This window comes from Rhizobium sp. 01N48, from assembly GCF_056399145.1.
Genome location: NZ_JBFTQT010000013.1, coordinates 1 through 55,900, shown reverse-complemented (window position 1 = coordinate 55,900; position 55,900 = coordinate 1). Strand labels below are relative to the sequence as shown.

Annotated in this window: 55 protein-coding genes and 1 tRNA gene (1 of these 56 cut by a window edge); 28 read left to right on the top strand and 28 right to left on the bottom strand. The window is 62.9% G+C overall.

Going from position 1 to position 55,900, the window contains the following annotated elements:
- From AC1DOG_RS21300 to AC1DOG_RS21290, 3 genes are all read left to right on the top strand, one after another.
- A protein-coding gene (locus tag AC1DOG_RS21300; RefSeq protein WP_477930866.1) for a pyridoxamine 5'-phosphate oxidase family protein crosses the window boundary here: on the top strand, positions 1 to 345 show its 3' portion. The gene continues 159 nt to the left of window position 1, outside the view; only the last 345 of its 504 coding nucleotides appear in the window; its start codon lies beyond the left edge, outside the window; its stop codon occupies positions 343 to 345.
- A 137-nt stretch (positions 346 to 482) separates the two neighbouring features.
- On the top strand, positions 483 to 770 hold the full coding sequence (locus tag AC1DOG_RS21295) for a type II toxin-antitoxin system HigB family toxin (protein ID WP_477930864.1): 288 nt from the start codon (positions 483 to 485) through the stop codon (positions 768 to 770).
- A gap of 4 nt (positions 771 to 774) precedes the next feature.
- The gene (locus tag AC1DOG_RS21290; protein ID WP_477930862.1) at positions 775 to 1,182 is read left to right on the top strand and encodes a helix-turn-helix domain-containing protein; all 408 of its coding nucleotides are present in this window, start codon (positions 775 to 777) and stop codon (positions 1,180 to 1,182) included.
- A gap of 18 nt (positions 1,183 to 1,200) precedes the next feature.
- Here AC1DOG_RS21290 and AC1DOG_RS21285 read toward each other — a convergent pair whose 3' ends face one another.
- The 6 genes from AC1DOG_RS21285 to AC1DOG_RS21260 form a co-directional block, all read right to left on the bottom strand.
- Complete coding sequence (locus AC1DOG_RS21285; protein ID WP_477930860.1) at positions 1,201 to 2,046, bottom strand: MBL fold metallo-hydrolase; 846 nt, start codon at positions 2,044 to 2,046, stop codon at positions 1,201 to 1,203.
- A gap of 113 nt (positions 2,047 to 2,159) precedes the next feature.
- Positions 2,160 to 2,984, bottom strand: coding sequence for a TIGR00282 family metallophosphoesterase (locus AC1DOG_RS21280; RefSeq protein WP_026283224.1), 825 nt, complete (start codon positions 2,982 to 2,984; stop codon positions 2,160 to 2,162).
- A 2-nt stretch (positions 2,985 to 2,986) separates the two neighbouring features.
- Complete coding sequence (locus AC1DOG_RS21275) at positions 2,987 to 3,574, bottom strand: 5-formyltetrahydrofolate cyclo-ligase (protein ID WP_477930857.1); 588 nt, start codon at positions 3,572 to 3,574, stop codon at positions 2,987 to 2,989.
- Positions 3,575 to 3,672: 98 nt separating this feature from the next.
- On the bottom strand, positions 3,673 to 4,563 hold the full coding sequence (locus AC1DOG_RS21270) for an NAD-dependent epimerase/dehydratase family protein (RefSeq protein ID WP_047509342.1): 891 nt from the start codon (positions 4,561 to 4,563) through the stop codon (positions 3,673 to 3,675).
- A complete protein-coding gene (locus AC1DOG_RS21265; protein ID WP_477930855.1) occupies positions 4,560 to 5,378 on the bottom strand; it encodes a glycosyltransferase in 819 nt (272 codons plus the stop codon). The genes AC1DOG_RS21270 and AC1DOG_RS21265 overlap by 4 nt, the downstream gene beginning before the upstream one ends.
- Positions 5,379 to 5,652: 274 nt before the next feature.
- On the bottom strand, positions 5,653 to 6,873 hold the full coding sequence (locus AC1DOG_RS21260) for an NAD-dependent epimerase/dehydratase family protein (RefSeq protein ID WP_477930853.1): 1,221 nt from the start codon (positions 6,871 to 6,873) through the stop codon (positions 5,653 to 5,655).
- Positions 6,874 to 6,992: 119 nt separating this feature from the next.
- Between AC1DOG_RS21260 and ybgC the strand changes: the two genes are divergently transcribed.
- The 12 genes from ybgC to glmM all read left to right on the top strand — a co-directional run bounded on the left by ybgC (position 6,993) and on the right by glmM (position 19,403).
- A complete protein-coding gene (gene ybgC / locus AC1DOG_RS21255) occupies positions 6,993 to 7,439 on the top strand; it encodes a tol-pal system-associated acyl-CoA thioesterase (protein WP_113008766.1) in 447 nt (148 codons plus the stop codon).
- A gap of 59 nt (positions 7,440 to 7,498) precedes the next feature.
- Positions 7,499 to 7,807 (top strand): type II toxin-antitoxin system MqsR family toxin, encoded by a 309-nt coding sequence (locus AC1DOG_RS21250; protein WP_477930851.1) that lies wholly within the window; start codon positions 7,499 to 7,501, stop codon positions 7,805 to 7,807.
- Positions 7,804 to 8,211 (top strand): type II toxin-antitoxin system MqsA family antitoxin, encoded by a 408-nt coding sequence (locus AC1DOG_RS21245; protein ID WP_477930849.1) that lies wholly within the window; start codon positions 7,804 to 7,806, stop codon positions 8,209 to 8,211. The genes AC1DOG_RS21250 and AC1DOG_RS21245 overlap by 4 nt, the downstream gene beginning before the upstream one ends.
- Before the next feature lie 428 nt (positions 8,212 to 8,639).
- Entirely contained in the window at positions 8,640 to 9,359 is a 720-nt protein-coding gene (gene tolQ / locus AC1DOG_RS21240) for a protein TolQ (RefSeq protein ID WP_026283222.1), read from the top strand.
- A gap of 24 nt (positions 9,360 to 9,383) precedes the next feature.
- Positions 9,384 to 9,842: a protein TolR gene (gene tolR / locus AC1DOG_RS21235; RefSeq protein WP_026283221.1), complete on the top strand. Its 459-nt coding sequence runs from the start codon at positions 9,384 to 9,386 to the stop codon at positions 9,840 to 9,842.
- Positions 9,843 to 9,849: 7 nt separating this feature from the next.
- Complete coding sequence (locus tag AC1DOG_RS21230; RefSeq protein ID WP_018899621.1) at positions 9,850 to 10,977, top strand: cell envelope integrity TolA family protein; 1,128 nt, start codon at positions 9,850 to 9,852, stop codon at positions 10,975 to 10,977.
- Between the two features lie 22 nt (positions 10,978 to 10,999).
- A complete protein-coding gene (tolB, locus tag AC1DOG_RS21225) occupies positions 11,000 to 12,310 on the top strand; it encodes a Tol-Pal system beta propeller repeat protein TolB (protein WP_112944936.1) in 1,311 nt (436 codons plus the stop codon).
- Between the two features lie 156 nt (positions 12,311 to 12,466).
- Entirely contained in the window at positions 12,467 to 12,997 is a 531-nt protein-coding gene (gene pal / locus AC1DOG_RS21220; RefSeq protein ID WP_026283220.1) for a peptidoglycan-associated lipoprotein Pal, read from the top strand.
- A gap of 180 nt (positions 12,998 to 13,177) precedes the next feature.
- The gene (ybgF, locus tag AC1DOG_RS21215) at positions 13,178 to 14,224 is read left to right on the top strand and encodes a tol-pal system protein YbgF (RefSeq protein WP_112435319.1); all 1,047 of its coding nucleotides are present in this window, start codon (positions 13,178 to 13,180) and stop codon (positions 14,222 to 14,224) included.
- Positions 14,225 to 14,236: 12 nt separating this feature from the next.
- On the top strand, positions 14,237 to 15,784 hold the full coding sequence (gene tilS, locus AC1DOG_RS21210) for a tRNA lysidine(34) synthetase TilS (protein ID WP_477930845.1): 1,548 nt from the start codon (positions 14,237 to 14,239) through the stop codon (positions 15,782 to 15,784).
- A gap of 98 nt (positions 15,785 to 15,882) precedes the next feature.
- Positions 15,883 to 17,811, top strand: a complete 1,929-nt coding sequence (gene ftsH, locus AC1DOG_RS21205; protein ID WP_026283219.1) for an ATP-dependent zinc metalloprotease FtsH — start codon at positions 15,883 to 15,885, stop codon at positions 17,809 to 17,811.
- A gap of 239 nt (positions 17,812 to 18,050) precedes the next feature.
- A complete protein-coding gene (gene glmM, locus AC1DOG_RS21200; RefSeq protein ID WP_018899615.1) occupies positions 18,051 to 19,403 on the top strand; it encodes a phosphoglucosamine mutase in 1,353 nt (450 codons plus the stop codon).
- Positions 19,404 to 19,478: 75 nt separating this feature from the next.
- Here the strand turns inward: glmM and AC1DOG_RS21195 are convergent, their stop codons facing one another.
- Positions 19,479 to 19,682: a hypothetical protein gene (locus AC1DOG_RS21195; RefSeq protein WP_113200112.1), complete on the bottom strand. Its 204-nt coding sequence runs from the start codon at positions 19,680 to 19,682 to the stop codon at positions 19,479 to 19,481.
- A 376-nt stretch (positions 19,683 to 20,058) separates the two neighbouring features.
- Between AC1DOG_RS21195 and AC1DOG_RS21190 the strand changes: the two genes are divergently transcribed.
- A complete protein-coding gene (locus AC1DOG_RS21190) occupies positions 20,059 to 20,913 on the top strand; it encodes an outer membrane protein (RefSeq protein WP_477930841.1) in 855 nt (284 codons plus the stop codon).
- 72 nt (positions 20,914 to 20,985) lie between these two features.
- Here the strand turns inward: AC1DOG_RS21190 and AC1DOG_RS21185 are convergent, their stop codons facing one another.
- Entirely contained in the window at positions 20,986 to 21,528 is a 543-nt protein-coding gene (locus AC1DOG_RS21185; protein WP_477930839.1) for a DoxX family protein, read from the bottom strand.
- A 287-nt stretch (positions 21,529 to 21,815) separates the two neighbouring features.
- On the opposite strand from AC1DOG_RS21185, the gene AC1DOG_RS21180 reads away from it, so the two are divergent.
- From AC1DOG_RS21180 to AC1DOG_RS21170, 3 genes are all read left to right on the top strand, one after another.
- The gene (locus AC1DOG_RS21180) at positions 21,816 to 22,997 is read left to right on the top strand and encodes a phosphoserine transaminase (protein WP_477930837.1); all 1,182 of its coding nucleotides are present in this window, start codon (positions 21,816 to 21,818) and stop codon (positions 22,995 to 22,997) included.
- A gap of 86 nt (positions 22,998 to 23,083) precedes the next feature.
- Positions 23,084 to 24,679 (top strand): phosphoglycerate dehydrogenase, encoded by a 1,596-nt coding sequence (gene serA / locus AC1DOG_RS21175; protein ID WP_112944940.1) that lies wholly within the window; start codon positions 23,084 to 23,086, stop codon positions 24,677 to 24,679.
- 152 nt (positions 24,680 to 24,831) lie between these two features.
- Positions 24,832 to 24,984 (top strand): hypothetical protein, encoded by a 153-nt coding sequence (locus AC1DOG_RS21170; protein ID WP_018899610.1) that lies wholly within the window; start codon positions 24,832 to 24,834, stop codon positions 24,982 to 24,984.
- Positions 24,985 to 25,059: 75 nt separating this feature from the next.
- On the opposite strand, the gene AC1DOG_RS21165 is transcribed toward AC1DOG_RS21170, so the two are convergent.
- The 3 genes from AC1DOG_RS21165 to AC1DOG_RS21155 form a co-directional block, all read right to left on the bottom strand.
- Positions 25,060 to 25,389, bottom strand: coding sequence for a hypothetical protein (locus AC1DOG_RS21165; protein WP_162725199.1), 330 nt, complete (start codon positions 25,387 to 25,389; stop codon positions 25,060 to 25,062).
- A gap of 161 nt (positions 25,390 to 25,550) precedes the next feature.
- On the bottom strand, positions 25,551 to 26,270 hold the full coding sequence (locus AC1DOG_RS21160; RefSeq protein ID WP_477930834.1) for a hypothetical protein: 720 nt from the start codon (positions 26,268 to 26,270) through the stop codon (positions 25,551 to 25,553).
- A 212-nt stretch (positions 26,271 to 26,482) separates the two neighbouring features.
- The gene (locus AC1DOG_RS21155) at positions 26,483 to 28,777 is read right to left on the bottom strand and encodes a heavy metal translocating P-type ATPase (protein WP_477930832.1); all 2,295 of its coding nucleotides are present in this window, start codon (positions 28,775 to 28,777) and stop codon (positions 26,483 to 26,485) included.
- Positions 28,778 to 28,860: 83 nt separating this feature from the next.
- Between AC1DOG_RS21155 and AC1DOG_RS21150 the strand changes: the two genes are divergently transcribed.
- The 4 genes from AC1DOG_RS21150 to AC1DOG_RS21135 all read left to right on the top strand — a co-directional run bounded on the left by AC1DOG_RS21150 (position 28,861) and on the right by AC1DOG_RS21135 (position 33,381).
- The gene (locus AC1DOG_RS21150; RefSeq protein ID WP_477930830.1) at positions 28,861 to 29,283 is read left to right on the top strand and encodes a MerR family transcriptional regulator; all 423 of its coding nucleotides are present in this window, start codon (positions 28,861 to 28,863) and stop codon (positions 29,281 to 29,283) included.
- A 222-nt stretch (positions 29,284 to 29,505) separates the two neighbouring features.
- A complete protein-coding gene (locus AC1DOG_RS21145) occupies positions 29,506 to 31,590 on the top strand; it encodes a putative bifunctional diguanylate cyclase/phosphodiesterase (protein ID WP_477930829.1) in 2,085 nt (694 codons plus the stop codon).
- Between the two features lie 402 nt (positions 31,591 to 31,992).
- Complete coding sequence (gene mnmA / locus AC1DOG_RS21140; RefSeq protein ID WP_477930827.1) at positions 31,993 to 33,192, top strand: tRNA 2-thiouridine(34) synthase MnmA; 1,200 nt, start codon at positions 31,993 to 31,995, stop codon at positions 33,190 to 33,192.
- A gap of 112 nt (positions 33,193 to 33,304) precedes the next feature.
- Positions 33,305 to 33,381: transfer RNA gene (locus tag AC1DOG_RS21135), tRNA-Met, on the top strand.
- 533 nt (positions 33,382 to 33,914) lie between these two features.
- Here the strand turns inward: AC1DOG_RS21135 and AC1DOG_RS21130 are convergent.
- Positions 33,915 to 34,937: a porin gene (locus AC1DOG_RS21130; protein WP_477930825.1), complete on the bottom strand. Its 1,023-nt coding sequence runs from the start codon at positions 34,935 to 34,937 to the stop codon at positions 33,915 to 33,917.
- Positions 34,938 to 35,157: 220 nt separating this feature from the next.
- Positions 35,158 to 35,745: a transglutaminase-like cysteine peptidase gene (locus AC1DOG_RS21125; protein ID WP_113008753.1), complete on the bottom strand. Its 588-nt coding sequence runs from the start codon at positions 35,743 to 35,745 to the stop codon at positions 35,158 to 35,160.
- Positions 35,746 to 35,929: 184 nt separating this feature from the next.
- Between AC1DOG_RS21125 and AC1DOG_RS21120 the strand changes: the two genes are divergently transcribed.
- The gene (locus tag AC1DOG_RS21120) at positions 35,930 to 37,363 is read left to right on the top strand and encodes a hypothetical protein (RefSeq protein ID WP_477930822.1); all 1,434 of its coding nucleotides are present in this window, start codon (positions 35,930 to 35,932) and stop codon (positions 37,361 to 37,363) included.
- Between the two features lie 174 nt (positions 37,364 to 37,537).
- Here AC1DOG_RS21120 and AC1DOG_RS21115 read toward each other — a convergent pair whose 3' ends face one another.
- The 5 genes from AC1DOG_RS21115 to AC1DOG_RS21095 form a co-directional block, all read right to left on the bottom strand.
- Positions 37,538 to 38,113 (bottom strand): transglutaminase-like cysteine peptidase, encoded by a 576-nt coding sequence (locus tag AC1DOG_RS21115; RefSeq protein WP_477930820.1) that lies wholly within the window; start codon positions 38,111 to 38,113, stop codon positions 37,538 to 37,540.
- Positions 38,114 to 38,349: 236 nt separating this feature from the next.
- The gene (locus AC1DOG_RS21110) at positions 38,350 to 38,871 is read right to left on the bottom strand and encodes a cytochrome b (RefSeq protein WP_477930818.1); all 522 of its coding nucleotides are present in this window, start codon (positions 38,869 to 38,871) and stop codon (positions 38,350 to 38,352) included.
- 160 nt (positions 38,872 to 39,031) lie between these two features.
- Positions 39,032 to 39,655 (bottom strand): outer membrane protein, encoded by a 624-nt coding sequence (locus AC1DOG_RS21105; protein ID WP_112944403.1) that lies wholly within the window; start codon positions 39,653 to 39,655, stop codon positions 39,032 to 39,034.
- A gap of 202 nt (positions 39,656 to 39,857) precedes the next feature.
- On the bottom strand, positions 39,858 to 41,423 hold the full coding sequence (locus AC1DOG_RS21100) for a putative bifunctional diguanylate cyclase/phosphodiesterase (RefSeq protein WP_477930816.1): 1,566 nt from the start codon (positions 41,421 to 41,423) through the stop codon (positions 39,858 to 39,860).
- A 399-nt stretch (positions 41,424 to 41,822) separates the two neighbouring features.
- A complete protein-coding gene (locus AC1DOG_RS21095; RefSeq protein ID WP_477930814.1) occupies positions 41,823 to 42,383 on the bottom strand; it encodes a histidine phosphatase family protein in 561 nt (186 codons plus the stop codon).
- Positions 42,384 to 42,613: 230 nt separating this feature from the next.
- On the opposite strand from AC1DOG_RS21095, the gene AC1DOG_RS21090 reads away from it, so the two are divergent.
- From AC1DOG_RS21090 to AC1DOG_RS21080, 3 genes are all read left to right on the top strand, one after another.
- Complete coding sequence (locus AC1DOG_RS21090) at positions 42,614 to 42,823, top strand: CbtB domain-containing protein (RefSeq protein ID WP_018902549.1); 210 nt, start codon at positions 42,614 to 42,616, stop codon at positions 42,821 to 42,823.
- Between the two features lie 117 nt (positions 42,824 to 42,940).
- Positions 42,941 to 43,687, top strand: coding sequence for a CbtA family protein (locus tag AC1DOG_RS21085; RefSeq protein WP_477930812.1), 747 nt, complete (start codon positions 42,941 to 42,943; stop codon positions 43,685 to 43,687).
- A gap of 41 nt (positions 43,688 to 43,728) precedes the next feature.
- On the top strand, positions 43,729 to 44,349 hold the full coding sequence (locus tag AC1DOG_RS21080; RefSeq protein ID WP_477930810.1) for a hypothetical protein: 621 nt from the start codon (positions 43,729 to 43,731) through the stop codon (positions 44,347 to 44,349).
- On the opposite strand, the gene AC1DOG_RS21075 is transcribed toward AC1DOG_RS21080, so the two are convergent.
- Both AC1DOG_RS21075 and AC1DOG_RS21070 read right to left on the bottom strand, forming a co-directional pair.
- Positions 44,346 to 45,035, bottom strand: a complete 690-nt coding sequence (locus tag AC1DOG_RS21075) for a helix-turn-helix transcriptional regulator (protein ID WP_477930809.1) — start codon at positions 45,033 to 45,035, stop codon at positions 44,346 to 44,348. The genes AC1DOG_RS21080 and AC1DOG_RS21075 overlap by 4 nt on opposite strands.
- A 211-nt stretch (positions 45,036 to 45,246) precedes the next feature.
- Positions 45,247 to 45,909, bottom strand: a complete 663-nt coding sequence (locus AC1DOG_RS21070; protein WP_477930807.1) for a sulfite oxidase-like oxidoreductase — start codon at positions 45,907 to 45,909, stop codon at positions 45,247 to 45,249.
- Between the two features lie 237 nt (positions 45,910 to 46,146).
- Between AC1DOG_RS21070 and AC1DOG_RS21065 the strand changes: the two genes are divergently transcribed.
- Positions 46,147 to 47,319, top strand: coding sequence for a M20 aminoacylase family protein (locus tag AC1DOG_RS21065; RefSeq protein ID WP_477930805.1), 1,173 nt, complete (start codon positions 46,147 to 46,149; stop codon positions 47,317 to 47,319).
- A gap of 662 nt (positions 47,320 to 47,981) precedes the next feature.
- On the opposite strand, the gene AC1DOG_RS21060 is transcribed toward AC1DOG_RS21065, so the two are convergent.
- From AC1DOG_RS21060 to AC1DOG_RS21025, 8 genes are all read right to left on the bottom strand, one after another.
- On the bottom strand, positions 47,982 to 49,760 hold the full coding sequence (locus AC1DOG_RS21060; protein WP_477930803.1) for an adenine deaminase: 1,779 nt from the start codon (positions 49,758 to 49,760) through the stop codon (positions 47,982 to 47,984).
- On the bottom strand, positions 49,757 to 50,677 hold the full coding sequence (locus AC1DOG_RS21055) for a nucleoside hydrolase (protein WP_477930801.1): 921 nt from the start codon (positions 50,675 to 50,677) through the stop codon (positions 49,757 to 49,759). The genes AC1DOG_RS21060 and AC1DOG_RS21055 overlap by 4 nt, the downstream gene beginning before the upstream one ends.
- A gap of 4 nt (positions 50,678 to 50,681) precedes the next feature.
- Positions 50,682 to 51,707 (bottom strand): ABC transporter ATP-binding protein, encoded by a 1,026-nt coding sequence (locus tag AC1DOG_RS21050; RefSeq protein WP_477930799.1) that lies wholly within the window; start codon positions 51,705 to 51,707, stop codon positions 50,682 to 50,684.
- On the bottom strand, positions 51,700 to 52,479 hold the full coding sequence (locus AC1DOG_RS21045; protein ID WP_477930797.1) for an ABC transporter permease: 780 nt from the start codon (positions 52,477 to 52,479) through the stop codon (positions 51,700 to 51,702). Before AC1DOG_RS21045 ends, AC1DOG_RS21050 begins: the two co-directional genes overlap by 8 nt.
- A complete protein-coding gene (locus AC1DOG_RS21040; protein WP_018902537.1) occupies positions 52,476 to 53,303 on the bottom strand; it encodes an ABC transporter permease in 828 nt (275 codons plus the stop codon). The genes AC1DOG_RS21045 and AC1DOG_RS21040 overlap by 4 nt, the downstream gene beginning before the upstream one ends.
- A gap of 72 nt (positions 53,304 to 53,375) precedes the next feature.
- Entirely contained in the window at positions 53,376 to 54,398 is a 1,023-nt protein-coding gene (locus AC1DOG_RS21035) for an ABC transporter substrate-binding protein (RefSeq protein WP_477930795.1), read from the bottom strand.
- A 1-nt stretch (position 54,399) separates the two neighbouring features.
- A complete protein-coding gene (locus AC1DOG_RS21030) occupies positions 54,400 to 55,464 on the bottom strand; it encodes a LacI family DNA-binding transcriptional regulator (protein ID WP_477930793.1) in 1,065 nt (354 codons plus the stop codon).
- A gap of 160 nt (positions 55,465 to 55,624) precedes the next feature.
- The coding region (locus tag AC1DOG_RS21025; RefSeq protein ID WP_477930791.1) for a TolC family protein at positions 55,625 to 55,900 on the bottom strand (276 nt) is incomplete at its 5' end.

The following is a 55,900-nucleotide window of genomic DNA, read 5'->3' as shown; positions in this document are numbered from 1 at the left end:
ACCAAGTCAGACGCCGAGATCGTGCGGGCGATCAAGCCCGGAACGCGCGCGCATTTCTGCGTGGTCGGCAAGGATCACGACTATCACGCCTGCCTCGCCGGCAAGATCGAGATTCGCCAGGATGCCTCCAAGATCGAGGAATACTGGAACTCGGTGGTGGCCGCCTGGTACGAGGACGGCAAGAAGGACCCGAAACTGACGATGCTCGCCATGCATGTCGACGACGCCGAAATCTGGGTGTCGACCGGCAGCAAGCTGAAATTCGGCTGGGAAATCGCCAAGGCCAATCTCGACGAGGACAAGATGCCCGACGTCGGCGTGCGTCAGCATCTGCAGTTTGCGTGACGCAGGCCTTGTAGCGAGGTCGATCGAGGCCCGGGAGCTTTGGCTCCTGGGCTTTTTTGTTGCGAATATAGCAACTTGCTATGGGCGATCATCCCAGCTAAGGTGGCATAGCAAATTGCGATATACGGTCATGGCCCATGCACGTCATCACGCAGAGAAAGATCTGGGAGGCGAAGGAGCGATGGCCGCATGCGGCCAATGCTCTTGATACTTGGTATCGGCTGATGAAGGGCTCGGAGCCTGTCGATTTCGCCGCGATGAAATCGCTGTTTCCGGCAACCGACAAAGTCGGCCAGCATCACGTCTTCGACATCGGCGGAAACAAGCTGCGGCTGATCGCAATGGTGCAATACAGATTCAAGAAGGTCTATATTCAGCAGATCCTGGATCATGCCGGATACGACAAGGGAAAGTGGAAGGGTTAGGACAATGAGCGCGCTGGTGAAGCTGGTAAGCGAGCATTGGGCGCATGTGGCGCCACTTCTCGCCATGCCGACGAACGAGGCGGAGTATGATCGTCTTGTCGGCCAACTCGACGAAATCCTTGCCGAGGTCGGTGATGATGAAGATCATCCGCTCGCGTTGCTGGCGTCGCGGATGGGCGATCTTATCGAAGCATATGACGAAGAGAACCGTCCGATGCCTGAGGTATCGGGCGTCGATGTTTTGCGATACGTGATGGAGGAGCGTGGCCTTGGGCAATCCGACTTGCCGGAGGTGGGGGCTCAGTCGGTCGTGTCCGAGATACTGAGCGGAAAGCGGCAGATCAATGTCAGACAGGCGCGAGCTTTGAGCGAGCGGTTTTCGATCCCGGCTGCGGTGTTTCTGTCGCTCTGAGTGGCCGAGGCAATCCCTCTACTGCATCCCCTTGGCCACAAAAATCTGCGGCTTCTTCGGCAGCGTGCGCATCGAGACGTCGATGCTGTTGCCTGTGGCGTAGACGACGTCGAAGTCGGGGCCGAACATCGAGAGGAAGTTGGCGAGCGGTCGTGGCTGGTGCATCGGCAAAATGAGCGATGAGCGTAGGCGCTTGATGATGCGGCTCATGCTGTCGGCGCCCATGGTCAGCCCGCCGTCGACAGGAACCATGACGATGTCGAGCCGGCCGATCTCCGTGTAATGCGTGTCGGTCAGTTCGTAGTGCAGATGGCCGAGATGGCCGATGCACAGCCCTGCAACCTCGAAGATGAAGATCGAGTTTCCATCCGCCTGCGGCGCGCCGTAGCCGCCTCGGATGTCGGTGGTGACGTTGCGGATGTAGGTGTCGCCGACCATCAAATCGATCTTTGCTTTTTCTCCCGGCACATCGCTCCAGCCGTGGAGCACGTATTTGATCGCCGGGTCAGGCGTCAGCGTATAGTGCGAGGAATGGGCGCGGTTCATCGTCGCCACCATCGGCATGCGCGGCGGCGTGTACCAGCCGCTGTAGTCGGTGGCGATGCTGACGCCGCCGGGCGTTTCGATCAGGAAGGTCGAGTGGCCGATATAGGTGAGCGTCACCGTCTCGTTGTCCGCCGCGCTTGCGATCGGGACGGTGCCGGAGAAGCTTGCGAAAGTTGCCTTGGGAATGGATTGCGCGATCGCCTGGCATTGGCTGACGTTGCGGCGCGCTTCCTGCGCCTGCGCGGCGTCAGGACCCCACCAACCCGGTAGCAGGCCGGAGAGGGTGGTCATTGCGAAGACAAGAAAATGCAGCTTCATGCCACGTCCCCAGCGCGTTCACTGGCAAAAGGATGCGGCAAGGGTCGGCAGCGGTCCAGATCAAATCCGGCAACCGCTGCTCACTTTTCCGTCACCGGAATATGGTGCCCGGTTTAGCGCCAGAATTCCGGGATGGTTTCCGACAGTCTCGGGCCGAGGCGCAGCGGCGCGATCTTTTCGGCAAGACCCGTCGCATCCGAGATCTCGACGCCGACGCCGCAGATGGTGGCGGGGCCGGTGGCGGCCTCCATGCGGCCCTTCGGCATCTTCGAGATGAAGCGGTTGAGCGGCTCTTCCTTGTCCATGCCGAGCGAACTGTCATAGTCGCCGCACATGCCGGCATCGGAGAGATAGGCGGTGCCGCCGTTCAGGATCTGGTGGTCGGCGGTGGGCACATGCGTGTGGGTGCCGACGACGAAGGAGGCGCGACCATCGACGAAGTGGCCGAAGCACTGCTTCTCGCTGGTGGCCTCCGCGTGGAAATCGAAGATGATCGCATCGGCCTGTTCCTTCAGCGGGCAGGCGTCGAGAATGGTCTCGGCCGCCTTGAAGGGGTCGTCGAGTTCCGGATGCATGAAGACGCGGCCCATGACATTGGCCACCAGCACGCGGGCGCCGTTGCGGGCGTAGAACAAACCAGAGCCACGGCCGGGCGTGCCCTGCGGATAGTTGGCCGGGCGCAGGAACTGATCGTTGCGGCCGGCGAAAGCGACCGCTTCCTTCTGGTCCCAGACGTGATTGCCCGTCGTCACCACGTCGGCGCCGGCATTGATGGTCTCGAGAAAGATATCCTCGGTGATGCCGAAGCCGCCGGCGGCGTTTTCACCGTTGACGACGACGAAGTCGAGCTTCAGGTCCGATATCAGGCCGGGGAGGCGATCCCACACCGCCGTGCGTCCCGTCTTGCCGACCATGTCACCCAAAAAAAGCAGTCGCATTGCTATCCAATCCAAGAGGCAAAAAAGCGCAGGCCGCTTTCTGTCAGGATGGCATCCAGGCTTACATCGTGCGGCTCGTCGGGCACATGTGCCACTTCCTGGCAGTCGAATGCAATGCCGATGAGTTTCGGATGCATGCCTTTTTGCCTCAAACGGTCGATCGCGCGGTCATAATGGCCGGCGCCGTAGCCGATCCGGTGGCCGCGTCTGTCGAAGGCGGACAGCGGCACCAGCAGGATCTCGGGGTCGAGAACCGGTGCGTCAGGGCCGGGACCAGACGTGCCGAAGCCGGTGGAGACCAGTGGTGCGCCATCCACGAGTTCGCGAAAGACAATGGTCTGGCGGTCGAGAATGGCGGGGACGCAGAGCCGCGCGCCGCGTGCGCGAAACCGCGCCATCAGCGGGCGAAGGTCTGCTTCCGAGCGGATCGGCAGGAAGCCGGAGATGATCGTGCCGGGATCAAACGCGATAGCTTCGCCGGCGTGTTCGGCCATGGCAAGGCTCATCGCTGCCCTGGTCTCCACGGGAATGGCATCTCTCAGCGCCAGCCTTTCGGCGCGCAGGCCGGCCTTGATGTCTTTTGCGTTCATTGGTGTCCGCCTTGCTCGTTCGGCGGCGACAATAGAACGGACGGCGCGCAATGCAACGCGCGTATGCAAAAGCAACGCGCGAATGCGACGTTCGTGCGTCAGGCCGCCGGCTGTGTCGCGAGCGCGTGGATGGTTTCCTCGAAGAGCGGCAGTCCGCCCGGCTGCCAGCCCAGCGCCTGCAGCTTGGTTGTGTCCATCGGCGTCAGCAGCGATTTGTCGGCGGCGACAGGCAGGCGGTTGGCGCAATCATGCTCCCAGCGGATCGGCTCGAGGATATCCCAGGTGTCGAGCGCGAGATCGGAGACGTTGAAGGTCTCGCCCGAGATACGGCCGGCATCGGCCTCGAGCATGACGCGGACGGCCTTGCCGACATCCTGGCCGTGCACTTCGGTGCCTGCCCGCGCGGGGATCGGTCGGCCGCTCAGATAGTCGCCGAACAGCTTGTCCCATTTGTTGGGGCGCAGATTGCCGTAGACGCCGGTGAGGCGCAGGCTGGCGGTCGCGAAGCCGGGGGCGGCCAGATGCGCCAGACTGCGTTCGGCGTCGAGCTTGGTCTGGCCGTAGAGCGTTTCCGGCTTTTCCTGCGTGGCTTCCGTCAGCGTCGTTCCCGGCGGGTGTTCGCCATAGGCGGCACGGCTGGAGATGAAGATGCAGCGGCGCGTGCCGGCGCGCTTGGCGGCCTCGAACAGACGCACGGTGCCGTCGAGATTGAAGCGCTTGAAGGTCTCGGGATCGTCGCCTTCGCCGCCGCGATATTTGCCGGGCGCGTGGTGGAAGGCGGCGTGCACGAAGAAATAGGCGTCGTCGAAGGCTTCGATGTGGTCCTTCTCGGGATCGAGCGACAGCGGTGCGAAATCGACGGGGCGGGAGAAGGCGCGCGGCAGCGGGGCGTGGCGGCCACCGATGATGACCGAATATCCGGCTGCAAGCAGTTCCTCGACGATATAGCGACCGACAAGTCCTGTTCCACCCGATACCAGTACCTTCATGCTGCCCCTTTCGGATTGGCCATGGCCGATATGTCCGGCACGTCCTTGCCCGTGTAGAATGCCTGCCACAGGTCGATCAGCGGCCGCAGGCTTTCCGCCTTCGGATGATCGGTTTCCCATGGCTTTTCATACTGGTAATGCAGGACGGAAATACTGTTCCAGTCCCAAAGCGCAGGCATGGTAAACCAGACATATTGTAGCATGTTGAAATAAACAGGTAGACCATGCCATTCCGGGAAAAACGTCTGCAGGAAGGTCTGGTCGGTGCGTTTCCACAGGATTTCCGGCTGGTCGAGCCGCTCCAGCATGGCGCTGAATGTTTCCCTCGAGGGCTTCGCGACGAAGACGCCGGAGTTCATGCGGTGAAAATCGGCGAGCGATTCGTAGACGTTGGGCGCGGCGGAGAATTCGGGGTAGGCGAAGAGCCGGTCGATATTGCGCAGCACGATGGCATCGGCGTCGATGAAGACGCAGGTCGTGTATTCGGTCAGTTCCCAGAGGCGGAGCTTGCAGAAATTGTCGAGCGGCGAGTGGAACAGCGGCTTGCGGCCCTTGGTGAAGGGGGCGGCGGCGTGGATGTTGCCGCGTGCGTGGCGGGTGTTGAAGGCGTCAGACAGCGGCAGGTGTTCGACGGGGATGAGGCGGCAGTCGAGGGTGCGCAAGGGTTCGAGGTCCGCGTCGGTGACGCCGCCGGTATGGAGTACGACGATGTCGGCGGTGGTGTGGGTCATGCGGAGCGAGCGGGCGAGCGCGGTGGCGCCCATGGCGTAGTCGGCGTTGGTGACGAGGGTGACGTAGGCGTTGGGGGAGGTCATCGTGGGTGGGTCTCGGCGAGGAAGGTTTTATTGGCCTTCGCTTGTCGCTCAGGCCGCTCGGCATGCCTCGCCCCCCTCATTGCCTCGCTGGCGCTCCGGCACTTCTCCCCGTTGGGGAGAAGCGGGAGGTGGTGGGCGTTCTGTCCTATCGCAGGAACGGTGAGGTTAGGCGAGGTCGAGCGCGCGCCACGAGTCTCTTCTCCCCAACGGGGAGAAGGTGCCGGCAGGCGGATGAGGGGGCTTCGAACTCGGCGCTTCCGATATCCACCCTCCCTCACGACACCGACTTCAATCGCTTGCCCTCGGGATCGTGGTTGATCGTCGGCGCGATATCCCGCGTCCATGCCGACACCGCCGGTACCCGGCTGCGATCGACGCGATAGGCGAATTTCTTCGCGACATCGACGATCTCGCCCATCAGTCCCGTCTTCAGCGTGATCGGATTAAGCCCGAGATTGCGGAACTTGTCGTTCTTCACGATCAGCTCGTTTTCCGGCGCTTCCTTGCGCGGATTGGGCAACCAGGCGATCTCGGCGCCGGTCAGCTTCGCAATCATCTCGGCGAGATCGCGGACACGGTGGGTTTCGGTCATCTGGTTGAAGATCTCGACGCGGGCGCCGCGCGCCGGCGGGTTCTTCAAGGCCAGCTCGATGCAGCGCACGGAATCCTGGATGTGGATGAAGGCGCGGGTCTGGCCGCCGGTGCCGTGGACGGTCAGTGGATAGCCGATCGCCGCCTGGATCAGGAAGCGGTTCAGAACGGTGCCGTAGTCGCCGTCATAGTCGAAGCGGTTGACCAGTTGCTCGTGGCGGCGTGTCTGCTCGGTGTGGGTGCCCCAGACGATGCCCTGATGCAGGTCGGTGATCCTGAGGCCGTCGTTCTTGGCGTAGAAGTGGAAAAGCGTCTGATCCAGGCACTTGGTCATGTGGTAGATCGAGCCGGGATTGGCGGGGTAGAGGATTTCCTGGCTCACCGTTTCGCCACTCGTCGTCTCGATGCCGACGGGGAGATACCCCTCTGGGATGGCGGCGCCGACCGTCGAATATCCGTAGACGCCCATGGTGCCCAGGTGGACCAGATGCGCGTCGAGCTGCAGTTCGACCAAGGCGTTCAGGAGATTATGCGTGGCGTTGATGTTGTTGTTGACGGTGTAGTTCTTGTGGCGGTCGCTCTTCATCGAATAGGGCGCGGCGCGCTGCTCGGCGAAGTGGATGATGGCGTCGGGCCGGTTCTCGGCGAGCCACTTCTTCAGGAGCTCGTAATCCCTCGCGAGGTCGATCAGGTTGAAGTGGATGCGGCGGCCGGTCTCGGCGTGCCAGATGCGGGTGCGCTCCTGGATCGAGTCCATCGGGGTGAGCGACTGGACACCGAGTTCGGTGTCGATCCAGCGTCTCGAGAGGTTGTCGAGGATGTGAATATCGTGGCCGGCGTCCGACAGATGCAATGATGTTGGCCAGCCGATAAATCCATCTCCGCCCATCACCGCAATCTTCATGGTGTCGTCTCCTTCTTGGCCTTCGCTATCGAGGATTACTTAGAAAGCGTGACAATTGTTCAATGCTTGCAAGGCGGAATGTCTTCAGCCAAAGAGGGCGCGCGACTTTGGAGAAAATTATGGCGGACGGTGTGCATTTGATCTCTGGTGAACTGACGGAAGCGGGCCATCGCCTGCTGCAGCGGGTCTATTACGAGGACACCGATTTCTCCGGTCTGGTCTACCACGCCCGCTATCTGCACTTCCTCGAGCGCGGCCGCACCGACTATCTGCGCTGCCTCGGCGTCGAGCAGCGCGAGCTGATTACCGCCGATGAAGAGGGGCTGGTCTTCGTCGTCCATCGCATGGAGATCGACTTCAAGTCGCCGGCGCGTATGGATGATATCCTGACGGTGACGACGCGCACCGAAAAGGCCGGCGGCGCCAAGATGGTGCTCGCGCAGGAGATCCGCCGCGACGACACGCTGCTGATCGCCGCCAAGGTGATCATCGCCGTCATCAATGCCAGCGGCCGGCCGCGACGGCTGCCGGAGGGGTTGGCGAAGCAGATGATGATCGAGGTCTAATCTAGACCAATCATCCGGCGCCATCCTTGAATTTTTACCCTCAAAGGGTAATATTGGGTATGGAGAAACGGACGGCGCATTACGATCTTGCGGCGATTGTCGTGGTGGTGAGAGCCCGCCGCGCTGCAGCTTTCACCAAGACCGCGATCGACGGCGGCAGAGCGATGGGCCTGGCGATCTCGGAGATGATCGATGTGATCTGCGGTCTGAAGAGAAAAGATCTCTACAAGTCGATGACCACATATGCCGACAGTTCCGTATGGCAGGACGTCTACCATGCAGATACGCCGGCCGGCATGGCCTATGTGAAGGTAACGCTTCGGGCCGATGGCGCGCCGGTGATACCGTTCAAGGAGTTGGGTTCATGACCAAGCTGTGTGTTTGCTGCGAGGCGGAGTGCGAGATGGTGCCCTTTGCCAATGAAACACATCAGGTCGTCTTTCGGGATATGAAAGTTGATGTGGAGGGCCTGTCCGGCTTTCGGTGCGGCGCCTGCGGCGAGATCGAATATGATCAGGAAAGCGCTGAGCGTTACGCGGCGGCCGGCGACGCCTTGGTGCTCGAAGCCCGCAAAGCGCTCGGTAGCGAGTTGCGTCGCAACCGCAAGAAACTCCGGATCAATCAGGTCGAAGCGTCAGAGCTGACGGGTGGGGGGCACAACGCGTTTTCGCGCTACGAAACCGGCAAAGTCATGCCGACGCCTGCTGTCGTCAATCTCTTCCGTCTGCTCGATCGTGATCCCGGTGCGATCAAGGAGCTGAAGCGGGCGTGATGCGTGCTGCTAACCGGTGTTCGGGAAGAGCCCTTCCGTTACCGCATTGCCGCCATGCACCTATATGGCCAACCAGCCCTTGCAAAAACATGACTTTCATGTGAAGGAATTGCCGCGCGCAAGGTTTGTGCTGTTTTGGTCATCGATCTGAGATCTGGCCAAGTATTCCAAGGGATCATCCTAACGCCAATAGTCAGCCTTTTATGATCCGGCGCTAACGAACTATTAACGATAATAGTGTCTTACTCGGATTGTCAGAGTTTGTGCGGTGCACGCCTTCCTTTGACCAAATTTGACGGCAAGGAAGGCGGATAAGAGCTTGGAAGCTTGACCAGGGCTTTGGGCGGCGGCAGCCAGACATATCTTGCGAGATCACTTTGTGCCGCCCGGTCAAGCGCCGGGCGTTTGGATTCGGGGATTTTGGATCAATGGAACAAGTAGGATTGGCAGCGGCTCACACGGACGTCAGTCTCTGGTCGCTCTTCATGCAGGCTGGCCTCGTCGTCAAGCTCGTCATGCTCGGTCTTATCGCAGCGTCCGTCTGGACCTGGGCGATCGTCATCGACAAATATCTGGCCTTCGGCCGCGCGCGCCGGCAGTTCGACAAGTTCGAGCAGGTATTCTGGTCGGGCCAGTCGCTGGAAGAACTCTACCGCTCGCTGTCCGAGCGTAACAACACGGGCCTCGCATCGATCTTCGTCGCCGCCATGCGCGAGTGGAAGAAGTCGTTCGAGCGCGGCGCACGTTCACCGATCGGCCTGCAGATGCGTATCGACCGCGCCATGGACGTGACGCTTGCCCGCGAATCCGAAGGGCTCTCGGCCCGTCTCGGCTCGCTGGCGACGATCGGCTCTGCCGGCCCGTTCATCGGTCTGTTCGGTACCGTCGTCGGTATCATGACCTCGTTCCAGGCGATCGCCGGTTCGAAGTCGACCAACCTCGCCGTCGTTGCACCAGGTATCGCCGAAGCGCTGCTCGCAACCGCGATCGGCCTCGTCGCCGCTATCCCGGCGGTTATCGCCTACAACAAGTTCTCCGCCGATGCGGGCAAGCTCTCGGCACGCATGGAAGGCTTCGCGGATGAATTCTCCGCCATTCTTTCGCGCCAAATCGACGAGAAGCTGCAGCCGCGTCAGGCCGCGCAGTAATCCGACGGAAACGGAGAGAACGACATGGGTATGGGTGCTCCAAGCGGTGGCGGAGGCGGTGGAAACCGTCGGCGTCGTCGCGGTGGCCACAGAGGTGGTGCCATTTCCGAAATCAACGTGACGCCGCTGGTCGACGTCATGCTCGTGCTTTTGATCATCTTCATGGTCGCCGCTCCGATGATGACGGTCGGCGTGCCGATCGACCTGCCGGAAACGCAGGCCAAGGCGCTGAACTCCGAAACGCAGCCGATCACGATCTCCGTCAAGAACGACGGTACCGCGTTCCTGCAGGAAACGCCGATCCCGGTCGAGGAAATCGCCGCCAAGCTCGAGGCGATCGCCACCACCGGCTACAATGAGCGCATCTTCGTTCGTGGCGACTCTGCCGCGCCTTACGGCGTGATCGCCGATGTCATGGCACGCATCCAGGGTGCGGGCTTCAAGAACATCGGTCTCGTCACCCAAGAGAAGAAGGGCCCGTAGTAGAGCTATGAAGGCCAGTATTGTCTCATCTGCTGTACTGCACTGTGCTCTGCTCGCCTGGGCGCTGATTTCGATCGGCTCCCCGTCGGAGTTCAAGGTCGAGGATTTCGAGGCCATGCCCGTCAACCTCGTGCCTGTCGAGGACCTGACGCAGTTGCAGCAGGGAGACAAGACGGCCAAGCCGAGCGACAAGCCGGCGCCGAAGCCGACCTCCAAGCCGACCAATGTGGCCAACGCCGAGAACATGGGCGAGAACAAGGTCGACCTGAAGACGCCGCCGATCCCGAACGCCAAGCCAAACAACAACGAGTCGGCCGCAGCACCCAAGGCCTCCGAAAAGCCGCTTCCGGACAATGATCCCGTGCCCAACGAGGTGAAGGACATCATGAAGGAAGATACGGCGGTGGAGCCGAGCCAGGTCGCGTCGATCACGCCGCCGAAGCCGGAAATCGCGCCGACGCCTCCGAAGGCCGAGGAAAAGCCGCAGGACATGCCCGAGCCGCCGAAGCCGGATGCGGAAGCATTGCCGGACAAGGTGCCGACACCCGTAATCAAGCCGCAGCCGAAGCCGCCCGAACAGAAGCCGGCTGAAAAGCCCGCGGAGAAGAAGACGGAAGACAAGGCGCAGACCGACGAGAAGCCGTCGGACAAGAAGAAGTCCGACAAGAAGCAGGAAAAGGCCAAGGCCTCTTCCGCGCAGAAGAGCGACTTCAACGCCGATGACATCGCAGCACTCTTGAACAAGCAGGATCCGTCGAATGGCGGCGCCAAGAGCTCGACCGAAGTAGCCTCGCTCGGCGCCAAGAAGGCGACCGGCGGCTCCAAGCTGTCGATGAGCGAAATGGATGCGCTGCGCAGCGCGATCGCCGGCAACTGGTCGGTCATTCCCGGCATGGAAGGCGCCAGCGAAGTTCGCATCAGGGTTCACATGAAGCTCGATCCCGACGGCAACATCATTGGCGCTCCCGAAGTGGAAGCCATCGGCGGCACCAATGAATCGACCCGCATGGCGCTCGCCAGCGGCGCCAAGCGCGCCGTGATGAAGTCGTCGCCGTTCACCAATCTGCCGAAAGACAAATACGACGCCTGGGGCGAAGTCATCGTCAATTTCGACCCCAGCGATCTAGCCCTTTAAAATGCTGAAAGGCTTGTCCTCTATGACCAAGTGTTCCCTTTTCCGCGCCCTGATGGTCGCCGTTGGCATGATGACCACCGCGGTCATCGCCACGCCTGCGCATGCGCTTGTCGAAATCAACATCAACAAGGGCAATGTCGAGCCCCTGCCGATCGCGATCACCGACTTCCTGCAGGGCGACATGGGCGCCCAGGTCTCGCAGGTTATCGCCGCGGATCTGCAGCGCTCGGGCCTGTTCAAGCCGATCGCCAAGAATGCCTTCATCGAGAAGATCTCCAATCCGGATGCCGCTCCGCGCTTCGAGGACTGGAAGGTCATCAACGCGCAGGCGCTGGTCACCGGCCGCGTCACGCAGGAGGCCGATGGCCGTCTTCGCGCCGAGTTCCGCCTCTGGGACACGTTTGCCGGCAGCCAGATGACCGGCCAGCAGTTCTACACGCAGCCTGAGAACTGGCGCCGCGTGGCCCACATCATCGCCGACGCGATCTACAAGCAGATCACCGGTGAGGAAGGCTACTTCGACACCCGCGTCGTCTTCGTGTCCGAATCCGGCAGCAAGCAGGAGCGCAAGCGCCAGCTCGCCATCATGGACCAGGACGGCTTCAACGTGCGCATGCTCACCAATGGCAGCGACCTCGTTCTGACCCCGCGCTTCTCGCCGAACCGGCAGGAAGTCACCTACATGTCCTTCGCCAACCAGCAGCCGCGCGTCTATCTGCTGCAGCTGGAAACCGGACAGCGCGAAGTGGTGGGCAACTTCCCCGGCATGACCTTCTCGCCGCGCTTCTCGCCTGATGGCCAGAAGGTGGTGATGAGCCTGCAGCAGGAAGGCAATGCCAACATCTACACGATGGACCTGCGTTCGCGCACCACGACGCGCCTGACCTCCACGGCCGCGATCGACACTTCGCCGTCCTATTCGCCTGACGGCAGCCAGATCGTGTTCGAAAGCGACCGCGGCGGCCGCCAGCAGCTTTACAAGATGAGCGCCGATGGTTCCGGCCAGACGCGTATCTCCTTCGGCGACGGTTCCTACTCCACGCCGGTCTGGTCTCCGCGCGGCGATCTGATCGCCTTCACCAAGCAGTCGGGCGGCAAGTTCTCGATCGGCGTGATGAAGCCGGATGGTTCGGGCGAGCGCATCCTGACCACGGGCTTCCACAATGAAGGCCCGACCTGGGCGCCGAACGGCCGCGTCATCATGTTCTTCCGCCAGGCGGCGGGTGCAGGTGGCCCGCAGCTCTATTCGATCGATCTGAGCGGTTACAACGAGCAGATGATCAAGACCCCCGCTTACGCTTCCGACCCGGCCTGGTCGCCGCTTCTGGAGTAGGGAAGTCCGCATGCCTGCCTTCTTGTCGCCTCAAAAATCTACGAATGGGGCGACAGAGGGCCAAATCAACCATTCGTTAACCATAGTTCTTGAAAGCCGATTAACCGAGAACGGTTACAGTCCGGCAACCTTAATCAAGTCGCAAGGAGACCGGCCATGAGCCGAATTCATACCCCGGCAATGAGCCGCATGCAGAACTTCGCCCGCAACCCGGTCATGATCGCGCTCGTCGCGGGTCTGGCACTTGCCGGCTGCGCCAACAAGAAGAACATGGCCAACAGCGCCGGTGATCTCGGCCTCGGTGCCGGCGCCGCAACGCCGGGTTCGGCCCAGGACTTCACCGTCAACGTTGGCGACCGCATCTTCTTCGACACCGATAGCACCTCGGTTCGCGCCGACGCTGCCCAGACGCTCGATCGTCAGGCTCAGTGGCTCGGCCGCTATCCGAAGTACGCAATCACGATCGAAGGCCATGCCGACGAACGCGGCACGCGCGAATACAACCTTGCTCTCGGCGCTCGCCGTGCAGCTGCCACCAAGGACTACCTCGCTTCGCGCGGCGTTCCGGCTCAGCGCATGAAGACTATCTCCTACGGCAAGGAACGCCCGGTTGCCGTTTGCGACGACATCTCCTGCTGGTCGCAGAACCGCCGCGCCGTTACCGTTCTCGGTGGCGCCGGCATGTAATTGCCGATCCGGCGATAAAATGCCGGGTTTTATTACAAATTGGAAAGGCGGCTCCATCGCGGGCCGCCTTTTCTTTTTGAACACACTTTGGCCGAACTCCGTTGCTTTTTGAAAGCAATTGGAAAAATCTCCTGTTCGTGCCATCGAGGCGCGAAGAATCACTGGGACAGGACGAACCAAATGAAGAAATTTGTCGTGGCGGGCATGCTCTGCCTCGCAACGGTGGCCGGGGTTGGCCAGTCGGCGAACGCGTCGTCGCTATTCGGATTGCATTTCGGAAACAAGACGGCCAGCCAGGCACCGGCGCAGGCGCCCGTCGTCAACGTGCAGGCCGGCGGCGCGGAAGTGCGCATCCAGCAGCTCGAAGACCAACTTCGCCAGCTGAACGGCCGCATCGAAGAAATGAGCTTCCAGCTGCTGCAGATGCAGGAAACCATCCGCAAGGCACAGGAAGACAATGAATTCCGTTTCCAGGAACTGGAAAAGAGCGGCGGCGGTGGCGGCAGCGCCGGTGGTGCATCCAAGCCGATGAAGAAGAGCGAAGCCGATATCCCGGCTTCCAACCAGACGGCGCAAGGTCAGGGAATGGGCCAGGGCCAGGGGATGGCACAGGGCGGTGGCGACGATGTCGCCCGCGCCATCCAGACCTCGAGGGCACCTGAAACGTCGCCCTCGACCGACGTCCCTGAGAACACCGGCCTCGGCCAGCCGCCGCAGCAGCTGGGCTCCATGCAGTTCGACCAGAACGGCAATCCGATCGGTGGCTCGGTCAATCCGGGCGCCGAGGTCGGCTCCAGCCCGCTGCCGCCGGTCGGTGCCGCCGGCTCGCAGACGGCGTCGCTCGGCAGCGAAGCCGATCAGTACAAGGCTGCTTACGGCCATGTGCTGTCAGGCGACTATTCGACCGCCGAGAAGGAATTCAACGCTTATATCGGCCAGTATCCGAACAGCGCGCGCGCGGCCGACGCCAATTTCTGGCTTGGCGAAGCGCTCTATTCGCAGGGCAAGTTCAACGAATCGGCCAAGACCTTCCTGAACGCGCACCAGAAGTACGGCACGTCGGAAAAGGCGCCGGAAATGCTTCTGAAGCTCGGCATGTCGCTCGCCGCGCTCGACAACACGGAAACCGCCTGCGCAACGCTGCGCGAAGTGCCGAAGCGTTATCCCAAGGCTTCCCGCGCCGTCATATCCAAGGTCGCGAGTGAGCAGAAGCGTCTTTCCTGCTAAGGCTTTCCGGTCTTGCGCCCGGACGGCATTCTATCTCCAGAGATGGCGACACGCCGCTTTCTCTCCTCGCTTGACCAGCCCTCGCGCATTCTCGTCGCGATTTCGGGCGGCAGTGATTCCACCGGCCTGCTGATTGCGCTCCATGATGCGCTGAAGGCTGAACCCAATCCTAAAATTTCACTTTGCGCCGCGACCGTCGACCACGCGCTGCGTTCGCAATCGGCCGATGAAGCGCGCGATGTCGCTGCTCTTTGCCGATCGCTTGATATTCCTCACGTCACCAAGATCTGGCAGGGCGCCAAACCGAAGGCCGGCATCATGGCGGCGGCGCGCGACGCGCGCTACGCGCTACTTGCCGAGGCGACGGTCGAGCTCGCCGCTGACATTATTGTGACCGGCCACACGCTCGACGATCAGCGCGAGACGTTTGCCATGCGCGGCCAACGCTCGGCCGCCACCACGACCGGGATCGCCGATCTGGTGCTGTTCGACCGACGCATCTGGATCGCGCGACCGCTGCTGTCTTCGCTACGGGCGGATATTCGCTCGATGCTTGAGCTGCGCGGGCTCGGCTGGAGCGATGATCCGAGCAACGAGGACGTGAAATACGAGCGGGTGCGGGCGCGCCAGGCGCTGGCGGGCGAGGGGATTTCGGTCGCCGAGATCGAGGCGATGACGGCTGTGCGGATGGCGCTCGACGAGGCTGCGGCTGGGTGGGTCGATGCGCATGTCGATGTGCATGAGGGAATGCTGGTGCGGGTTGGCGTTGCGGGGCTTTCAGTTGATCGGGCGGTGCTCGGGCACGGGCTTGCGCGGCTGGCGGCCGTGATTGGCGGGCAGGCGTTTGCGCTTGGGGCGGAGCAGATTGGCGCGGTGGTCGACTTCGTCGCGGCGGGCCGGCCGGGCCGGATGACGGCGGGGCGGGTGGTGTTCGATCTTCGTCGAGATGGGCTGTATCTGGCGCGGGAGACGCGGGGGCTGGTGCCGCTTGCAATTGGCGCCGGAGAGCGTGGCGTTTGGGATGGACGGTATCTGCTGGCGAATGGTTCCGGCGTTGAGGTAACGGTGGAGGCTTCGGGGGCGAGTGCCGACGCTGCAGTAGGGCACCAAGCGCCTAACTCACACTCCCTCATTCCTGTGCTTGTCACAGGAATCCAGTGTGCCCAAGTCCTTGGGCACAAAAGAGTCTCTCACGGCGCGGACGCGCCGTTGCTGGATTCCTGTGACAAGCACAGGAATGAGGGTGGCGAGGAGGGCGGCGCCGAAACAGCGAGAGGCGAGGAAGGCGCTGACAGAGCCGGCGAGCGGAGTGCCATGCCCGCACCCGAAAACCTCCCCAAAAGCACGCTCGCCAGAGCCCGTGCGGCGCAACCGCGCGTCATCGCCGCCGACCCGTCGCCCGATCTCGCCGAGGACATCGCCGTCGTGCCATATTTCGCGCCCTTCGACCGTTTTTTGACACGATTGGACGTCAAGTTCGCGACCAGCCTCGCGGCAGCCTTTGGAACACGCCCCTATCCAAAACCGCCTTTAGGTCTTATTGACGGAAAAACCATCTAACTGATGGGTTTGCCTTGGCAACCGCCTGACGCAATCCTATGTTAGAAGCCAAATAAAGCGGTCGCCATGAGGCGGTCGTTCCAGTGCTGGGGAGTTCGATGAACCCTAACTTACGTAATTTCGCCTTGTGGGCAATCATAGCGCTTTTGCTGATTGCCCTCTTCAGTATGTTCCAGACGTCGCCGGCGCAGACCAGCTCCCGCGATATCCCTTATTCGCAGTTCCTGCGTGAAGTGGATGCGGGCCGCGTCAAGGAAGTCGTCGTCACGGGTAACCGCGTCTCCGGCAGCTATGTTGAAAATGGCACCACCTTCCAAACCTATACGCCTGTGGTCGACGACAATCTGCTCGATCGCCTGCAGACGAAGAATGTTCTCGTTTCGGCACGTCCCGAAACCGACGGTTCTTCCGGTTTCCTGAGCTATCTCGGCACCTTGCTGCCGATGCTTCTCATCCTCGGCGTCTGGCTGTTCTTCATGCGGCAGATGCAGGGCGGGTCGCGCGGCGCGATGGGCTTCGGCAAGTCGAAGGCCAAGCTGCTCACCGAAGCGCATGGCCGCGTCACGTTTGATGACGTCGCCGGCGTCGACGAAGCCAAGCAGGACCTTGAGGAAATCGTAGAATTCCTGCGCGATCCGCAGAAGTTCCAGCGTCTCGGCGGCAAGATTCCGCGCGGCGTGCTTCTGGTCGGCCCTCCCGGTACCGGTAAGACGCTGCTCGCACGCTCCGTCGCAGGCGAAGCAAACGTTCCGTTCTTCACGATCTCGGGTTCCGACTTCGTCGAAATGTTCGTCGGTGTCGGCGCAAGCCGCGTCCGCGACATGTTCGAGCAGGCCAAGAAGAACGCGCCGTGCATCATCTTCATCGACGAAATCGACGCCGTCGGCCGCCATCGTGGCGCCGGTCTCGGCGGCGGTAACGACGAACGCGAGCAGACGCTGAACCAGCTGCTGGTCGAGATGGACGGCTTCGAAGCCAACGAAGGCATCATCCTGATCGCGGCGACCAACCGTCCCGACGTTCTCGATCCGGCGCTGCTGCGTCCGGGCCGTTTCGACCGCCAGGTCGTCGTTCCGAACCCCGATATCGTCGGTCGCGAGCGCATCCTCAAGGTTCACGCCCGCAACGTGCCGCTGGCGCCGAATGTCGATCTCAAGGTTCTGGCTCGCGGTACGCCCGGCTTCTCCGGTGCCGATCTGATGAACCTCGTCAACGAAGCTGCCCTGATGGCTGCGCGTCGCAACAAGCGCGTCGTCACCATGCAGGAATTCGAAGACGCCAAGGATAAGATCATGATGGGCGCCGAGCGCCGCTCGTCCGCCATGACCGAAGCCGAAAAGAAGCTGACCGCTTACCACGAAGCCGGCCACGCCATCACGGCGCTCAAGGTTCCGGTGGCCGATCCGCTGCACAAGGCAACCATCATTCCGCGCGGCCGTGCACTCGGCATGGTCATGCAGCTTCCCGAGGGCGATCGCTACTCGATGAGCTACAAGTGGATGGTCTCGCGCCTCGTCATCATGATGGGCGGCCGCGTTGCCGAAGAACTGACCTTCGGCAAGGAGAACATCACATCGGGCGCATCGTCCGACATCGAGCAGGCCACCAAGCTTGCCCGTGCGATGGTCACCCAGTGGGGCTTCTCCGACAAGCTCGGCCAGGTTTCCTATGGTGAAAACCAGCAGGAAGTCTTCCTCGGCCACTCGGTTTCGCAGTCGAAGAACGTGTCCGAAGCGACGGCCATGACCATCGATTCGGAAGTTCGCAAGCTGATCGACGAAGCCTATGCCGAAGCGCGCCGTATCCTGACCGACGACCATGACGCGTTCGTGGCCATCGCCGAAGGCCTGCTCGAATACGAGACGCTGACCGGCGAAGAGATCAAAGCGTTGATTCGTGGCGAAAAGCCGTCGCGTGATCTGGGCGACGATACGCCTCCAAGCCGTGGTTCGGCCGTGCCGAAGACCGGCACGCGTCCTGCCAAGGGCGATGAGGCCGAAGGCGGCATGGAGCCGCAACCACACTGATTTTCTTTGGAAATCATGAGAAGGCCGGACACCCGAGATGGTGTCCGGCCTTTTTCGTTGGTAACGGGATATAATCGATTTTCTCGTTAATTGACGTGATGGTTGCCGCGTTTTGTGGCATTCCGCTGACATAAGGTGGCCTCAATGAAGGCCTCTCTGGCGAGGGAACACGCGCAGGCGTGCAATTTGCGACTAAGACGACGCGCAGCGTAACGCGCGCTCAAGGCACAGGGGTGCATATGAAAAGACGCTATTTCGGCACTGATGGTATTCGCGGTCAGTCCAATGTGTTTCCGATGACGCCGGATCTCGCGATGCGGGTCGGTATCGCGGCAGGCACGATCTTCCGCCGCGGCAACCACCGCCACCGGGTCGTTATCGGCAAGGACACCCGGCTTTCCGGCTACATGCTCGAAAACGCCATGGTCGCGGGCTTCACCGCCGCCGGCCTCGACGCCTTCGTTCTCGGCCCGATCCCGACACCTGCCGTCGCCATGCTGACGCGCTCGCTGCGCGCCGATATCGGCGTGATGATCTCCGCCTCGCACAATCCATACGAAGACAACGGCATCAAGCTCTTCGGTCCGGATGGCTACAAGCTCTCTGACGATCTTGAGATGCAGATCGAGGATCTGCTCGAGAAGGACATGAGCGCGCAGCTGGCCAAGTCCGACGATATCGGCCGCGCCAAGCGCGTCGATGGCGTTCATGACCGCTATATCGAGCATGCCAAGCGCACGCTGCCGCGCGACGTGACGCTGCAGGGGCTGAGGATCGCGATCGATTGCGCCAATGGCGCAGCTTACAAGGTGGCACCGGCCGTGCTTTGGGAACTGGGTGCCGACGTCGTCGTCATCGGCAACGAGCCGAATGGCACCAACATCAATCTCAACTGCGGCTCCACCAGCCCGGTGGCCTTGCAGAAGAAGGTCGATGAAGTGCGCGCCGATATCGGCATCGCGCTCGATGGCGACGCCGACCGTGTCATTATCGTCGATGAGAACGGCGCGATCGTCGATGGCGACCAGCTGATGGCCGTGATCGCCGAAAGCTATGCCGAAAGCCAGCAGCTGCGCGGCGATGGCATTGTCGCCACCGTCATGTCCAACCTCGGGCTGGAGCGCTTCCTGCAGGGCAAGGGTCTCGGTCTGGTGCGCACGGCTGTCGGCGACCGCTATGTGGTCGAGCACATGCGCAACAACAATTACAATGTCGGTGGCGAGCAGTCCGGCCATATCGTGCTGTCGGATTACGGCACGACCGGCGATGGCCTCGTGGCCGCGCTGCAGATCCTGGTTGCGGTCAAGCGCACCGGCAAGACGGTGAGCGAGATTTGCCGCCGTTTCGAGCCTGTGCCGCAGCTTCTGCGCAACGTGCGCTATTCCGGCGGCAAGCCGTTGGAGGATCTGCATGTGCAGCAGGCGATTGCCGAGGCCGAAGCCGAGCTTGCCAAGAGCGGCCGTCTGGTCATCCGTCCGTCCGGCACCGAGCCGCTCATCCGCGTCATGGCTGAAGGCGACGATCGCAGCCAGATCGAGCGCATCGTCAACGACCTGATCGGAACGATCTCAAGCGTGCGCACGGCCGCCTGACTTTCTCAGGCACCGTCCACAGCTTCCAATGCCCAGCCTTTGGCTGGGCATTCTCATTCGTACATCGCGATTTTGTCAGATCACGTCTCGACGCATGAGGTCGAGAAGCGCTGGTGTCGTGATGGCACCGTCTTCGAAGAAGTCGAGCAGCCGGGATGCGGCTGCGCAGCCTTGCAGGCTGTCTGCCCCGAATCTCTGCTCCCTGCACCAAAGCGACAGGGCCTCGAAAACGGGCGATAGATCTTCTTCGAACGAAATAGCTCTATTGAGCTTGGACATGGGCGCACCTCCATAAAGGGGCGGAAGCGCTTAGTAACTCCCAAGCGGTCATTGCCTTAAAAGTCCTGACCGACGATGCACCCTACGCGCTTACGGCCGGAACCGCTATTAACTTTGTTAAGTCGGGCGCTTTTTATGAGCGTGGCAGCGACGCGCGGACGGTGATATCCGCAGGCTTTGACGGCACCAGCCCGATGTGTGTTCCGCCAATAAAATCCGAGCCAAATCAGCGGTTTGCCAGTGCCTTTGAGTAAAAGGCGATGTTTTACAATTACAGTTAAGCAGCGCTTAACGTTTCCACTTCATTATCCTTACCGAAACGTACTCAACTGGCGGAGCTCGATCCTGCCAGGCGTCGAACCTTGGAGTGGGATCCATGAAGAGAAGCTTGTCTGGCGTCTTCGCCGCATTGCTCATTACCTCGAATGCTTATGCCGCGGACCTCATGCCCRCCGAACCGATCGCCGCTCCCGAGGTCACCGTGACCGAAGCGACCGGCTGGTATCTGCGCGGCGATGTCGGCTACGGCTTCAACGACCTGCGTGGCGCGAAATTCTTCCAGGGCGGCAGCAGTGCCAGCGAAGCCAGCTTCGACCGCGCCGATCTCGATGACGCCTGGACCATCGGCGGCGGTGTCGGTTACCAGGTCAACAACTACTTCCGCACCGACCTGACGCTCGACTACCTCGGCAAGTCCGACTTCCATGGCTCGACCAGCGGTGGTGGCGGCGGTATCGGCGGCGGCGCCTGCTCCTTCTCGTGCTCCTCGACAGACGTTTCTTCGCTGACCGCATGGTCGCTTATGGCAAACGCCTATGTCGATCTCGGCACCTACGGCTACGTCACGCCTTACGTCGGCGCCGGCATCGGCGGTACCTACGTCAAGTGGAAAGACCTCAACAACACGTCTTGCGACACCAGCGGCAGCGGCCTTGGTTGCGATGACACCGTCACCCACGGCGGCAAGGGTAGTTGGCGCTTCAGCTACGGCCTGATGGCCGGTGCGTCGATCGATGTCACCTGCAACGTCAAGGCTGACGTCGGCTACCGCTTCCTGCACGTCAACGGCGGCGACATGTTCGGCTTCGCGGAAAACGGCGGCCCGGGCCGCGACAAGGGCTTCAACGTTCACGAAGCACGCGTCGGCGCCCGCTACCTGTTCGGCGGTTGCGAGACGGCTTCCTACGAGCCTGCTCCGGAAATTCCGCTGCAGCAGCCGGTCTACAAGTAAGGCCAGTGCATTGAACAAAAAAAAGCCGCCCGGTACGCCGAGCGGCTTTTTTGTTTTGGGGCGTGGTGGGCGTCAGAATTCCTTCTGCAGCAAGGTGCGGTCAACCGAGAAGGAGCCGCCGCCGAAGGCTGCGAACAGGCCCGTGCCGCCCATCCAGAACAGCGAAGCGAGTTCCGCCTTGGTTTGCACTGCTTCCAGGAAGGCCTCTCCGCCGTCCTTGAGCCGGGCGAGCGCGGCGGGGGTGAAGTAGTCGGTCGTGCCGCTTTTCAGTGCCTCGATACCGGCCGGTGTCAGAAACTCCGAGCCGTAAGGGAAGGCAAAATGATACCATAGCGTGATGGCGAGCATGATCGTGTTGGCGAGCGCCAAGGGCCGTGTGAAGAGGCCGATCGCGATCAGGAAGCCGCCGAAAAACTGCAGGCCGGCCAGAAGCGGCGACCATAGCCACCCGGGATGGAACCCGATGTTCTCGACGAAGCCGACCTGGGCGAGGGGGTGGCTGATCTTTACCCATCCCTCGACGACAAGCATGCCGCCGACGGCGATTCTCATGGCCGCCCATGCGAAGGGTTCCGCGAAGCGGTCGTAGAAGCCCGACATGAAAGGAATAATCAAATTGGCTCTGGTGCTGTAAAAGGCTGTAGGGGCATTCATGGCAATCACTTTCTTAGGTGCATGTGGTTGCTTACGAACCCCATGTTCCGCAGTTCGCTCCCGCTGGTCTTGATCTGCGTCAAGCCGTGCAAGGGCTGTCGATCACGTTTTCGTGATCTTGCGCGGTGGCCAAACGCACTCATCCAGCCACAACGATTTTCCGCTTGACTGCGACAGGGACCAGGAATAGATCCGGCGGCGGGACACCTCTCCCCAACGAGAGGCTAATTACCTGGAAGGGTATACATATGGCCACTGCCACCGCGAAGCCGGACGTCCGTCCGAATAACACCCATTTTTCTTCTGGCCCTTGCTCGAAGCGCCCCGGTTGGTCGCTCGAAGCCCTTTCCGACGCGCCGCTCGGCCGTTCGCATCGCGCGAAAGTCGGAAAGACGAAGCTCAAGCAAGCCATTGATCTCACACGCGAAGTTCTCGAAGTGCCTGCGGATTACCGCATCGGCATCGTGCCCGCTTCCGATACCGGCGCCGTCGAAATGGCGCTCTGGTCGCTGCTCGGCGAGCGCGGCGTCGACATGGTCGCCTGGGAAAGCTTTGGCGCCGGTTGGGTCACCGACGTCGTCAAGCAGCTGAAGCTGAAGGACGTTCGCAAGATCGAAGCCGGTTACGGCGAACTGCCCGATCTCTCGACCATCGATTTCGACCGCGACGTCGTCTTCACCTGGAACGGTACCACCTCGGGCGTTCGCGTTCCGAATGGCGATTTCATTCCCGCCGACCGCAAGGGCCTGACGATCTGCGACGCGACCTCTGCCGCTTTCGCGCAGAACCTCGATTTCGCCAAGCTCGATGTCGTCACCTTCTCCTGGCAGAAGGTTCTCGGCGGCGAGGGCGCGCATGGCGTCATTATCCTTTCGCCGCGCGCTGTCGAGCGTCTGACGACCTACGCGCCGGCCTGGCCGCTGCCGAAGATCTTCCGCATGACCTCCGGCGGCAAGCTGATCGAGGGCATCTTCACCGGCGAAACCATCAACACGCCGTCGATGCTCTGCGTCGAGGACTATATCGATGCGCTGCTGTGGTCGAAGGATGTCGGCGGCCTCAAGGGTCTGATGGCCCGCGCCGACGCCAACGCCAAGGTCATCGCCGACTTCGTCGCCGCCAATGACTGGATCGCCAACCTTTCGGTCAAGGCCGAGACGGCTTCCAACACGTCGGTCTGCCTGAAGATCACCGACAAGGACGTTCTGGCGCTCGACGCCGACGGCCAGGCGAACTTCGCCAAGGGCATCGTCAGCCTGCTCGACAAGGAAGGTGTCGCCTACGACATCGGCCATTACCGCGACGCGCCGTCGGGCCTGCGTATCTGGGCCGGCGCCACGATCGAAACTTCTGACATGCAGAAGCTGATGCCGTGGCTCTCCTGGGCGTTTTCGACCCAGAAGGCAACGCTTTCCCAGGCTGCTGCCTGAGTTGATCGCGTCCGGCTCCGCTGAAAAAGCGGAGCCTCGCAATCCCGATTACATTCCATCGTTGAACCTTTTGAAGGAAGCCCCCAATGGCACCTCGCGTTCTCGTATCCGACGAACTGTCGGAAACCGCCGTCCAGATCTTCCGTGATCGCGGCGTCGAAGTCGATTTCCAGCCGCAGCTCGGCAAGGACAAGGACAAGCTCGCCGAAATCATCGGCAATTATGACGGTCTCGCCATCCGCTCCGCCACCAAGGCGACGGAGAAGCTGATTGCTGCCGCGACCAACCTCAAGGTCATCGGTCGCGCCGGTATCGGCGTCGACAACGTCGATATCCCGGCCGCCTCGCGCCGCGGTATCATCGTCATGAACACGCCGTTCGGCAACTCGATCACGACGGCTGAACACGCCATCGCCCTGATGTTCGCCGTTGCCCGCCAGCTGCCGCAGGCCGATGCCTCCACGCAGGCCGGCAAGTGGGAAAAATCGAAGTTCATGGGTGTCGAAATCACCGGCAAGACGCTTGGCGTCATCGGCGCCGGCAATATCGGCGGCATCGTCTGCAAGAAGGCCATTGGGCTGGGCATGCATGTTCTCGCCTACGACCCCTTCCTCTCGGCTGAGCGCGCGCAGGAGATGGGCGTCACCAAGGTTGAGCTCGACGAGTTGCTCGCCAAGGCCGACTTCATCACCCTGCACGTTCCGATGACCGACAAAACGCGCGGCATTCTCGGCAAGGAAAACCTCGCCAAGACCAAGCCCGGCGTTCGCATCATCAACTGCGCCCGTGGTGGCCTGGTCGACGAAGCGGCACTTGCCGAAGCCATCAAGTCCGGCCACGTCGCCGGCGCCGGCTTCGACGTCTTCGAAGTCGAGCCCGCCAAGGAAAGCCCGCTGTTTGGCCTGCCCAACGTCGTCTGCACGCCGCATCTCGGCGCATCGACCACGGAAGCGCAGGAAAACGTTGCTCTGCAGGTTGCCGAGCAGATGTCGGACTACCTCGTCAAGGGTGCCGTTTCCAACGCCATCAACATGCCGTCGATCACCGCTGAAGAAGCGCCGATCCTGAAGCCGTTCATCAAGCTCGCCGACGTTCTCGGCGCCTTCGTCGGCCAGGTCTCGGACGATCCGATCAAGGAGATCGAGATCCTGTTCGACGGCGCGACAGCGACGATGAACACCAAGGCGCTGACCTCGGCTCTGCTCGCCGGCCTCATCCGCAACCAGGTTGCCGACGTCAACATGGTTTCGGCGCCGATCATGATCAAGGAAAAGGGCATCGTCCTTTCCGAGGTCAAGCGCGACAAGACCGGCGTTTACGACGGCTACATCAAGCTGACGGTCAAGACCGAAAAGCAGACCCGCTCGGTCGCCGGCACGGTCTTCTCCGACGGCAAGCCGCGCTTCATCCAGATCAAGGGCATCAACCTCGACGGCGATGTCGGTGCCAACATGGTCTACATCTCCAACACCGACGTTCCCGGCATGATCGGCTTCATCGGCACGACGCTGGGCGCCGCCGGCGTCAACATCGCCAACTTCCAGCTCGGCCGTGGCGAGCAGGGCGGTGACGCGATCGCGCTGCTCTACGTCGATGGCCCCGTCAGCGATGACGTGCTTGGAAAATTGACCGCCAACCCGGCAATCCGACAGGCCAAGCCGCTCGTATTTGCTGTTGATTGAGGCTTTCCTCCCAGGGAAGATGTGAAGAGACCCGGCGCAGGCGACTGTGCCGGGTTTTCTGTTTCGGGTTCTCGCGGCAACGTTGATCGCGGACTGGCGGGCGCTATCTACCTGATAGCGTGCCGCTCCGGCCGATCATTAGGGAGATTTTCATGACACGATTTGCTGTCGCCATTGCGCTCACCTCGCTGCTGGCACTCTCGTCCTGTGCCAACACCGCCAACGGCCTCGCCAAGGACGGCCGCCAGATGGGCAATGCCGTCGATGACAGCACGCACCGGGTACTGAAGGCCGGCCAGAACTGAGCCCGCCGATCTCGCATGCAAAAAAGCCCGCCTGGATTGGCGGGCTTTTCGCTATCTACGATCGAACCGGCTCTACTACGGGTTCGCGGGAGCCGGTGTTGCGGGGGCAGGCGTCGCCGGTGCGGGCGTTGCCGGGGCCGGGGTCGCAGGGGCTGCGGCCGGTGGCGTTGCAGCCGGCGGGGTGGCCTGCGAGGCGGGCGGCGTTGCCGGTGCCGCGGGTTCGGTCACGGGTGCCGTTGCGCTCGGCGCGGTTGCCGTGGGAGCGGATGCACCCCTTGGCCAATAGGTTGCCGCCAGAGCGACGATGACGACCAGAAGTGCGATTGCAACCCACATGGTTTTCGACGAACTCTTCGCCGGTGGTGGGGTGTTCGCGGCATTCGGACGATTGAAATCATTGGTCATGGTGCTTCTCCTCCTCGATCACAAACGCGCGAGGAAGAGATAGGTTCCAGAATGTGGCAGGCGCTGCCTTCCGGTTGCGGCTCACGAAACGCGAAAGCCCGGCGCGGGAGGCTGCGCCGGGCTTTGTCATGGTGATCGCGGGCGTCTTGCGGCGCGCGCCGTCAAAACTGCTGGTAGAGAAGCGTGACGGCGTTGACGCGGCTTTCATCGCTGCCGGCTGCGACGCCGAAAAGCGACAGGAACGGCGACGCCGAGCCGGTGGAGCCGCCTGCAAACATCGACAGGAGTCGCTGGGATTGGCTTGTCTGCTCTGCCTGCTTGCGGACCAGATCAGTCAGGTCGATGTCATCGCTTTTGCCGACTGCGCTTGCCGATGTCGTCGATGACTTCGTGGCCGAAGCGCCCGCGGTGTGGGCCGGAGACGTCGGCAATGGTGTTGCAACGGGGGCCGTGCCGCTGGGCGCGCCGTTGTTGTCGTTGGCGGGCGTGGCGGGCGCGTTCTGCTGCGGCTGTGCCGGCGCGGCCTCACCAGAGGCGGCTGGCTGCGTTTCCGTGGCCGGCTGTTCTGCTGGTTCGCTGGCTTCGCCAGATGTTGCCGGCTCGCTTGCGGGCTGCGTGGGGGCTGCCTGCTGCGGCTGGGGTTCGGCCGGAGCTGCTGCCTCGGGCTCGGAATTGGCCTCAGGCTTGGTCTGCGGCTCAGCGGTGTAGGTCTGGTCGTCCGTTTCCTCGGGCGGATAGCTGATGGGCTCTTCGCTTGCCGGGGAGGGGGAAGCGGATTGCTCTGGTGGTGTCGATGTTTCCGGAGCGCTCTGTGAAGGGGTTGTCGTGGATGCGGATCCACTGGGCGGTTGATTGGGATAAAATATGCCGTCGAGTAACATATGCGAGCCTTGCAAATTGAATGACTCGCGCCGGATAGAGGCAATCCCTTGCAAAAACCTCTCAAACAGCTGCCGCTTTTTAAGACAGGTTTAATGATCTAATTTTGCATCTAGTTGAATAGATTGGAGAATGCACGCCCTGCGGAGCGTGGCGCTCTTCATCCCTCAATATTCATGGGAAAAGGCGCGCCACGCATGCTGTTAACACAGTCTTAAGCCTGTGATGAAACCGGCCGCAGCAATCGCAATGCGTTGATCGTCACCAGCACCGTGGCGCCGGTGTCGGCGAGGATGGCGGGCCAGAGGCCGGTGATGCCGGCGATGGTCGTGACCAGGAACACCGCCTTCAGGCCGAGCGCGATGGCGATGTTTTCGCCGATGTTGCGCATGGTGCGCTTCGACAGCGCGATCATGGCGGCGACGTCGGAAACGCGGCCGTGAAGGATCGCGGCGTCCGCCGTCTCCAGCGCCACATCCGTCCCGCCGCCCATGGCGATGCCGACATCGGCCGCGGCAAGCGCCGGCGCGTCGTTGATGCCGTCGCCGACCTTTGCGACCTTCAGGCCGCTTTTCTGCAGTTCGCCGACAATGCGCTGCTTGTCTTCCGGCATCAGTTCGGCGCGGACCTCGATGCCGAGTTCCTTGCCGATAGCATTGGCGGTGCGGGCGTTGTCGCCTGTCAGCATGACGATCCTGACGCCGGCGTCGGTCAGCGCCTTGAGGCCCGATTTGGCGTCGTCGCGCGGCTCGTCGCGCATGGCGATGGCGCCGGCCAATTGGTCGCCGACGACAAGCACGGAGACGGTCTTGCCTTCGTCGTTCAGCCTTGTGATGCGCGCCTGCTGCTCGTCTGAGAGTGCCGCGATTTCGGCGGCTGCCTTGGGGGAGCCGAGGAAGACCTGAAGGCCGGCCACAGTGGCGGTCACACCCTTGCCGCCCACCGCCTTGGCGTCGGTTGCCTGCGGGATGGCGATGGCGTCGCGCGCGGCCCTGCCGAGGATGGCGAGCGCCAGCGGGTGGCTGGAGCCGGTCTCGAGTGCTGCGGCATAGGTCAGCACCTCGGCCTCGGGCTTTCCGAAGCTCAATATGTCGGTGACGACTGGTTTGCCCTCCGTCAGCGTGCCGGTCTTGTCCAGCGCCACCGCGTTGATCTTGCCCAGCGTCTCCAAAACCGCGCCGCCCTTGAGCAGCAGGCCGCGCCGTGCGCCTGAGGACAGCGAGGCGGCGATGGCGGCGGGCGTGGAGATGACGAGCGCGCAGGGGCAGCCGATCAGCAGGATCGCAAGGCCCTTGTAGATCCACTCGTCCCATGCGCCGCCAGCGACCAGCGGCGGCAGGATGGCGACGAGGGCGGCAACGACGACGACACCCGGTGTGTAATAGCGCGAGAAGCGGTCGATGAAGCGCTCGGTCGGCGCCTTCTTCTCCTGCGCTTCCTCGACGAGGCGCACAACGCGGGCGATGGTGTTGTCGGCGGCGGCAGCGGTGACCTTGACGCGCAGTGCCGCGTCGCCATTGACCGTTCCCGCGAAGACGACGTCGCCTTCGCCCTTGCGCACCGGCGTGCTTTCGCCTGTCACCGGGGCCTCGTCGATCGCGCTTTCACCGGACAAGATGATGCCGTCGGCGGAGATGCGGTCGCCGGGGCGCACGAGAATGGTCGAACCTACCGAGAGCGTTTCGGCAGGCACCTCACGGGTTGCGCCGCCCTCTTCGAGAAGGGCGCTTTTCGGCACCAGCGTCGTCAGCGACTGGATGCTGGCGCGCGCCTTGCCTGCCGCGACACCTTCCAGCAGTTCGCCGACCAGGAACAGGAAGACCACGGTCGCGGCTTCCTCGCCGGCATGGATGATGACGGCGCCGACGGCGGCGATGGTCATCAGCATCTCGATCGAGAAGGGCGTGCCTGAGAGCGCGGCCATGATCGCGCGGCGGGCGATCGGGATGAGACCAACAAGCATGGCGGCGATGAAGGCATAGGGCGCGATCGATGGGACGAGATGGCCGACAATATACGCAACGACGAGGGCGGCGCCCGAGAGGATCGTCAGGCGGCCCTTGCGGCTTTGCCACCATGGGCCGGACATGGGCGTATGGTCATGACCATGCAAGCCTTCGATTTCGGCGGGTGCGCTTGCGCTGTCGCGGGCATGATCGTGGTCATGGTGGTCGTGATCATGTTCGTCGTGCGCGTGGTCCCGCGCGTGGCTATGTCCGTGGTCATGGCCGCAGTCCGGTCCGTGCACGTGCTCCGCGCTTTGGCCGCTCGGGCGGGGTGCCTCGGTGGTTGCTAACGCGCGCAGGCCGTAGCCGAGGCCGGTCACCTTCTTTTCGATCGCGGCAAGGTCGCTGCTGCCGTCGTGGCGCACGGTCATGGTGCCAGAGGTTACCGACACCGAGACGTCCTCGACGCCGGAGACGCGGCGCACGGCGGTGTCGATCTTGGYCGCGCAGCTGGCGCAATCCATGCCCTCGACCCGGTAGCGCTTCTCGATCCTGTCGCTCATCATCGGCTTCCTTTTGGGCTTCCTTGTCATTGACGAGCATCCTTCCTACATCCTCTAGCGACTAGAGGTGCAAGGGGGAAATGATGAAAAAGATTACCATCGGCGAGGCATCGCGCCAAAGCGGCGTGAAGGTGCCGACGATCCGCTATTACGAGGGCATCGGCCTCTTGAGCGCGCCAAGCCGCAGCGAGGGCAACCAGCGCTCCTACGAGCCGACGGACATCAGCCGCCTCGTGTTCATCCGCCATGCCCGCGAACTTGGCTTCGAGGTCGATGCGATCCGCACGCTTCTCACGCTGCAGGACGATCCGAACCAATCCTGCGCCTCGGCCGATGCGATCGCCAAGGCGCGGCTTATCGATGTCGAGCAGCGCATCCGCAGCCTGATGGCGCTGAAGGTGGAGCTGGAGGCGATGGTCGCCGGATGCGGCCACGGGCGGGTCGATCAGTGCCGGGTGATCGAGGTTCTGGCCGATCACGGGCAGTGCGCGCATAACCATCACTGATTTGGCACCACTGATCTGGCATCACTGATCTGGCCGATCTTTGTGCAGACCTTTCCAGTGTGTGAAGAAAAGCCGCAAAACATCATAACAAGCGGTTAGCGCTGCACAGCGCGAAGGCGGTTCGCCTAAAGTTTGTGCGAACTATGATTCTGATTTTATTTAGTTTTTTTCACTATGGTCATCGGAATCAGCCATCAGATTCATGTGATTGTGATATTGCCTATGACAGGTATTCAGAGAGCATTCGTTTCGACCGATACTCCCAATGATGATTTCCAGTCTCTGTTCGCAACCCATCCGTCGCCGATGTGGGTCTACGACCCCGACACGTTGCGCTTCCTGATCGTCAACAATGCCGCCGTCGATCTCTATGGCTATTCGCGGGCAGCCTATGAAGGCATGACCGTGCTCGACATCCGTCCTGCGCATGAGCGTCAGCGGATGCTGACAGCCGTGCATGCGCGCACCGACATGGAGCGGGCCGAGCGCTGGACGCATCTGAAGGCCGACGGCACGATGCTCGAGGTGCTGACCTATGGGCGCGGCGTGCGCTTCAACGGCCGCGACGCGATCCTCGCCATCGTGCAGGACCAGACCGAGGTCAATGCCGCGCATCGCGAGGTCAGCGACACGCGCTCGCTCCTGGACAGCATAGTCGACAACCTGCCGGTCGGCGTGTTCGTCAAGGACATGGACGCGGATGGCCTTTATATCCTCTTCAACGAAGCCTGCGGCGAGATCGTCGGCCGTCGTTCTGTAGACGTGGTCGGCCGCAGCGATCACCTTTTCTTCGACAAGGAGCAGTCGGCTGCATTTCGCGAGCAGGATGCCCGCGCCTTCGCGGCGCCTGCGGCGATCAGCTTCGAAGAGACAATGCAGCGCTCAGATGGCCAGCAGCGGATTTTGAGAACCGTCAAGCGTGCCCTGCCGTCACCCGATGGCAGCGCTCCGCGCTACCTGCTCGGCATCTCGCAGGATGTGACCGAGGAGCGCTCGGTCGAGGCGCGGCTGGCCTATATGGCCATGCACGACGTTCTGACCGGCCTGCCGAACCGCGCCTTCTTCGCCGACCACATCAAGCGCGTCTCTTCGCTTGCCACCGCCGACAAGCCGGTGGCGCTGCTTTATCTGGATGTCGATCACTTCAAGCATATCAACGACAGCAAGGGCCATGCGGCCGGCGACGCGTTGCTCTGCCAGGTGGCCGCGCGGCTGACCGGTCTTGCCGACGACGGCGATCTCGTGGCGCGGCTCGGCGGCGACGAGTTCGCGCTTGTGGTCGGCTTCCGAGAGGCCGGCTGCATCGAGCGGTTCGCCGAGCGACTGCTTGCGTCGCTATCCTCGCCCTTCGATCTCGATGGCGTCAACGAGCATGTCACCTGCAGCATCGGCATCGCGCTGGCGCCCGATCATGCCGAGGACGACGACGTGCTGATGCGGCATGCCGACCTTGCGCTCTATGCCGCCAAGGAAAGCGGCCGCTCGACCTATCGTTTCTACGAGCCTTCGATGCGGCTCGAGGCCGAGCGCCGGCACTTGCTGACGGTTGAGCTGCGCGAGGCGCTGCAGAAGAACCAGTTCGAGCTCTATTACCAGCCGATCGTGCAGCTGGAAAATGACGGCCTCGGCGGCTTCGAGGCGCTGATCCGCTGGAACCATCCGGAGCGCGGGCTGGTGCCGCCGATGGAGTTCATTCCCGTTGCGGAAGAGACCGGGCTGATCGTCGCGATCGGCGAGTGGGTGCTGCGCGAGGCCTGCCGGACCGCTGCACGCTGGCCCTCGAACCTGAAGGTGGCCGTCAATCTCTCCGTCAGCCAGTTCCGCCACACCAGCCTGCTTGCGAGCGTCGTCTCGGCGCTCGACGAGAGCGGGTTGCGGCCGGAGCGGCTGGAGATCGAGATCACGGAATCGGTCTTCCTCGCCGATGTCGGGCAGAGCCTGCCGCTCCTGAAGGCGCTGAAGGAGCTCGGCATCCGCATCGCCATCGACGATTTCGGCACCGGTTACTCCTCCTTCAGCTACCTGCGCGCCTTTGCCTTCGACAAGATCAAGCTCGACCGCAGCTTCATCGCCGGCATCGACACCGATCCCGGTAACCTGGCGATCGTGCGCGCCGTCGTCGGTATCGGCTCCGGCTTCAACGCGACGACGCTCGCCGAGGGGATCGAGACCGACGCGCAACTGCTGCGGTTGCGGCAGGAAGGGTTTCATGAGGTTCAGGGGTATCTGCTGGGCAAGCCGATGCCGCTTGCGGAAGCCGAGCGGTTGATTGCGGGCGGGGGTTTGGTGGCTTCGACGGCGGCTTGAGGGGAGTGAGGAGCTGCCGAGAGGGCGTGCCGTGGAATACCCCCCTCTGTCCTGCCGGACATCTCCCCCACAAGGGGGGAGATCGACCCGTGGCTTGCTCCTAGCCAAACAATGAGCGTGGAGCGAGCGGTCGCGCCCAGCCAATCTCCCCACCTGTGGGGGAGATGCCCGGCAGGGCAGAGGGGGGTATCACACGGCACAACGGCCAGGAGCCCAAGCGCCACACGCCAAAACACCCACCCCCCACCCCAAAATCACCGCCCCTTGCACCCGCCCCCAATCCTTTCTATATCCACCGCCAGACAAGAGCCGGCGGTCGATCCCGTTGGTCGCGATGCAAATCCGCCAAAATTCTGTAGGATAGGGCGGATCGAGATACCCTTTTGAATTGGCAGCACCCCCGTGAACACACTGGATTTTGACAAGAGGCCGGAAGATACGCGCGTTGTCGTGGCCATGTCTGGCGGCGTCGACAGCTCGGTCGTGGCCGGCATTTTGAAGCGGCAGGGCTATGATGTGCTCGGCATCACGCTGCAGCTCTACGATCATGGTGCGGCCGTGCATCGCGCCGGCTCGTGCTGCGCCGGTCAGGATATCGACGATGCGCGCCGGGTCTGCGAAACGCTCGGTATTCCGCACTATGTGCTGGATTACGAAAAGCGCTTCCGCGACACCGTCATCAATCCGTTCATGGAAAGCTATGTCGCCGGCGAGACGCCGATCCCCTGCGTGTCGTGCAACCAGACGGTCAAGTTCGCCGATCTCTTGGAGACCGCGCGCGAGCTCGGCGCCGATGCGCTGGCAACAGGTCACTATATCCGCTCCGGCGCCAACCCGGCCCCCGGCAATCCCGGCCGGCGCGCGCTCTACCGCCCGGCTGATGCCGATCGCGACCAGAGCTACTTCCTGTTTGCCACCACGCAGGAGCAGATCGACTATCTGCGCTTCCCGCTCGGCGGGCTGCCGAAGGCGGAAACCCGCAAGCTCGCCGAAGAGATGGGCCTCGTCGTCGCCAAGAAGGCAGACAGCCAGGACATCTGTTTCGTGCCGCAGGGCAAGTACACCGATATCATCAACAAGCTGAAGCCAAACGCGGCGCTGGCGGGTGAGATCGTGCATCTTGACGGCCGGGTGCTCGGCCAGCATGAGGGCATCCTGCATTACACGATCGGCCAGCGGCGCGGTATCGGCGTTGCCACCGGCGAGCCGCTCTACGTCGTCTATCTCGACGCCCGCTCGCGACGCGTCATCGTTGGCCCGAAGGAAGCGCTGGAGACGCACCGCGTCTATCTGCGCGATGTGAACTGGCTTGGAGACGAGGAGCTTGCGCAGGCGGCTGGGGGCGAGGGCTTTGCCTGCTTCGCCAAGGTGCGCTCGACGCGCATGCCGACGCCGGCCGTGCTGCATGCCGATCACACCGGCATCTACGTGGATCTCGCGGTGGGCGAAGCGGGTGTCGCGCCCGGTCAGGCCTGCGCGCTTTATTCGGCGCCGGGCGACAATGCGCGCGTCTATGGCGGTGGTTTCATCGAGCGCTCTGAGCGCGAGCCGGCGGCGGAAGCGTCGCTGAAGGCGCTTCTTGAAGGTGCGGTGGCGGCGTGACAAATGCCCGGTGATTTTCTCGATCATGTGCTTGACATGACCGTTAAGGCCGCCTTATAAGCCGCTCATTCAACGAGCCGGGCGCGTCGCAAACGGCATCGTTAGGTGGTTTGGCTGGGTAGCTCAGTTGGTGAGAGCGCAGGATTCATAACCCTGAGGTCGGCGGTTCAATTCCGCCCCCCGCTACCATTCTTCCGGTGATAACACCGTCTTAAGACAATGTGCCGGCCACCAGGAATACACCAGCCCAAAACAAAGCGGACATTTCCGCAGCGACCAGAAAGCCAAAAACGCTATCGTTCATGTTTTCCTCCTTCGGCAACCTCCATTGCCTAGAGGAAACGATAGGGCGGATCGCATTGTTCCGCCACCAAAAAAACACTTCCTCGCCTTTTCTCAGTCCTGAGCCGGCTATTGCGTGGCGTCGATGCAACTTGTTTGTCTCCCGCGAGAAGCCGGCGACCATCTTGCCTGAGATCCGTTTCCGGGGCAGGTGACTGTTTTCGGTGTCGCAGGATAGACCGTGCGGTCGTTGATTTATGTGCTTGGAATTGTCGCGATCGCGGTAGGCGACGTTGGCCGCGCGTAGGTCGGCGATGGCGACGAAGCGGTCGAGGCGGCTTGCCTGTCAGGTTGGCCCGGCTTGACGGCTGATGCACCTCAAGAGGGGACCAAGAAGAGTGGGCCGCGCCGAAGCGCGGCCCACGTCGTTTTGCGTTTGCTTAGAAAGTGCGCTGGAAGCGCAGGAAGCCCTGGACCTGCTCGGGCGCGTTGTCAGGATCGTAATACTGGACGCTGAGCTTGGTGAGCAGGTTGGTCGCAACCTTGTAATCGACGGTCACGCCGGCGCGCCAGGCGTCGCCGCCGGTGAATTCGCCATTCGAATCCAGCGAGATCTTGCTGAAATACTGGTAGCCGGGGATGATCGAGAGCTTGTCGGTGGCCTTCCAGGCGTATTGCGCGCCGAGCGCCCACTCGGACTCCTCGTAGTAGTAGTTGGCGCCGCTGGCCCACAGGCCATAAACACCGAGCTGGCCCGGGCCGACGTCGGCAAACAGGATGCCGCGAAGCGCAACTTCCTCAGTGTCGGTGTCGTAGCCGGCGAGCAGGTAGCCGCTGACTGCGCCGGCCTTGCCGAGGAGCTGGCCGGTGACGCCGATGTTATTGGGGCTTTCGCCCGGCTTGGTGCGGTAGCGATCTTCCAGTTCGTCGACGGAAACGCCGGCGCTGAAGTTCGGCGTCTCGTACATGTAGCGGATCGAGTTGTGGATCGTCTGGTTGCTGGAGATCACATCGGTCTCGCCGGTGCCCATGCTGCGGTCGTTATCCCACCAGGAATACTGCATACCGACGCGCACGCCGGCGAGGTCGATATAGCCTTCCTGCAGAAGGGCCGTCTGGGTGGAGGCGTTTTCAGCGTTGGTACGCATGGTGATGACGCCGGTCAGCGTGCCGTATTCGGTTTCGCTCTTGGAGCTCAGCGTGACCTGGCCACGGGTCCAGGAGTTCCAGTCGGACGTACCGGAGACGTTGCGGCCGAAGCGTTCTTCGACGCGGATGTAACCGCCGACCGAAAGACAGGTCTCGGTGCCGGGGATGTAGAAGTAGCCGGTGCCGTAGGCGTCGCAGACGCGGACGTATTCAACGGCTTCGGGTTCGGCCGCGACAATGGCGTCGGCGGCCTGCGCGGTCGACATGATGCTCATGGCGGCAGCGGAGCCAAGGAGGATGGTACGGATAGTCATAGGGGGCGTTCCTATCGTTGTTGATAGGAAGTTGCCTACCGGAAGGTTGGTGACAGTTCGATGACAAAAATGCGGCAGTGCGGTCGTCTATGCTGCATTGCGAGATGTGTGTCTCGCCCGCAACATATCGAATTGTACCCGTTATGTGCGAGATTCCAGCGTTGGTTGCGAAGGCCGCATTTTGCGGCCTTCAGCGGTCGATCGCGCCGATAATGCCCTTTCAGCCCTTGATGAACTGGCTGGCGCGTGGCCCTGCCAATGTCACCTGCCAATTGGCCTTGCTGTTGAAGTTCTGGCTGGCGAGGAAGGTATAGCCCGTGCGCTGCCATGGCTTGACGTTGTAGGCGAGATTGTCGAGCACGTAGTCGCCGGACTTCAGACGGGCGATGAGCACGAGGTGGTTTTCGCCACGACGATCGAGCACCACCGAAAGCGCCAGCTTGCTGGTCGGAAAGCCGATGTCGAGCAGGGTCTTCATCTTCAAGAGCGCATAGTCCTCGCAGTCGCCCTTGTTGTTGACGGGCAGCGTCCAGTTCTCCGAACGGCCGCTCGTGACCCGATCCTCGGTCGGCTTCACCTTGGCGTTTACGTAGCGATTGACCGCCTGGAGTGCCCGCAGCGCTTCCTTGTCGCCAACATCGGCGCCGCCCTTTCCATGGCAGACCCATCCATATTTGGCACAGGCCGCGCCGAAGCCGACAGGTGGAGAGATAGAACGGCTGGCGGGAATTTCGGACCCTGCAAAACTCTGACTAGAAATTAAAGGAATACTCAAAACAAAACCTAGAATGGCCGCAATTCTTCGCATATAAAGCTCCTGGAGTTATTCAGTGGTTCCGCGATTATCTACTATTAGATGATGCTTTTATACTAAATAATGCAATTGCAGCCGAATTGAGTACGCTCCTCATTTTTATTTGTCCTTCCTAATTTACCGCTCACTCATATAAAAATTCCCTGTTAACGCCACGTTAACGATGGGAGTGAGCGAAATGAACAGAACACTATTGAAGCTCTCTGTCAGTGTAGGATTTCTGCTGGCAGGAACGAGCCTAGGGAGCGCTCAGGCGCTCAATCTCGATTGCAGAAGCGTGCAGCCGGGATCGATTGAGGAGCGACTGTGCTTCCCGGTGCAGTCGATTTTTGACGTGAACCCCTTCACGGATTCCAACCATGACCGTGGTCGGAACGGGAACAATGGTTCTTCCAGCAACAATGGTGGTGGCAGCGGCGGCGGTAGCGATACCGCGAGTGCCGCGCCGATCACCGTTGTAAGTGATCCTGGCGGCGAGGATGGCGGCAACGGCAGAGGCCGTCATCATGGCCGCCATCATGGTGGTAACAACAATGGCGGTGGTTGGAACGACCCCGGCAATGGTAACGGACATGGCCACGGCCACGGAAGTGGCGGTGGAGGCGGTGGTAACGGCGGCAATGCCGGCAACGGCGGCAATGGCGGCGACAACTACGGCGGTAACGGTGGCAATGGCGGCAGTGGCGGCGGCGGCGGAAACGGCGGCAGCTACCATGGCGGCAAGGGCGGCAACGGCGGCAATGCCGGCAACGGCGGTAACGGCGGAAACAACCGAGGCGGCGATGGCGGCAACGGTGGCAACGGCGGCGGCGGCGGCAATGCCGGCAGCTGGTGGGGCGGTGACGGCGGTAACGGCGGCAAAGCCGGTAACGGCGGTCGCGGCGGCAACGACCGCGGCGGCAAGGGCGGCAACGGCGGCAACGGCGGCGGCGGCGGCACTGGCGGCAACTGGTGGGGCGGCGACGGCGGTAACGGTGGTGCTGCCGGCAACGGTGGCGCCGGCGGCAACAACCGCGGTGGCAACGGCGGCAAGGGCGGCAACGGCGGCAAAGGCGGCAATGGCGGCAGCAACCATGGCGGCGACGGCGGCAATGGCGGCAAGGCCGGCAATGGCGGCAATGGCGGCAGCAACAACGGTGGCTTCGGCGGAAGCGGTGGCAACGGTGGTTCTGGCGGCAATGGCGGCAGCAACGGCGGCGGCAGCGGTGGTAACGGCGGTGCTGCAGGCAACGGCGGCAACGGCGGCAGCAACCACGGCGGCAACGGCGGTGCAGCTGGCAACGGCGGCAACGGCGGCAGCGGCGGCAGCGGTAGTGGCGCTGGCGGCGGCGGCGGCGGCGGCTCCGGCGGCAGCGGCGGCAACGGCGGCAACAACGGCGGCGGTAACGGCGGTGCTGGCGGTAGCGGCGGCAACGGCGGCAACGGCTCCAGCAACGGCAGCAGCGGCGGCGGCGGCGGTAACGGCGGCAGCGGCGGCGGCGGCGGCAGCGGTCCCGGCGGTGGCAACGGTGGTGCTGGCGGCAACGGCGGCAGCGGCGGCAGCGGCGGCGGCGGTTCCGGTGGCTCTGGCGGCCAGGGTGGCGCCGGCGGCAGCAGCGGCAGCAACAACTAAGCGCTTGTCGCACATGCCTCGATGGGGAAATGGCGGCGGTTTACAAAGGCCGCGCCATTTCGCCCTCGCAAACATCAAGCCCGGGCGAGGTGCCCGGGCTTTTGGGGTTTGGACATTCAGGCTTCAGCGCTCGGCAAGAAGCGCGGTTAGCGGCAACGTCTGGGCCGAAGGCTCTCAGGTGCCGGAGAACTGGGCCGCGCGCGGTCCGGCAAGGGTCACCTGCCATGCGCTCTTGTTGTTGAAGTTCTGGCTGGCGAGGAAGGTGTATCCGGTGCTGGACCAGGGCTTAACGCTGCCCGCGAGATTGTCGAGCACATAGTCGCCGGACTTCAGGCGGGCGAGAAGCACGACGTGGTTGCCGCCGTTGCGGTCGATGACCACTGAGATGGCGAGCTTGTTTGCGGGAAAGCCGGCGTCGAGCAGGGATTTCATCTTCAGAAGCGCGTAGTCTTCACAATCGCCCTTGTTGTTGATCGGCAGCGACCAGTATTCGGCCTTGCCCGTCGTGGCATAGTCCGTTGCCGGCCGGACGCTCGAATTGGCATCACGGTTGATCTTCTTCAGAAGCGGCATCGCCTTCTCGTCGCTCATCTCTCCGCTGCTGGTGTTTTTGTGGCAGAGCCATGCATAGCGAGTGCAGGCCGAGGGGAAGCCGATGGGCGCGCCGATCGAGCGGGATGCGCGCAGCGTCGAGCCGGCCGTGCTGGTATTGGGGAAGGCCATCAGCATTGTCGCCAATACTGAAATCATGAATGATATCCGCATGATCACACCTTTCGGCTCGCCGCGGGGGCGCGCGGCGGCAGTCTATGCTGCTGAATTTGATTGAGATTTTATGCGTTAGAGGTTGAGGACGTACTAACGGTTCGGCCTGTCAACGCAGCCGTCTATTAGCGCCTTCTTACCTTCTGGTGGTGAGTCGGACAAGGAAATCGCGGGTGCTATCAGGCGAAGCCCACAGATCTTTGCGTCGAGGCCACCCTTACTCACCCGACCGTCATCCGCCGCAGCCTGTCGCTCTTCCAGTAGAACTGGTGGGCGAGCGCGCCGAGCACGTGCAGGCCGATCACAGCCCACAGGATGACCTTCAATATCTCGGCATGAACGGAGCCTGCCGCGCTTATCCCGAGATAGTAGGCGGCCATTCCGCTTAGCGGCATGGTGAGCAGCAGAAGATAGAGCAGGCCATGCGTGATGCTCGCTGCCGCGCGTAGCAGGGGCGGTTCGTCCGGGGAGTGTGCCGGTACGCCCTGCGTTGCCCTTAGGACAAGACGCAGCGCCACGGCGACGAGGATCGCGATGCCGGCCCATGCGTGGATGTTGGCGCTTGCGATCTGGTCGGCGGTGGCGCTGCCGTTGAGGCGCATGCTGCGATGCCAGGCATTCATGCCGTCGGGGAGGAGGAGGTTGAAGAAGACGAGCAGTGCCGTCAGCCAATGCAGGATGCGTTGCGCGAGCGAATAGGATTGCGGGGAGGAGGATATCGCGGTGTGCGTTTCAAGCGGCATGCGGATCGCTTTCGGTTGTCAGCCCAGGCGCCGCATAGCCCGCTCAACTGACGCAAGCCTGAAACGCGCCCGCGCCGCTCCGCCTGCTCCCGACACGAAAAAGCCCGGTGCAGGACCGGGCTCTTTCGACAGGCGGCGTGCCGCCTTGATATACGTTGGGTCAGAACTTGAAGCCGACGCCGACGGTCACGACGTTCTGGTTGAAGTCGGTATCGACGCCCAGAAGATCCTTGCTGCCGTAATCGTTGTAGCGATATTCGAGGCGGCCGAAGATGTTGTCGGTGAAGGCGTAGTCGACACCGGCGCCGACCGTCCAGCCGGAGAAGGTGGCGCTGTCGCTGCCGAGAGGCGTATCGACATGGCCGCGGGCACCGGTCCAGCCGGCCGCGCCGTAAAGCAGGGCGTGGTCAAGCGCATAACCGACACGGGCGCGAACCGATCCCGTCGTATCGAACTTGTAGCTGTTGACGCCGACGTCTTCGGAGTTCCAGTTATAGGAAACGTCGCCTTCGACACCCAGCACGATGCTGTTGTCCAGCTGCCAGTTATAGCCGGCGAAGCCGGTGATCAGGCCGCCATTCATGTTGGACGAGCCGATGCCGGAGAAATCACCATTGCCCCAGGCGCCGCCGCCCTGAAGACCGGTGTAGAAGCCCGTCCAGGTGAAGACAGGTGCTGCCTGCTCGACGGGTGCGGGTGGTGGTTCGGAGACAAGGTCGGCCGCCGAGGCTGACCCGGCAAGCATGAGTATCGCTGCTGACGCAGTAACGATGCGAACATTCATGATAGATCCCTCTCCTATGAATAAGGGTACACTCTTCACTTCAATCGGGAACCGCGGTGCCCAACCGTGGATCGCTGCGTTACGCACGCCAACGGCATGCCGCAGACAATGGCGCCTATGCGACCCGACGTACCAACGTCGCCACTTCTCGAATGGTTCCATCACAAATGGCTAATTTTACGGCGGAAGGCCGAGAGCGTGCCTATTCGGCCGCCAGAGTCGCGTTTCTCTGGCTCAGGAATGCGCTTATATCTGCGGCAGGCATCGGCCGGCCGAGGAAGTAGCCCTGGCCGACATCGCAGCCGAGCTCGAGCAGGTGGTTCAGCTGACGCGGCTCCTCGATGCCTTCGGCGGTGGTCTTGATGTTGAGGCTGACGCCAAGCGCCAGCATCGCGCGCACGATCTTTTCCTGGCGCTCGTCGTCGCGGTAGGTGGCGATGAAGCTCTTGTCGATCTTGATCTTGTCGAAGCGGTAGCTGGCGAGCTGGGAGAGGCTGGAATAGCCGGTGCCGAAATCGTCGAGCGCGATCTGCACGCCAGCATCGTGCAACTCATCGAGCACGGCCGCGGCGCTCGCGGGGTCCTGGATCAGTGCGTTTTCGGTGATCTCGATCTCGAGGCGGTGGGCGGGAAGATTGTTGACCGTCAGAGCCTTGAAGATGCGCGCAGTCAAGAGACGGTCTTCCATCTGCACCGGCGAGACGTTGAAGGAGAGCGTGATGTGATCGTCCCAGTCGAGCGCGTCGTTGCAGGCCTGGCTCAGCAGATCCTCGAAGAGCACTGTGATCAGCCCGGTTTCCTCGGCGATGCCGATGAAGACTGCGGGCGGAATGCTGTTGCCTTCGTCGTCGGTCCAGCGGGCAAGCGCCTCGAAACCGCAGACCTCGTCGGTCTTGAGATCGATCAGCGGCTGGTAGAACGGGCGGATCGCCTTGTTCTTGATCGCGACACGGAGCTTCGCTTCAAGCGAAGCGCGGAGAGCCACCTTGTCGCGCATCGAGGCTTCGAAGGCGAGGTAGTTGTTCGGCCCGCGCGATTTGGCCTCGTACATGGCTAGGTCGGCGCGGTGGGCGGTGTCTTCCAGCCGCTCGCCCTGCTGCCAGCGGTCATAGCCGACGCTGGCGCCGACTTCGACGGCAAAGCCATTGATGTGGATCGGGCGCGTGACGGCCTGGATCAGCAGTCGCGACAGGCGCTCCTCATGCTGCGACGACAGGCCGGTCGCGACGATGATGAATTCGTCGCCGCCGAAGCGATAAACGGAATCGGCGCTGCCGATGGCGCAGATCCGCTTGGAGACCTCGACCAGAAGCGCATCGCCGCCATTGTGGCCGATCAGGTCGTTGACCTTCTTGAAGCCGTCGAGATCGACGCAGAAAATGCTGACGTTGCGCTCCCATTCGTCGCTGTATGCATCGATCTGCGCGCGCCGATGCAGGAGTACGGCGCGTTCGAAGGCGTAGCGGTTGGGAAGCTTGGTCAGGTGGTCGTGCGTCGCAGTCCAGTCGGCCTTGGCCTCCGCCTTGGCGCGCAGATCCATTTCCTTGCGGAGATCGGTGATGCGCAGGACGGAATAGACGAAGCTCATCGTGCCGGCGACGGCGAGCGCCAGCACCAGCTTGTCGGCGCCGTAGCTATCGAATTGCTGGACGAACAAGGCGAGCAGATCGCCGAATTGCAACACCGCGCCGACGACCCACAAGGCCGCGCCAAGCGCCATCAGGGACAGCCACTGCCGTCCGGCTCTGCTCCGGAAAAATACCGGCATGCTCCCCACTCCATCTCCACCTTGGCGGGATATAGCACGGAAGTCTAAAGTATCCGTTGAAACTAGGGGGTGACTTCTAGTTATCTCCGCCTACTCATAGGCGTATCCGTATCTAATGAAATACGGGAAAGGAAACGGGCGAACATCGTCGTTCGCCCGCTATTCACATGCTCTACAGATGCATCAGCATGGATACGGTGACGGCCAGGCACAGAAAGATCGCGCCGCCCGTAAACCGCATGAGGCGCGTGCGTTTCAGCCGCGCCCCGTTCCAGTCGTAAGACATGGTCAGGCCTCCTTTTACGAAGGATTATCACCTGGAGAAGCCAGGCGATTTAGCTTTTGCGCAATTGGCTTGCGCAAGGCTTATCTAAATTTCTGGATGTGAAACTATTGAAATTACACGCGGTCGAAGCGCAGCGACCAGCGTGTGCCGTTGCTGGTCATCCTGATCGCGGAGAGCGGCTCCACATCGATATGCCAGAAGGACGACAAGGGCGCTCCCAGCGCGATGAGAACCGCAACGCGGATGATGGGGGCGTGGCTGATGGCGATGGCGTGGCCGCCGAGCGTGGACTGCGCCTGCATCCAGGGCGCGACGCGATCGCGAAGGGCGCGGATGCTCTCGCCGCCGTGCGGAGCCGCGTCGGTGTCGGTCAGCCAGGCGGAGAGGGCGTCCGGTTCGCTCTCCTGCAGCGCCATGATCGACTGGCCCGCCCATCGGCCATAATCGCAATCGGCCAGAGCGGGGGCGATGTCGGCGCCAAGCCCGAGAGCATCGGCCGTCTGGCGTGCGCGCAGCGCGGGGCTGGTCATGATGCGGTCGGCGCGCGGCATCGTCGGCGCCAGCGCGCGGGCCTCGATGATCGCCTTGTTCTCCAGCGCCTCGTCGAGCGGGAAGCGAGCCTGCCTGACAGCGTCGGTGGCGCCGTGGCAGATGAAGGTTAGACGCGTCATCACGCTGGCTTTTTCCTTGTCATGCGAGCGCTGCCCTTCTGTAGCAGTGCCCTTGTGTGACAGCGCGTTGACAGGTCGAGGGCCGCAGCTATAACGTTGATCTCGTAGGTTTGGAAGCCGGTGAAATTCCGGTGCGGTCGCGCCACTGTGATCAGGATGAGGATACCTCAAACTGGAAGTCAGACCCTACCCACGAACATTCTCGACTGAACGCGTTTTTCCAGGAGGAATTCATGTCTCATACCACGCTCGCGCCCACCTCGGTGGCTGCTCCCATTCCCGTCGGCGACATCCTGCCATGGGCCATTTTCGGCGGCCTGCTGATGCTGATCGCCATCTATTTCGTCGGCACCGAAGAAGGCGCGATGGCGCTGTTCAACGGCATGTATGTGCACGAATTCGTGCATGACGGCCGACACCTGCTCGGCTTTCCCTGCCACTAAATCGTGTCGCGATCCTTCGGATTCGCTTCTCACGATTTAAGTCTTTGTTTTATCGCATGTCGTTGCCGCAAAATCGCTACGCGCTTTTGCGCGGCATGCTCTTGGGGAGTTTGAGACATGGTTGGAAGACTTTTGCTTCGCGGCATGCTGGCGGGCCTGATCGCTGGCGTCCTGGTGTTTGCCTTTGCCCATACGTTCGGCGAGCCGCTCGTCGATCAGGCGATCGGTTTCGAAGAGGCGGCAGCACAGGCGGCCGGTGAAGCGGCCGAGCCGGAACTGGTGAGCCGCGCCACACAGGCGGGTATCGGCCTGTTCACGGGCGTGATGGCCTATGCGATCGCCGTCGGCGGCATTTTCGCGCTGATCTTCGCCTTCGTGCAGGGCCGCGTCAGCACGCTCAGCGCGCGGGCGACTTCGGCCGTCATCGCGGCCGCCGCCTTCGTTGCCATCGTCATCGTGCCCAACATCAAGTATCCCGCCAATCCGCCCGCGGTCGGCAATCCGGATACGATCGGGGTCAGAACCGAGCTGTTCTTCCTGATGATCGTGGTATCGATCGCCGCGCTGATTGCCGCGATCTCGCTGGCTCGGCGGCTGGCGCCCAAGTTCGGCGCGTGGAACGGCGCGATCATCGCAGGATTTGCCTACGTGCTCTTCATCGGCGTCGTGCAGTATCTGCTGCCCGCGATCAACGAGGTGCCCGAGAATTATTCGGCGATGGTGCTCTGGCAGTTCCGCACCACCTCGATCGGCATGCATGCGATCCTGTGGACCGTGATCGGTCTGGCGTTCGGGGCGCTTGCCGAGCGCAAGCTGGCGGTTGCCTCGGCCGTTCGCCGGCCGGCCGCGCCGGTTCTTCACTGACGAAAAGGAAAGCCCCGGTTCGGCCGGGGCTTTTGTCCGACATGATCTCTCGATCCGCCCGTCTTTTATTGTGCCTCATCCTGCCGCTTCTTGCCGCCGGCGGGCACGCGTTTGCGCATCAGCGCAGCACGGACGGGCCGCACACCGGTCTCGCCATTCCCGAGATATCGCATGGCGAGATGATCGTGATGGCCGAGCATCGGGCCGCCATCATCGACCTCGCGTCGCGCGCCACCGATACCGACGAGCCGTTCCGTCGCGTGCTGAACTATGCCGCAATCCAGTATGCCTATTGCTTCTGGGGCAAGATGCCGGGCGGCGTGACGGATGAGGCGAGCCCCTTCAACGAATGCTCGCACGCCTATCTGGCCGCCACCAAGGCGGTGCTGCTCAAGCTGCGCGACATGCCGCGCGAGGCTGACGCGGCGGGGGCGATCGTCTCCGAGATCGATGTCGCCATGACCATGCGCGGACTGTCGCTGATCACCTGCGCCTTCAGCGGTGAGGCCTTCAACACGGCCGATGTGATCCGTCCGCATTGGGCCGACATTCCCACCCACCCTGCCAGCATGGCATTGCTGACCGGCCTTGCGGCTCTCTGCTTCCTGATCGTGATGGGTTGTAGGCGGTTGCTTGGCGCGAAGACGCCCGACAAGAGCTAGTTCCGGTCGGTTTCGCGGTGCAGGTGCATCGCCACCAGCATGGCGGTGAGGTGCACCGTGTTCTTGGCGCCGTAGCGCTCCTTCATCCGCTCCAGCCTGTGCTCGACCGTGCGATGCGAGATGCCGAGTTCGGTGGCGATCTGCTTGGCGGTCGCACCCTCGGCCAAAAGCTGCACCACAGCCTCGTCGGTGAGGTCGAGCTTGGCCTGCTGCTCCGGCGCGTTGAACATGAAGCGGCCGTTGGTGACGGTCAGCAGCCATGCCGGCCTGGCCTCGGTCGTCCGTTGCGGCAGGATCAGGCGCTCATAGGCGATGTTGACGCCGAGCAGCGTCGTCTTGACCATTTCCATCGACGGCTTCTGCGAGGCGATCACCTCGCGATATCGTGGAATGACCGCCGTCTCCATGTAGTTGCGATCCTTGAAATCGCCGATGCGCTGGTTCGCGAAGAGCTTGTTGATGTTGAGGATGCGCGAGGCGAAGCCGGAAGAGCGGACCCCCTGCAGCTGCCAATCGAGCGGATCCTCGCCATCGAGCACGATGACCGTCAGCCGCATCTTGATCGTCAAGAGGTCGACCGCATCGCGATAAACAGCCTCGGGCGGCCCGGGCTTGTCTGGAGACGTGCTCAGCCAGGCGTCGAGAAGTTTCTGCGTGACGGTGTGAAACGTGGTGTCCTTGGTCATCAACTCAGGCGTGAAATGTGCGACAGGTTAATCGAACAACCCAGGATGGGTTCATGCGGTGCACCATTCTGCGGCCAACTTACACCAAAGGATTCGTTTGAACAGAATATTCAATGTAGAGGCGAGTAAATCTTCGCGCTGCACCGGAGTGAATGCGCGTTAAACGCGTTTGCCGATCTTCGTCGTGCGAGGCTTCGCGGATGCCGGCCGATCAATCGTCGGCGTAGCGCTGTTCGCGCCAGGGGTCGCCATACATGCTGTAGCCGTTGCGCTCCCAGAAACCGGCTGCATCCGCCGCCATGATGTCGATGCGGCGCAGCCATTTGGCGCTCTTCCACAGATAGAGATGCGGCACGATCAGCCGCATCGGGCCGCCATGTTCGCGGGTCAGCGGCAGATCCTCCCAGGCGGTGGCGAGAATGGCGTCTTCGGCGGCGAAATCGGCAAGCGGCAGGTTGGTGGTATAGCCGTCATAACTGGTCAGCATGACGTGGCTCGCCTGCATCTTCGGCATGGCGAGGTCGAGCAGATCGCGCGTTGCGACGCCCTTCCACTTGTTGTCGTAGCGCGACCATGTCGTCACGCAGTGGATGTCGGAAACGCGGGTACTCTGCTCCAGCGCCTGAAACGCGGCCCAGCTGAGATCAAGCGGGGTCTCGACCAGCCCGCCGACTTCCAGCCGCCATGTGTCGGTGGATACGGCCGGCTGCTCGCCGAGATCGAGCACCGGCCAGTTCTTGACGAGATGCTGGCCGGGCGGCAGCCGATCGGTCTCCGGCCTGCTCGTGCGGCCGGTCAGGAACTTGCCCTCGTCGGCCCAGCGGCGTTTCGAATTGGTGAGCTTGCTATCGGCAGGGATCTGGTCGTCGCTCATCGTTCGGCCTTTCGCGTTGCCGGGATTACGTCACCCAAGCCCCGTTGCTGTCAAGTTGCCGCTTCATGCCGCAAATTCGCCGCGCGTTCACAAGTGCGGGAGGTCGGCGAAAACGGCGCCGCAAGACGCAATGCTGCAGTCGCGAAAGGTTGAATTCGCCGCCCGTTTGCCTGATAAACAGGGTCTATCGCGGGCGTCACTCCGGCGCCCGATCGCGTTTACAGGATCCTCAATCGCATGCCCATTTCCGCCGAGATCGAAGCCGATCTGCCGTTCCTCACCGCGCTGCGCCGCGATCTGCACGCGCATCCGGAGCTCGGATTCGAGGAAGTGCGGACGAGCGACATCGTCGCCAAACTTTTGGACGAGGCGGGCATCAAGGTTCATCGCGGGCTTGGCGGCACCGGCGTCGTCGGCACGCTGCAGGTGGGTAACGGCACACGGACGATCGGGCTTCGCGCCGACATGGATGCGCTCGCCATGCCCGAGATGGCCGATCGGCCCTACAAGTCGACAGTGCCAGGCAAGATGCATGCCTGCGGTCATGATGGGCACACGACGATGCTCATCGGCGCTGCCCGGCATCTCGCGGCCACGCGCGGCTTTTCCGGCACCGTGCATTTCATCTTTCAGCCGGCTGAGGAGGGACGCGGCGGGGCGAAGCGGATGGTAGAGGACGGACTGTTCGAGCTCTTCCCCTGCGATGCCGTCTACGGGCTGCACAACATGCCGGGGCTTGCTGTCGATGAGATGGCTGTGGTCGCCGGGCCGCAGCTTGCCTCCTCCGACAGCTGGCGCGTCACCTTCCGTGGGACCGGCACGCACGGCGCCAAGCCGCATCTCGGCCGCGATCCGATCACCGCCGCCGGCACGTTCCTCTCATCGCTGCAGACCATCGTCGGCCGTGTCGTCGATCCGCTGCAGCCGGCCGTCGTCAGCGCCTGTTCGCTGCAGGCGGGCGATCCCAAGGCGCTCAACGTCATCCCCGATATCGTCGAGATCGGCGGCACGGCGCGCGCCTATTCGCCAGATGTCCGCGACCAGCTGGAACACGAGATCGGCCGGTTGGCGGAGGGCACGGCATCGATGTTCGGGATTGCCGCCGACTACGGCTTCGAACGGCGCATTCCGCCCGTCGTCAACGATGGGGATGCGACGGAGCGGGCATTGGCTGCGGCCTCAGAGGTGTTCGGCGAGAAGGTCGTGACCCACTTCCCGCCCTCGACGGCGGGCGACGACTTCGCCTTCTTCGGGCAACAGGCGCCGGGGTGCTACGTCTGGCTCGGCAACGGCCCGGCGGTGGATGGCGCGCTGCATCACAATACGGCTTACGATTTCAACGATGATGCGATCGGGCCGGGCGTGGCGTTCTGGACGCGGCTGGTGGAGCGGGAGTTGGCTGCGGGGTGAGGGTGCCGTTTGTGGCGGGCGGGCAAAATTTAGTGTCGCGCACGACGAATATCGCTTGGTAATCAGCGCGTTGGCCGGAATCGTCGTCCTCATTCATCCCCGTCATCCGGTGCCGCTCCACAATGGCCATGTCATCGGACAGGGAGCCGGGTTCGCGAACCGGTAACGCCAAGTTTGGTATCCGGCGTTTGGTGATGGTCGCCACAGGTGGATCGATGGCTGTCAGGGCCTGATATCCATCCGGCAAGGAAAGGCCGAGAGACGCTCCTGTCGGCCCGGACGAACTGGAAATCTTGACGCGATCGGGCAGGTGGGAACGCCTGATACCCACACCACTTTATACGATGCCGCCTGCCCGTTCCCGTTTTTCAGCTGGCCGTCGCCGGGCTTTGCTCGGGCGCGGGGTTTTGTGGTGTGCGGATTGCTGGAGGCGCACCGTCTGAGCCCGTGGCCCCCTCATCGCCTCGCTGTCGCTCCGGCACTTCTCCCCGCTGGGGCGAAGGGGCTGGGCGCACCGGCGCGCCCAATCTTGACGTCCTTTTCGCAAACGAGAAAGATCTGGGCGACTGGCCACCACGAGTCTCTTCTCCCCAACGGGGAGAAGGTGCCGGCAGGCGGATGAGGGGGCCGCCCGGCACAACCTCAACCATTCCTAACACCCCCTACAAAACCTCAATCACCGGCGTCTCCATCACCCGCCCCGTCAACACATCGGCAATCCCCCGATCCGTCTGGTGCGGGCCGAGGTTGCAGGCGAGGGTGGCGCCGAAGCAGGCTTTGAAGACCAGATAGGGCGGCCGCCAGTCGACGACGTCTTCCATGGCGCGGCGGATGGCGCGGAAGGTTTCTGCCGTTTGTTCGAGCGGGGCTTCGCTGACGAGGCCGGAGAGGGGGAGCGGCAAGAGCACCTTGATCTCGCCGTCTTGCACCACCGCCATGCCGCCRCCGGCCGCGATCACGGCGTTGGCGGCGATGGTCATATCCTGGACATTGCCGCCGAAGACGGTGAGGTTGTGGCTGTCATGCGAAACCGTGGTGCAGAAGGCGCCGCGCCATGTGCCCCAGCCGGTGAGGAAACCGATGCGCGGGCGTGCGTCGACCTTGCCGTGGCGGTGGACAACGGAGATCATCGCGCTTCCCTCGGGTGGGACGACGAAACCGTCCTCCACTGTGGTCTCGGCTTGCGCCCATTGGGTGAAGCGCGGGCGGTCGATGGTGGCGACGCGGACGCGGCGGCCCTCGGAGGGGATGCGGAAGTCGTTTTCGGTCAGAGCGGAGAGCTTGACAGAGTGCTGCAGCGGCGCGCTGTCGACGGCCGGCAGATCGATCGCCATCTTGCCGTCGCGTGAGACGAGGCGGCCATTGGCGAAGACGGCCGATGTTTCGAACTCGGTGAAATCCCTGAACAGCACGATATCGGCGCGGCGGCCGGCGGCGATGAGGCCGAGGTCGGGGCGGCGCAGGCGCTGGGCGGCGTTGAAGGTCGCGGCGCGCAGCGCCCATTCGGGCTTCATGCCGTAGCTGACCAGACGGCGCACGACGTCGTCGAGACCACCACAGTAATGGAGCTCGTCGGGGAAGACGTCATCGGTGCAGAGCGTCACGGTGGACGGCAGGTGGCCGATGCCGTTCAACGCCGCCACGAATTCGCGCAGCAGGTGATCGTGCGAGCCGCGCAGCTCGATCGTCAGGCCGGCGGCGAGCTTCAGCAAGAGATCGTCGGCCGAGGTGAGCTCGTGGTCGGAGGTGACGCCCGCCGCCATGAAGGCGTTGAGATCGCTGCCTTCAAGTCCGCGCGCGTGGCCGCAGACCAGCTTGCCGGATGCAAGACCGGCATTGACGATCCCGGTCATGCGGGGATCGCCTTCGATGACCCCGCGCATGTTCATGACTTCGGCGACGCCGCCGATCTCGGGCCGGCGGAGCAGTTCCGATATGACGGAAGCGTCGAAATCGGCACCCGCGACCTCGAGGCCCGGCGCGGAGGGCACGCAGGAGGGGGCAAGCAGGATGGTGCGCAGGGACAAGCCGCGCGTTGCCTCGATCGACCAGCGCACGCCATCGATGCCGTGGACATTGCCGAATTCGTGCGGGTCCCAGACAACAGTCGTGACGCCGCGCGGCAGGACGGCGGCGGCATAGGCCGATGGGGTGACCATCGAGCTTTCGATGTGCATGTGGGTGTCGATCAGGCCGGGGGCGATGATGCTGCCGCGGGCGTCGATCGTCTCCTCGGCGTCCTTGCGGCTCTGCGGCGTGTGAACGCTTGCGATCAGCGGGCCGACGAGGCCGATATCGGCGTCACGGATCAGGCCGGTGACGACGTCGAGCAGCTGGCCGCCCGTGATCAACACGTCGAAGGGCGCATCGCCGCGCGCGGCGGCAACGGCGCGGGCGCGCAGTTTGGGATCGCTGAGGTCCATCGGTTCCAACTGGCTCATCGGGCTGCCTCCTGCTGGAGCGCGCCGAGGATGGTGGCGCGGGCGGCTTCGCTGTCGATCTCGACGGCATAGTCGGCGTTCGGCTTGGCATGGGTGGCGCGGGTTTCGACCACGGTGCGGCCGCGCGTGAGTTTGCCCTGCAGCTCGACGTCGATGCGGGCGGCGCGGAAGGTGACGATCTCGGGGTGGGCGAAGGCGACGGCGGCGCAGGGGTCGTAGATCGCCATGCCGGCGCGGCCACGGCTGGTGCCGATGCCGATATAGCCGTCTAGGAAATCGGCGAGCATCTCGGCGTTGGCGCCGCCGGCCTTGCGAATCGGGGCGACGTCATCGGGCATGGCGATCACCTTGCGGCAGAGGTCGAGATCGACCATGCGCAGCGGCAGGCCGGAGGCGATGACGATGGCGAGTGCTTCGGGGTCGGCCAGCGCGTTGAACTCGGCGGATGCCGTGTGGTTGCCAGCCGTGACGCCGCCGCCCATCCAGGTGAGCTCGGTGATGCGGGCGGCGAGATCGGGGCGGGCGAGCGCAAGGGCTGCGATGTTCGTCAGCGGGCCGAGCGCCAGGATGCGGTGCGGACCGTCCTGTTCGAGCCAGTTGCAGAGTGCTGCGAAGGCGTCGCTGTCGGGCAGGGCGGCGGCTTCGGGCAGCGTCTTGCCCGATGTCGGGATGCCCGTTTCGCCGAGGATCGCTTGTGCGGTCTCGATCTCGCCCAGCACGGCTGAGGCGCGGCCGGAGTGGATCGGGAAGGTCCAGCCGAAGGCCTTTGCGGCGCCGGCTGCGTTCAAGCGCACCTGCGGCAGCGGCGTGTTGCCGAAGACCAGCGAGATGCCTGCGATGTCAAGCTTGGCATGCGCCACGACCAGAATGGCGGCGATGTCGTCGAAGCCCATGTCGGTGTCGATCCAGACGCCCATGATATTACCTGTAGCGAGAGAGGGGGGCAGCGGCGCCAAGCGGCAGATCGAAGGCAAGCGTGGAGCCGATGGCGTGGCTCGGCTCGGCGGCATCGACCTCGGCCTTGATGGGCCCGAGCGGCGTGTCGAGCAGATATTCTCTGACGTTGCCGGCAAACGAGGTGCCGCGCACGGTGCCTTGGAAAGGACCTGAACCAAGGATCACCATGCGCGGACGCCAGGCCAGGCCTTTGGCGGCCTGCGGCGCTGGGGCGGAAAGCTCGACGAGTGAGTTGGATGTCGCGAGCTTGCCGTTTTCCAGCGCAAAGACGTTTTCGAAGCCGACGAAATCGGCGACGAAGGCCGAGACGGGTTTGTTGTAGATTTCTTCCGGCGTGCCGATCTGCTCGATACCGCCGTTCAGCATCACCACGATCCGGTCGGCGAGCGCCAGCGCCTCGATCTGGTCGTGGGTGACGAAGATCATGGTGACGCCGGTTTCCTTCTGGACACGCTGCAGCTCGGCGCGCATTTCCAGGCGCAGGCGGGCGTCGAGGTTGGAGAGCGGCTCGTCGAGGAGCAGCACCTTGGGCTCCATGACCATGGAGCGGGCAAGCGCCACGCGCTGCTGCTGGCCGCCGGAGAGTTCGCCCGGCTTGCGGGCTGCGAAACTGGCGAGGCCGACGGACTTGATGCCAGCGGTTACCTTTGCGTCGAGATCCTGGCCGCTGACGCCCTTGAGACGCAGGCCGAAGGCGACGTTTTCATAGACGGTGAGATGCGGGAACAGCGCGTAGGACTGGAAGACCAGGCCGATATTGCGCTTGTTGGCGGAGACGCTGGTGATATCGGCGCCATCGAGCGTGATGCGGCCGGAGGCGGGGTTGAGCAGGCCGGCGATCGAGCGCATCGTCGTGGTCTTGCCGCAGCCCGAGGGGCCCAGCAGGGCGACGAGCTCGCCCTTCCTGATCGAGAGATCGAGATCCTTCACCGCGACCGTATCGCCGTAGGCAAGCGTCAGCTTGTCGAGTTGCAGATAGGTGTCAGACATAGCGAGAGAACCCCAGGAAGCGTTCGGCAAGGAAGACGATGCCGATGGACAGAAAGGCGAGCAGCGCCGAAAGGGCGGCGATCGACGGGTCGTAGGTGGTTTCCATATAACCCAGCATGTCGATCGGCAGCGTGCGGACGCCGGGACCTGACAGGAAGAGCGAGACGGGCACCTGGTTGAAGCTGGTGACGAAGCCGAGGATGAAGGCGGCGAGGATGCCGCCGCGGATGTTCGGCATCACCACGCGGAAGAAGGCGCCTGCGCGCGACGAGCCGAGCAGGACGGCCGCCTCCTCGATATCGGAGCGCAGGTTGTTTAGGCTCGCGGAGACGACGCGCACGGCATAGGGCAGCACCAGTGCAGTGTGGGCGAAAAACAGCGCCAGCGTGATGTTGAAGCCGAAGGGCACGACCAGATAGCGCAGCAGCGCGAGGCCGACGATGATGCCCGGCACGATGATCGGCAGCGAGACGATGGTGCGGATGGTTTCCGCGCCCGGCAGCTTGTAGCGCGACAGAGCGTAGGCGGCGGGGATGCCGAGGACAAGGGCTGCCAGCGTGCCGCCGACGGCAAGCAGCATCGACATGGCGAAGCTGTCGCGGAAGCTGTCGATGGTGAAGACCTTCAAGACCCAGCGCAGCGACAGGCCCTGCGGCGGGAAGGCCAGCGTGTCGCCCGCCGACAGCGAGGCGGCGATGATGATGAAGAAAGGGCCGATCAGGAAGATCAGCAGCAGGCCGAGCACCAGCGGCGAGAGGATGCGTGGTGTCATCGCTTGTTCCTCGCTGTAGCCAGACGCTTGAGCAGGATGTTGGCGGCGAAGCTCATGACGATCAGCATGAAGGCGATGACGCTGGCGGCGACGAAGTCGTTGGCGACCGAGACCTGCTGGTAGAGCAAGGTCTCCAGCATCAGCACCTTGGAGCCGCCGAGCACGGCGGGGGTGATATATGCGGTGAGCGAGCCGGTGAAGACGAGCGTGCCGCCGACGACGAGGCCTTCGCGCGTGAGAGGGAGGATCACCTTCCAGAAGACCTGGAACCAGTTGGCGCCGAGCACGCGGGCGGCGGGAATGGCGTCCTTCGGCATGTTTTCGAGCGCGCTGATCAGGGACAGGATCATCAGCGGCAGGAAGAGTTGCAGCAGGCCGATGAAGACGGCGGTCTCGGTGAAGAGCAGGCGCAGCGGGCTGTCGCTGAGCCCGAGGCCCTGGATCGCCTGGTTGACGATGCCCGTGCGGCCGAGGATGACGATCCAGGCATAGGTGCGGGCAACCGGCGAGATCATCAGCGGCAGGGTGACGAGGCCGATCATCCGGCCCTTGCCCTTCGGCGGCAGGTTGACGATGGCGAATGCCGCAGCATAGCCGATGACGGCGGAGACGGCGGTCACTTCGAGGCCAAGCTTGAAGGTGCGCAGGAAGACCGTGCGGTTCAGCGATTGCGAGAAGAAGCCGGTATAGGCGCTGAGCGTCCAGCTGCCGTCGATGTGAAAGCCTTCGGAGAGAAGGATGACGACGGGCAGCAGGAAGACCAGCGCGGCGAACAGGGCCGCGGGCAGGGCAAGCGCCAGGGCTTCCGTGCGGTTTTGAAACATGAGGCGTCTTTCAGAGCAATCGCATAAGGCGGCTCCGGCCGGTGCCGGAGCCGTTTCGGTGTCTCTCGACCGCTACTGGCCGACCGTGTCGTTCCAATCCTTCAGCCAGCCGGCGCGGTTATCGAGGGCGGCAGCGGAGGGGATGAGCTTGAGGTTCTTCACCGTGTCTTCGCCGTAGGTGAGGTTGTTGGCGGCCTCGTCGGAGACCTTCACCTCCTTGTTGGCCGGGCTATCCACCAGCTTTTCGGCGAGCTTGGTCTGGATCTCGGTGGAGAGCCAGAAATCCATGAACTGCAGCGCGAGATCCTGGTTCTTCGAGCCCTTGGTCATGACCATGACGTTCATGCCGCCCGTCTGGCCTTCCTTGGGCGTTGCCCAGGAGACGGGGACGTCGAGCTTGGTGAATCCAGCCCAGGAGAAGCGGCCGATCGGGGCGGCCCAGATTTCTTCCTGCTGCATCAGCTGCACCAGCTGCGAGGACTTCTCGTAGAAGGTGACGATGTCGTCCTTCTTTTCGCCTACGGCTTCGATCGGCGCCTTCAGGTCCGGGCTGTCCTTGCCGAGCGCGAGGCCAAGCATGTAGAGCGCCGGCGGGCCCTGATTGGTGGTGACATTCGGGAAGGCGACGTGGCCGACATATTCGGGCTTCAGCAGATCGGCCCAGCTCTCGATCTTCATCTTGTCGGAGCGGTAGGCGATCGAGGTGGCGTAGAAAGTGTAGCCGACGCTCATGCCGTCGCCGTTCGGATCCTTGGCGAGGTCGTAGAGCTTGCCGAAATTGGTGAGCTTCGCGGTGTCGATCTTGTCGATCAGGCCCTTGCGGGTGGCCGACAGTGCATCGGCCATGGAGACGACGGCCATGTCGACGACGGGGTTGGCCTTGTTGGCCTCCATTTTCGCCAGACGCTCGACGCTGTTGCCGGTTTCAACTACCAGCTTGCAGCCGCACTTGGCTTCGAAGGGGTCGTAGACGATCGATTTGAAGTCATCCTGCGCGAAGGCGTAGACGGAGATGGTGAGCGTCTTTTCCTGAGCGCTGGCGACAACCGGTGTCAGGGCCAGAAGGGCCGCCGAGGCGATGAGGGCATGCTTCATGTCAGGAGTTCTCCGTCTGAGAGGCTAGGTCCGGTTTGCTTGGGCCGCGATTGCTTGGATCGACTGGACCCGATGATTGGCGAACGATCAGCTGCATGGGCACCCGATCGGTGTCGGCGCTGACAAGCACGCCGTCGCGGCTGCCGCTTGCCTGTATGGTCTTCAGGAGCGACGAGATGGCGACATCGGCGATCGTCGCCATGTCCATCGCCACCGTCGTCAGGCTCGGCGTGATCACGGGGGAGAAGATCAGGTCGTCGAAGCCTGTGACGCTTGCCATGTCGGGAACGACAATGCCGTCGCGCTGCAGTTCGGTGAGCGCCCTCAGCGCCTGCAGGTCCGACAGCGCGGCGAAGGCGGTGTAGCCTTCGCGGACCTTTTCGGCGAGGCCGAGCGTGCAGCCCATGCCGTTCTCGCGTTCCAGGCGCTCGACCCAAAGGGTGGAGGATTGCATGTCGGGGCGCAATCCGGAGCGAATGCCGCCGACGCGATCGTTCTGAACGTTGGATTCGGGATTGTTGCCGATCACGAGGATGCGCTTGTGGCCGAGTTCGGCCAGATGATCGGCTATATCGCGGCCACCCTGCCAGTGGTCGGCGGCGACCGTGTTGCCGGGTGTCGAGGCCGTGTCGATGACGGCGACCGGACAGCTCGCGGCCGAGATGCGGGTCGCGCGGCGCGGCACGATGACAAGACCTTCGACGCCGCGCTCGACCAGCCGGTTGATGGCTTCCGTCTGTGCGGTGATGTTGCCGCGGGAGTCGGCGATGAGGACGCCGTAGCCGGCCGATGTGGCGGCGAATTCAATGGCCTGCGCGAGCTTGGGGAAAAGCGGATTGGCGATATCGGGCAGGACAAGGCCGATGACGCCGCTGCGGCCGGTGCGCAGCGCGCGCGCCGCCTGGCTCGGGACATAGCCCATCTCGGCCGCGTGTTCGCGAATCCGCTCGGCGAGCTGTTCGGATACACGGCCCTTTCCCGAGAGCGCGTTCGACACCGTCGCGACGGAGACGCCAAGCGACGTTGCGATCCTGCTCAGATTTGGTCCCGGTCGGGCTGGAGGCATGATATCAGACGGATTGGATTAATCGTTTAACCAATGCGTACATGACGTCGTCGTCGTTGTCGAATCCAATCTTGCGCCGCTTTGCGATTTTCCGCAATCGCGGGCAGAAACAAAAAAAGCCCCGGCGAACCGGGGCTTTTTCTCAATTGCTGTTGTCGTCTCAGTTTGCCTTCGCCACGACCTGCTTGACCGGGGCGGTGTTGCCGCCCGGGTTGTAGCCGCCGCCGATGGCGACGTTGAGGGCAACGTAGTCGGTTGCCATCTGCTGGACGGCTGCGGCCAGGCTGGCCTGGGCGAGCGAGACCTGACGCTGGGCGTCGAGGACGTCGAGCAGCGAGGAGGCGCCGTCCTTGTAGCTGGCGGTCGACAGATCCAGCGTTTCCTGGGTCGTCTTGACCTGGGCGCGGAGTGCGGCAACCGTCTGCGCATCGCGGCG

Coding starts and splice junctions, on each gene's coding strand:
- AC1DOG_RS21295 (WP_477930864.1), top strand. CDS start 483: ATGCACGTCATCACGCAGAGAAAGATCTGGGAGGCGAAGGAGCGATGG.
- AC1DOG_RS21290 (WP_477930862.1), top strand. CDS start 775: ATGAGCGCGCTGGTGAAGCTGGTAAGCGAGCATTGGGCGCATGTGGCG.
- AC1DOG_RS21285 (WP_477930860.1), bottom strand. CDS start 2,046: ATGAAGCTGCATTTTCTTGTCTTCGCAATGACCACCCTCTCCGGCCTG.
- AC1DOG_RS21280 (WP_026283224.1), bottom strand. CDS start 2,984: ATGCGACTGCTTTTTTTGGGTGACATGGTCGGCAAGACGGGACGCACG.
- AC1DOG_RS21275 (WP_477930857.1), bottom strand. CDS start 3,574: ATGAACGCAAAAGACATCAAGGCCGGCCTGCGCGCCGAAAGGCTGGCG.
- AC1DOG_RS21270 (WP_047509342.1), bottom strand. CDS start 4,563: ATGAAGGTACTGGTATCGGGTGGAACAGGACTTGTCGGTCGCTATATC.
- AC1DOG_RS21265 (WP_477930855.1), bottom strand. CDS start 5,378: ATGACCTCCCCCAACGCCTACGTCACCCTCGTCACCAACGCCGACTAC.
- AC1DOG_RS21260 (WP_477930853.1), bottom strand. CDS start 6,873: ATGAAGATTGCGGTGATGGGCGGAGATGGATTTATCGGCTGGCCAACA.
- ybgC (WP_113008766.1), top strand. CDS start 6,993: ATGGCGGACGGTGTGCATTTGATCTCTGGTGAACTGACGGAAGCGGGC.
- AC1DOG_RS21250 (WP_477930851.1), top strand. CDS start 7,499: ATGGAGAAACGGACGGCGCATTACGATCTTGCGGCGATTGTCGTGGTG.
- AC1DOG_RS21245 (WP_477930849.1), top strand. CDS start 7,804: ATGACCAAGCTGTGTGTTTGCTGCGAGGCGGAGTGCGAGATGGTGCCC.
- tolQ (WP_026283222.1), top strand. CDS start 8,640: ATGGAACAAGTAGGATTGGCAGCGGCTCACACGGACGTCAGTCTCTGG.
- tolR (WP_026283221.1), top strand. CDS start 9,384: ATGGGTATGGGTGCTCCAAGCGGTGGCGGAGGCGGTGGAAACCGTCGG.
- AC1DOG_RS21230 (WP_018899621.1), top strand. CDS start 9,850: ATGAAGGCCAGTATTGTCTCATCTGCTGTACTGCACTGTGCTCTGCTC.
- tolB (WP_112944936.1), top strand. CDS start 11,000: ATGACCAAGTGTTCCCTTTTCCGCGCCCTGATGGTCGCCGTTGGCATG.
- pal (WP_026283220.1), top strand. CDS start 12,467: ATGAGCCGAATTCATACCCCGGCAATGAGCCGCATGCAGAACTTCGCC.
- ybgF (WP_112435319.1), top strand. CDS start 13,178: ATGAAGAAATTTGTCGTGGCGGGCATGCTCTGCCTCGCAACGGTGGCC.
- ftsH (WP_026283219.1), top strand. CDS start 15,883: ATGAACCCTAACTTACGTAATTTCGCCTTGTGGGCAATCATAGCGCTT.
- glmM (WP_018899615.1), top strand. CDS start 18,051: ATGAAAAGACGCTATTTCGGCACTGATGGTATTCGCGGTCAGTCCAAT.
- AC1DOG_RS21195 (WP_113200112.1), bottom strand. CDS start 19,682: ATGTCCAAGCTCAATAGAGCTATTTCGTTCGAAGAAGATCTATCGCCC.
- AC1DOG_RS21180 (WP_477930837.1), top strand. CDS start 21,816: ATGGCCACTGCCACCGCGAAGCCGGACGTCCGTCCGAATAACACCCAT.
- serA (WP_112944940.1), top strand. CDS start 23,084: ATGGCACCTCGCGTTCTCGTATCCGACGAACTGTCGGAAACCGCCGTC.
- AC1DOG_RS21170 (WP_018899610.1), top strand. CDS start 24,832: ATGACACGATTTGCTGTCGCCATTGCGCTCACCTCGCTGCTGGCACTC.
- AC1DOG_RS21165 (WP_162725199.1), bottom strand. CDS start 25,389: ATGACCAATGATTTCAATCGTCCGAATGCCGCGAACACCCCACCACCG.
- AC1DOG_RS21160 (WP_477930834.1), bottom strand. CDS start 26,270: ATGTTACTCGACGGCATATTTTATCCCAATCAACCGCCCAGTGGATCC.
- AC1DOG_RS21150 (WP_477930830.1), top strand. CDS start 28,861: ATGAAAAAGATTACCATCGGCGAGGCATCGCGCCAAAGCGGCGTGAAG.
- AC1DOG_RS21145 (WP_477930829.1), top strand. CDS start 29,506: ATGACAGGTATTCAGAGAGCATTCGTTTCGACCGATACTCCCAATGAT.
- AC1DOG_RS21130 (WP_477930825.1), bottom strand. CDS start 34,937: ATGACTATCCGTACCATCCTCCTTGGCTCCGCTGCCGCCATGAGCATC.
- AC1DOG_RS21125 (WP_113008753.1), bottom strand. CDS start 35,745: ATGCGAAGAATTGCGGCCATTCTAGGTTTTGTTTTGAGTATTCCTTTA.
- AC1DOG_RS21120 (WP_477930822.1), top strand. CDS start 35,930: ATGAACAGAACACTATTGAAGCTCTCTGTCAGTGTAGGATTTCTGCTG.
- AC1DOG_RS21115 (WP_477930820.1), bottom strand. CDS start 38,113: ATGATTTCAGTATTGGCGACAATGCTGATGGCCTTCCCCAATACCAGC.
- AC1DOG_RS21110 (WP_477930818.1), bottom strand. CDS start 38,871: ATGCCGCTTGAAACGCACACCGCGATATCCTCCTCCCCGCAATCCTAT.
- AC1DOG_RS21105 (WP_112944403.1), bottom strand. CDS start 39,655: ATGAATGTTCGCATCGTTACTGCGTCAGCAGCGATACTCATGCTTGCC.
- AC1DOG_RS21100 (WP_477930816.1), bottom strand. CDS start 41,423: ATGCCGGTATTTTTCCGGAGCAGAGCCGGACGGCAGTGGCTGTCCCTG.
- AC1DOG_RS21090 (WP_018902549.1), top strand. CDS start 42,614: ATGTCTCATACCACGCTCGCGCCCACCTCGGTGGCTGCTCCCATTCCC.
- AC1DOG_RS21085 (WP_477930812.1), top strand. CDS start 42,941: ATGGTTGGAAGACTTTTGCTTCGCGGCATGCTGGCGGGCCTGATCGCT.
- AC1DOG_RS21080 (WP_477930810.1), top strand. CDS start 43,729: ATGATCTCTCGATCCGCCCGTCTTTTATTGTGCCTCATCCTGCCGCTT.
- AC1DOG_RS21075 (WP_477930809.1), bottom strand. CDS start 45,035: ATGACCAAGGACACCACGTTTCACACCGTCACGCAGAAACTTCTCGAC.
- AC1DOG_RS21070 (WP_477930807.1), bottom strand. CDS start 45,909: ATGAGCGACGACCAGATCCCTGCCGATAGCAAGCTCACCAATTCGAAA.
- AC1DOG_RS21065 (WP_477930805.1), top strand. CDS start 46,147: ATGCCCATTTCCGCCGAGATCGAAGCCGATCTGCCGTTCCTCACCGCG.
- AC1DOG_RS21055 (WP_477930801.1), bottom strand. CDS start 50,677: ATGGGCGTCTGGATCGACACCGACATGGGCTTCGACGACATCGCCGCC.
- AC1DOG_RS21050 (WP_477930799.1), bottom strand. CDS start 51,707: ATGTCTGACACCTATCTGCAACTCGACAAGCTGACGCTTGCCTACGGC.
- AC1DOG_RS21045 (WP_477930797.1), bottom strand. CDS start 52,479: ATGACACCACGCATCCTCTCGCCGCTGGTGCTCGGCCTGCTGCTGATC.
- AC1DOG_RS21040 (WP_018902537.1), bottom strand. CDS start 53,303: ATGTTTCAAAACCGCACGGAAGCCCTGGCGCTTGCCCTGCCCGCGGCC.
- AC1DOG_RS21035 (WP_477930795.1), bottom strand. CDS start 54,398: ATGAAGCATGCCCTCATCGCCTCGGCGGCCCTTCTGGCCCTGACACCG.
- AC1DOG_RS21030 (WP_477930793.1), bottom strand. CDS start 55,464: ATGCCTCCAGCCCGACCGGGACCAAATCTGAGCAGGATCGCAACGTCG.